The following is a 56,885-nucleotide window of genomic DNA, read 5'->3' on the forward strand; positions in this document are numbered from 1 at the left end:
TCAAGCGCCTCTGCCACTGCCTGGCCCGGCCTGAGCGGAACCCGGCCACACGCCCTCCTCCTGCGCCACCTGTCTTAGCAGCGACGGTCGGTCGGTGACGATGCCGTTGACGCCCATGCGGATCAGCCTGCGCATCTCCGCCTCCTCGTCGATGGTCCACACATGCACGGCGATCCCGCTGGCATTGCAGTGGCGCACGAAGCCGGGCGTTGCGAGAGGGACACCGTATTGCGTCAGCGGGATCTGCGCGCAGGCAACGTCAGGCGTCGGCAGCGGGACGCCCCAGGCGCCGAAGCGCAAGGCCGTCACCGCGCCCGGCCCGCTGCTGAGACAGACCCTGTCGCCGAAGCGGGTGCGGGCCGCCCGCAACCGTGCATCGGAGAAGGAGGCGACGCAGACGCGGTCGAGACACGCCATCCGCTCCAGCAGGTCGAGCGTCGGCTGCAAGGCCTGGTCGGTCTTGATGTCGATGTTGAAGCGCAGGTCCGGATAGCTCTCCAGCGCTTCGGCAAGGGTCAGCAGCGGCTCGCCGCCCTGCATGCGCACACCGGCAAGATCCGACATGACCAGCGAGGAAACGACGCCCTGCCCGTCCGTCGTCCGTTCCAGCGTGTCGTCGTGGAAGACGACCACCCGCTCATCGCGCGAGGCCTGCACATCGATCTCGATATAGCGGTAGCCGAGGTCTGCCGCGGCGGAGAAGGCCTGGCGGCTGTTTTCCGGGTTCTCCAGCCCGCCGCCGCGATGGGCAAGCGCATGAAAGCCCGGCTCCGCCAGATAGGGATGCGCGAAGCCGCCGCGCCGCACCGCGCTCATGCCCAGCGCCCGTCCGGATCGAGCGCCATCCTGCGCCCCAGCCGGGCGGAGGCGTGCGCTGCCTCGATGAGGCCGATCACCCGTGCCGCCGATGTCATGGTCACCGGCACTTCGGCCCCGGTCTCAATGGCCTGCCGCATCCCTTCGTAGAAGGTCAGCCAGCGCCCGCGCTCGCAAGGCACCGGGCGGCGGCTTCCATCCGGGTCGACGATCTCGCCCCACTGCGTCTGCGGCTCGAGCCCGAACCGCGGATCGAGCGGTGCCATGCCCCCCTTGAGCTGGTCCTCCTGCACGTCGAGACCCTGCTTGCGGAACGTGCCGAGCGTCCCCTCGATGCGGAAGCGATCGCGCGGCGCGGCGGCGATCAGCGACACGCCGAGCGACAGGCGCATGCGTCCGAGCCCCATCAGGAGTTCGAACCCGTCATCCGTCACACCGCCCTGCCGCTGGGTGAAGACATCCGCCTGCAGCCAGTCCGGCATGCCGACGAGTTGCAGCGCCTGGTCGATGAGGTGGGAGCCGAGGTCGTAGAGATTGCCGGAAGCCGGTGCCTGCCGATCGCGCCAGCGTTCCAGAACCTGCGGCCGGAACCGGTCCCATACGAGCCGCAGCGCGGCAATCTCGCCGAGTTCGCCGCTTTCCAGCAGGTGCTTCGCGGTCAGGAAATCGCTGTCCCAACGGCGGTTGTGATAGACTGCGAGCTTCAAGCCCCGCTCCTGGGCCATCGCCGCCAGTTGCTCCGCCTCGCTGCGGGTCGGCGTCGCCGGCTTGTCGACGACTACATGGCGCCCGGCTTCAAGCGCGGCGCGCACCTGCTCGACATGCAGCACGTTCGGCGTGACGATCACCAGGAGGTCGATATCGGGCCGCGCCAGCAGCGCCCCGAAGTCGGGCAGCACCGCCGCGCCTGGAAAATCGGCAGCAACCTCTTCGCCCCGCGAGGTGACCACCGCCGCGACCTCCATCCCGGCGGCCGCGACCAGCGGCGCGTGCAGATAGCGTCCCGCCGCTCCATACCCGGAAAATCCGACCCGCAGCCCCATCACATTCCGCTCCTGCCTCACCTTGGCCGGGATCTTGGGAAAAACCGGCGCAAGGAGCAAGCCGTTCACCGGGTTTTACCGTGCCGATTGACGGTGATAGAGGATTGGGCTGCAATCACGGTCCTGTGAGGGGCGAAAGCGAGCGGCTGCACCGGCAGTCCAGCAGGCAGTGCTTGTCCCCATTCGGCCGCGGAAGGAACCTGTTCATGCGCCTCCTGCAGAGCATCGCCCTCATCGCCTGCATCGGTGTTTCGCAAATCCTCGGCACCGCTTCCAGCCTTGCCGCCGAGCGGCTGGCGCTGGTCATCGGCAATGCAGACTATGCCGGCGGTGCGATGACACCGCTCAAGAACCCGGTCAACGATGCCGCGCTCATCGCCGACGCATTGCGCCAATCGGGCTTTTCCGTCGAGACGGTTCTGGACGCGGACCTGCGCACCATGAAGCAGGCCTTGCGCGAGTTCACCACGCGCCTTTCGGCGGCGGGCGAGGGCTCCATCGCCGCCGTCTACTATTCCGGCCACGGCTTTCAGGCAGGCGGGCGCAACTATCTTGCTCCCATCGGCGCCGACCTGAAGGACGAGGTCGATGCGGAGTTCGAGGCCCTCGCCGTCGACTGGGTCCTTTCCACCGTCGAGGCGGCGCACAAGGGTGCCAACATCGTCATTCTCGATGCCTGCCGCAACACCGCGCTCAGCCGGTCCATCGGCACCGGCGGGCTGGCGCTGCTGAGCAGCACGCCGCGCGGCAGCTTCATCTCCTTCGCCACCGCTCCCGGCAGCACCGCCGCCGACGGCAGCGGGCTCAACAGCCCCTATACGGCCGCCATCGCCGCCGAGATGCTCGTTCCCGGCCGCAGCGTCGAGGCGGTGTTCAAGGCGGTCCGCCTGCGCGTTGTCGAGGCGACCGGTGGCGACCAGGTACCGTGGGACCACTCCTCGCTGACCTCGGAAATCGTCTTCGTGCCGGATGGCGCAGCGGCTGGCGGCAATACCCTCGCCGCGGCAGCGCCGGGTTCTGCGGTTCAGCTCGAACTGCAACTGTGGAACGACGTCAAGGACAGCGGCTCGGTCGAGCAGATCCGCGCCTATCTCGACCGCTTCCCGGACGGCGCCTTCGCCGCCCTTGCGAAAACCCGACTGGAGGACGCCGAGGCAGGCAGCGGCAGGGTCGAGCAGCTCTTCGCCCAGCTTGCCAGCCGCTCGCTGATCGTCGACACCCCGACCCAGCCGCACGAGTTCTACTCCAACGCCCGTCTCAAGGAGATCCGCGGCGACTATCCGGGCGCCCGGCAGGACTATCTCAAATATTTCGCCTTCGGCCTGCCGCAGGTCGACCCGCATCTGCGCTTCCAGTCGGTGCTGCGGGTGCAGGAAGGACGGGCCGGCGCGCTGGAGATCTACCGCTCCCTGTCGCAGGGGCGAAACGATCCAACGACCCTGTTCGCCGAGATCCTGCTGGAGGAGCGCGAGGAGCGCCTCCGCCGCCTCGGCGCGTTCCTGGACGCCTATCCCGACTTCTCGCCGGCGCTCTACGCCCTGTCGCAGGACTACAGCCAGACGCGGCTCGGCCAGCAGTCGGCCACCGACAAGGCCCGCGAGCGCGATCTCCTCGGCCGTTTCATGGCCGCAGTCGAGGATGGCCGGTTCCTGCGCTACTATCTCGACCAGCAGATGGCGGCCGAGCAGGTCGAGGACGCCAAGACCCGCCTCGCCGCCCTCTCCTTCATCAATCCGGCGGCGCTCGCAAATCCGGTGCGCCTCAACGCCATGCGCTCCAACCAGGGCTGGATGCTGACGCTCGCCATTGCCGACAGGGCCCAGGAGATCTTCGTGAAGCTGCCGGGCAGCGAACCGCGCTCCACCGGCTTTGTCAGCGGCGCGGTCGATCCCTCGACCGGCGCGCCGATCCCCTATCCAGCCTTCGAGCTTCCCGGCAATGCCGGCGATACGGCCATCGAGGTCAGCTACCGCAATATCCATGGCGAGATGCAGGGGCCCTTCTCCGTCAGCTTCACGCCCGGCGACGCCCTCGTCTCCGGCCAGAAGGACATTCTCGAGCGCTTGACCACCGGCTGGCTCGCCTTCCGCGACTGGGACGGGCGCAAGCTGCTCTATTTCACCCATCTGATCAGCTATCGCTGCGCGATCCAGGAAGTCCGCTACGCCCTCGACAGCGACACTCCCGACCAGGTGTTCGACACCGGTCCCTGCGATCCGGACAACCCGCACGCGATCCCGAGTTCGGGGCCGGGCTCCACTGTCCATATCGACATTCCGGCAAGGACCGCCTTCGTCTCCGTGGAGCTCTTCTATCGGGACGGCACGCGATCCGGCGTGAAGCGTTTCGACGCCGCCCAATGACCCTCTTGCGGCACATCATGACAGCCGCACGGCCAGGTGAGAGGTCGCCGTGACCTCACCACCGGTCGTGCAACAAGGCCGACGTCGGGGATGGCGCTTTGAAGCTGTCGCGATTGTGCTTGCCACCTTGCTGTCCCTGCTGGCCGCTGCCCGGCTCGAACCGCTGGCGGGCGACGTGGCCCTGCCGTTCGCCCCGTCTCCCTCGCCGCAGATCCTGTCGCGGATCGTCGTGGTGATGGTGACGGAGGACACGCTCGCCACCTTCCCCTATCGCTCCCCCATCGACCGGGAGTTCCTCGCCGGTCTGATCGAGCGCCTCGACCGGGCCGGGGCGAGCGCGGTCGGCATCGACATCCTGCTGGACCAGCCGAGCCTGCTGCAAAAGGACCGGGCGCTGTTTTCGGCGATCGATAAGGCCTCGCTTCCAGTCGTCCTCGCCTATGCAACCTCCTCTGACGGTCTCACGGAACGACAGACCGCCTTTTCGGCAAGGCATGTCGCCACGCGCCGCCATGGCCTGATCGCCCTGCCGCGGGATGAGATCGACGGCGTCGTCCGCCACGTGCCGCAAGCTCGAACCGAGAGGGGCGAGAGACTGGACACCTTCCCCGGAATTCTGGCCCGGGAGGCGGCCCCCGGCGCCGGGGCGGCTGCAAGGTCCAGATCCCGCATCCTGTATGGCAACGCCGCCTCCGCGCCCTTCACGCTCTATCCCGCGCATCTCGTGCGCCTGCTCCCCGACGACTGGTTCGCCGGTAAGATCGTCCTCATAGGCACGGACCTGCCGACCATCGACCGGCATCCGACGCCGATGGTCGTGGGCCAGGGCAGCGAGGCCGGGACGATCCCCGGCGTGCTGATCCATGCCCATATCCTCGCCCAACATCTCGCCGGATTGTCCCTGCCCGCCTTCCCTCCCTCAGCGAGAATCGCGGCGACCCTGACGCTGGCCGTGCTCGCGGCCCTGGCGATGGCCCTGCCGCTGCCTCCCCGCCGCCTGGTCCTGCTGCTGTTTGCCGGCCTTCTTGCCTATGGGATCGCCGCCGGCTGGCTGGTGGCGAGCGGAACGGGGCTGCCCCCGCTGGTCTCACCGCCCCTTGCGGCTCTTGCGACAGCGGGCCTGCTCGCCTGGCGAAAATGGCAGATCGAACGCTCCGAGCGGGCCTTCCTGCGCCTTGCCTTCTCCCGCTATGTCAGCCCGGCCGTAGTCGAGCGCATCGCCACGGGCCGCCTGCCGCTGGAGCTTGGCGGCGAGAAGCGGCGGGTTACCTACCTCTTCACCGATCTTGAGGGGTTCACAACCCTGTCCGAGCAGCTTGAACCTGCCGCCCTCGCGGACATCCTCAATCCCTATCTGGACGAGATGTGCCGCTTGATGACCGAGCACGGCGCAACCATCGACAAGATCATCGGCGACGCCGTGGTCGGTTTCTTCGGGGCACCCGACGAGGACCCCGACCAGGAGAGCCATGCCGTTGCGCTCGCACATGCCCTCGACGATTTTGCACAAGCCTATCGGCTGAAGGTTGCCGGCCGCGGCATCCATCTCGGCGCGACGCGGATCGGCCTGCATGCCGGCGACGCGGTGATCGGCAATTTCGGTGGCAGCCGGTTCTTCGACTACACGGGCATCGGCGACACGGTGAACACCGCCGCGCGGCTGGAGGGCGCCAACCGATTTCTCGGCACCCGCATCCTGATGAGCGACAGCGTCGCCGGCCGCTGCCCTGGCGACGCCTGTCGGCCGGCCGCCGACCTCGTGCTCAAGGGACGCAGCAGCCCGCTTCGCTGTTTCGAGCCTCTTGCAGAGGGACGGCGGGATCCGGCATGGCTTGCCGCCTATCGGACCGCGTTTGCCGCGATGCGCGCGGGCGATGGAAGCGCCGCCGCTCTGTTCGAGACCGCGCTGCGCCTGAAGCCCGACGATCCGCTGGCGCTGCTGCATCTCCGGCGCTTGCAGGCCGGCGAAAGCGGGGCCACATTGGTGCTCGAGGGCAAATGAGGCAGGTGAGACGCGCTTCGCGTGCGCAGGACGACCGCAAGCGCGAAGGCTGGATGAACACAAGACCCGGAACCGCCATGCGCCAGATTGCTCTTTGCCTCGGACTTGGCCTGCTTGCCATCCTTACCCTCGCCCCGGCACATGCCGACTATGTCGTCATCGCCGCCAGCGATGCGCCGGACGCCTATGCTGCCGGCACCGAGATAGCCGACGACCAGCAGATCGACCTTCCCCAGGGTGCCCGCCTGACCCTGATCGAGCGCAGCGGCCGCATCGTGACGATCGACGGCGCCTTTTCCGGTTCGGTTCCAGGATCGGCGCAAGTGGGCCCGTCCGAAACATCCTCCACGAACTGGGACATCCTGAAGCGACTTGTCGGCTCGGCGGAAGCGAGCTCGACGGTGCTTGGAGCCGCACGCGCCGGCGCTGGCGACATCCCGCCGCCCCCTGACGTCTGGGATCTCGGTGCCGACAGTTCCGGTCCCCGATGCGTCCGCAAGGGCGAACTCACGCTGTGGCGGAAACAGGCGGACGAAACCCTGCAGGTTTCCGCAAGAAGCGCGGCCGGCCGCCATGAGGGCCTTGCCTGGACGGCAGGGGACCATCGGCTTGCCCTGCCCGCAGACATGGCAGTGGAGGACGGCCGGATGGTCGTGTCGGTCGGCGGCGAGCTTCGGGATTTCGAGCTGTCGGTCATGCCGGACACGCTTGCCGGTGCCCCTGCCGGCCAGCTCCTGTCATGGCTGTCCGAACGGGACTGCCGCCGGCAGGCACTCGCTTTGATCGCGCGCCTGCACGGGGGCGGTACGGCCGACTGAGCCGCGACAGTGCGTCAGGCAGCAGTGCCTCAGGCCGCGGCCGGCAACCGGCGCGGCCGACCGCTTTTCAACAGGATCAGCACGATCACCGCGATGTTGAGCATGTTCCAGGCAATGCCGTTGAGGAACGCCGCCTGATAGGACGCCGTCAGGTCGTAGATCCATCCCGACATCCAGCCGCCCAGCGCCATGCCGACGATGGTCGCAGTGATGACCGCGCCGACGCGGCGCCCGGCCTCGCGGGCGGGCAGGTACTCGCGCACGACGATGGCATAGCTGGAGACGATGCCGCCCTGCGACAGGCCGAAGATCAGCGACACCATATAGAGCGAGGCCAGCCCGTCATAGGGGATGTAGAGGAACAGCGCCAGGCATTGCAGCACCGCGCCGATCAGCAATGTCCGCAGGCCGCCGATCTTGTCGGCAAGCACGCCGGAGATCAGCCGGCTGGCAATGCCGCCGGCCAGCATCAGGGACAGCATCTCCGCCCCGCGCGCGACGCCATAGCCAAGATCGACGCAATAGGCGACGATATGCACCTGCGGCATCGACATGGCGACGCAGCAGCCGAGCCCCGCAATGATCAGCAGGAACTGCAGGGCACCCGGCGACAGCGGCGTCGTGCGCACCGGCGGCGGCGGTTCGACATGCCTGCCCCCGGTGGCCATATGCGGCGCCGGGCGTCGCAACAGGAAGGCCATCGGCACCAGCACGGCCAGACAGACGCACCCTGCAAGAATATAGGCGCCGCGCCAGCCGTATTCGGACATCGCCGCCTGCAGCACCAGCGGCCAGATCGCCCCGGCGAAGTAGTTGCCCGAAGCGGTCGCCGAGACGGCAAGCCCCCGGCGCTTGGCGAACCAGTGGGAAACGTCGGCGAGCAGCGGGCCGAAGGTCGCGGCCGATCCGAAGCCGATCATCGCCCCCTGCAGGAGCGCGAAGATCCAGATCGAGCTGGCTTGCGAGGCCAGCAGGAAACCCGAGCCGAGTAGAACGGAGGCGAGCGCCAGCGGCACCATGACGCCGAAGCGGTCGACGAAGCGGCCGATGAAGAGATTGCCAAGCGCGAAGCCGATCATGGTCGCGGTGTAGGGCAGCGAGGCGTCCGCCCGATCGACGCCGAACTCGCGCTCGACCGCCGGCAGCACCACCACCACCGACCACATGCCGGCCCCGCCGATGGTGGCGAGGAACATGGAAAGCCCGAGCCGCGCCCAGGCATAGCCACTGTCGACACCGCCCGTGTCGCGCGTCGCGGTTCCCTGCATGGCGTGCATGTCCTCCCGGCTGCCGGCATGTCTCCCGCATGCAGGCTTTTTCAACCGGTTACTCCCCCGCGCCGGCCGTTTCAACGGCAATCGGCACCGCCCGGCACCTGACGTAGCGGCGCGCAGCCGTTAGCAGGACGGAGCCTGACCCGATGTTGCAGCCGTGTCCGCCGAAAGCGCCGCCTCCGCGGCCTGCGCCTCCGCCGGGCGCAGGACCGGCCGGCCCCACAGCCGCGCCAGCAGCCAGTCGCCGTCGCCCTCGCTGGACCGCCGGTGCGCCATGTCCCGCTCTGGCGGGATCGGCGCAAAGCCGTCCCCGTTCCGCTCGGCAATCGCGAAACGGAACACATAGGCCGGGGTCAGGCCCATTCGCAGGTCCGAGACGACCAGCCGCTCCTCCTGCTCCTCGATCCGCAGATAGCCGCGGCTGAACCAGTCAAGCTTGGCATAGGCGGGATTGTCCGCAAGGCAGTTCGCCAGGGCGCCGCCCCGGTCATGCGAGTAGATCGTCGGCGGGCCGTCGGCATCGAACAGCGACAGATAGAGGTTGTGATAGCGCGCCTCCTCCATGCCGATCACCTTCCACACCACCGTGTTGAAGGGAGCGGCGATGGCAAAGACCCGATCCGGCATGAGGCCCGCTTCGGCGAAAAGGCGGCTCGCACGCGCCTCCATTTGCGCCTGCAGGCCGACCGTCAGCGCCAGGTAGCCCGTACTGACGGCAAGGGCCACTGTATTCGCCCGCGCCAGACCGGCGGACCATTCGCGTCGGGCCAGTGCCCAGATCACGACGGCAAGCAGCGGCAGCGTGTAGAGCGGATCGATGATGAAAACCGAGCCGACGCCGACGGGATCGGGAAAGATCGGCCAGAACAGCCGCGTCCCGTAGACCGTCATCGCGTCAATCAACGCATGCGTGGAAAAACAAAGGTAAACCGTCAGCCAGACGAGCAGCCGCCGCTCGCGCAAGGAGCGGAACAGCCGGATCAGAACCTCGCCGAAAACCGGCGCGGCCAGCGCCTGGATGAACAGCGAATGCGTCGCCCCGCGATGCAGCACGAAGCTGTCGACGGGATCGGCGAAGGGCAGCAGGACATCGAGATCCGGCAGCGTGCCGAGCACTCCGCCGACCAGTGCCGCCCGGCGCGGGCCGAGGGTCTTGCCGAGGCAGGCGGTCGAGACGGCGGCACCGAGCACGAACTGGGTCAGAGAATCCATGGGCGGGTCTTGTCCAAGGCAGCCACGACACGGGCGCGGCGGAGCAAGTTCCACCGCGCCCGTGTCGTGGCATCGGGGCAGAGTTGCGTTGCGCCCTCACATAGGGCCCGCGTGCGCCGCCCGTCAGTGCGAGGGAGCGCCTTGTGCGAGCCGCCTCTCCCTACAGCGACATCCACCGGCCGTTGGCGCGCGAGGAGCGCACGCAGGCATCGATGAAGGCCATGCCGGCAAGCCCGTCCGAAATGCCAGGATAGAGCACCTCCGGCCCCGCCGGCTTGCCGGCCCGTGCCGCGCGGATCGCATGCGCAGCCTCCTGGTAGATCGTCGCGAACCCTTCCAGATAGCCTTCCGGATGGCCGGCCGGCACGCGGGTGACGCGCCCGGCTGCCGCCCCGGCGCCGGCGCCGCCTCGGGTGATCAGCCGCTTGGGCTCACCGAACGGCGTGAACCACAGGTGGTTGGGCTGCTCCTGCTCCCATTCCAGCCCGCCCTTCTCGCCATAGACGCGCAGGCGCAGGCCGTTCTCGTTGCCCGGCGCCACCTGGCTGGCCCACAACATGCCGCGTGCGCCGCCGCGGAAGCGCAGCATCACCTGGACATTGTCGTCGAGGCGCCGCCCCTCCACGAAGGTGGTGAGTTCGGCAGAGAGTTCCGCAAGCTCGAGACCGGAAACGAAGCAGGCGAGATTGTAGGCATGAGTGCCGATGTCGCCGACGCAGCCGCCGGGCCCCGAGCGATGCGGATCGGTGCGCCAGTCCGCCTGCTTCTGGCCGCTGGCCTCCAGCCGCTCCGTCAGCCAGTCCTGCGGATATTCCGCCTGCACCAACCGGATCGTGCCGAGGTCCCCGGCCGCGATCATCTCGCGCGCCTGCCGGATCATCGGATAGCCGGTATAGTTGTGGGTGAGCACGAAGAGCGCGCCGGACGTTTCCGCGAGTGCGGCGAGCTTCTTCGCATCGGCCATCGTCGAGGTCAGCGGCTTGTCGCAGATCACGTGGATGCCGCGCTTCAGGAACTCGCGCGCTGCCGGGTAGTGCATGTGGTTCGGCGTGACGATGGCGACCGCCTCGATGCCGTCCTTCAGCCGCGCCTCGCGCTTGGCCATCTCGGCGAACGAGCCATAGCTGCGGTCGGGTGCCAAGCCGAGCGCGGCAGCCGACGCTTTCGCCCGTTCCGGGTCGGACGACAAGGCACCCGCCAGCAGTTCGAACTGTCCGTCGAGCCGCGCCGCCATGCGGTGAACGCCGCCGATGAAGGCGCCCTCGCCGCCGCCCACCATGCCGAGGCGGATCCGTCCTCCGCCCCGTGTTTCCTGTCCTGCCTCGATCGCCATCGCTGCCTTCCTCCCGTTGCTGGCGCTCTTGCGGCGCCGGTCAGTCGATCCCCAGCATGCGCCGGTTCGCCGCCTCGTCCGCTCCGCCGGCCGCGAAGTCGTCGAACGCCTTTTCCGTCACCCGGATGATGTGGCCGGCGATGAAGGGCGCGCCTTCCGCCGCACCGTCCTCCGGATGCTTGAGGCAGCATTCCCATTCCAGAACGGCCCAGGAATCGTAGTCATAGGCTGCGAGCTTGGAGAAGATCCCGGCGAAATCGACCTGCCCGTCGCCGAGCGAGCGGAACCGCGCGGCCCGGTTCACCCAGGACTGGTAGCCGGAATAGACGCCCTGCCGGCCGTCTGGATTGAACTCGGCGTCCTTGACGTGGAACGCCTTGATCCGCTCGTGATAGATATCGATGAAGGCGAGATAGTCGAGCTGCTGCAGCACGAAATGCGAGGGGTCGTAGTTGATGCAGCAGCGCGGATGGTTGCCGACCGCCTCCAGGAACATCTCGAAAGTCGCCCCGTCGAAAATGTCCTCACCCGGATGGATCTCGTAGCACAGATCGACGCCGGCCTCGTCATAGGCATCCAGGATCGGGCGCCAGCGGCGGGCCAGTTCGGCGAAGGCGGTCTCGACCAGCCCCGCCGGGCGCTGCGGCCAGGGATAGACATACGGCCAGGCGAGAGCACCGGGGAAGGACACGCTGGCCGTCAGCCCGAGCCGGCGCGAGGCCTTCGCCGCCTTGCGCATCTGGTCGGTCGCCCATTCCTGCCGCGCCTTCGGATTGCCGCGTACATGCGGCGCGGCGAAGCCGTCGAAGGCCGCGTCATAGGCGGGGTTGACCGCAACGAGCTGACCTTGCAGATGGGTGGAAAGCTCGGTGATTTCGACGCCGGCCTCCCGGCAGATGCCGGCGACCTCGTCGCAATAGTCCTGACTGTCGGCCGCCTTATCGAGATCGAACAGCCTCTCGTCCCAGGTGGGGATCTGCACCCCCCTGTAGCCGAGCGAGGCGGCCCAGCCAGCGATCTCGCTCAAGGAGTTGAACGGTGCCGTGTCACCGGCGAACTGCGCCAGGAAAATCCCCGGACCTTTCATCGTCTTCATTGCCTGTCTCCTCCCGTTTGGCAGCTTCTATCCGTTACCCGATCCTCATGATGCCCGCCCCTCGCCAGGCCCGCCAGCCTACATGCTCCAGCTTACATGCCCCAGCGCAGGGCGGCGGTGTGCACGGGCGCGTCCCATAGCGCCTTGATCTCGTCGTCCAGTACGGTGACCGTCAGCGAGCAGCCGGCCATGTCCAGCGAGGTCACATAGTTGCCGACCAGCGCACGGGAGATGGAGAGCCCGGCCGCCTCCACCTGGCGCGCCGCCGCCTCGTACATAACATAGAGCTCCATCGCAGGTGTCGCGCCGAAACCGTTGACGAAGAGCAGCACCTCGCCGCTGGCCGCCTCGCCGAGATCCTTGAGAATCGCCCCGATCATCTCGGCGGCAATGTCCTCCGCGCTGGCCAGCTTGACGCGGCGGCGGCCCGGCTCGCCATGGATGCCGACGCCCATCTCCATCTCGTCGTCGCCGATCTCGAACATCGGCTTGCCGGCCGCCGGCACCGTGCAGCTCGTCAAGGCCACGCCCATCGAGCGGGTGCGGGCGTTGACCTTGTCGCCCAGCGCTTTCAGGGCTGAGAGATCACGCCCCTCTTCGGCTGCCGCGCCGACGATCTTCTCCACCACCAGCGTGCCGGCGACGCCGCGCCGCCCCGTGGTGTAGAGCGAGTCCTCGACGGCGACGTCGTCGTTGGTCAGAACGGTGGCGACCTCGCCGGAGGCCATCTCGGCCGCCATCTCGAAGTTCATCACATCGCCTTCATAGTTCTTGACGATGAAGAGCGTGCCCGCGCCGGTATCGACCGCCTCGACCGCCGCCAGCATCTGGTCCGGCGTCGGCGAGGTGAACACCTGCCCCGGGCAGGCGGCATCGAGCATGCCGTGGCCGACCAGCCCGCCATGCAGCGGCTCGTGACCGGACCCGCCGCCGGAGACCAGCGCCACCTTGCCGGGCTTCAGCTCCTTGCGGCGGACGAATTTCAGGTCCTCGCCGGCAACGAGAATGTCGCCATGCGCCCGGCAGAACCCGTTGAGGCTGTCGGCGAGCACGGTGTCGACGGAATTGATCAGCTTCTTCATTGCTTCCTCCCGAAAGGACTATGGGGCCGCGGTCTCGTCACCGTCCTCCTCCAGGAGGGCGGCGAGGTCACGGATGACGTTGTCGAGCAGGACATCGAGCCGCCGGTTGCGTTCCGGGTCGCCGAGATCCGGCAGAAGCAGCGTGCGCGCCCGCAGCTTCGGGCCTCGGTCGACCAGCGACTGGCGCCGGGGATGCGCGGCCGCATAAGCCTCCAGGAAAGCCTCGCGTTCCCGCGGCGAGAAATGGCAGATCTCCAGGATCGGCTCGATATGAGCCGCCGGGATCGGCGTCGAATAGGCGGGGTTGGTGATCTGCGAGACGAAGCTCCGGTTCTTGCCCAGCGCCGCGGCGATCCGCTGGCGGGTGCCCGACGGGCGCTTGTCCAGCACCTTCTGCAGCACCGCCTTGTAGACGGCGACGAGCGGTGCGCTGTCGGGCGCCGATGTCTCGGGCGGTCTAGCCATCGTCACCCAGCCGCATCCCGGCGATCGCCGCCTTCACCCTGGCAAGCGCGGCCGGCGCGACGGACACCCGCCGCAGCCCACAAGCAAGCAGCTTCGGCAGAACGGCAAGGTCGCTGCCGGCATCGCCGCACAGGCTGACCGGCAGGCGGGCTGCCACTCCCCCGCGCAAGGTGGAGGCGACGAGCGCCAGCACTGCCGGATCGTCGGCCCGCCCGAGTTCGGCAACGTCCGGCGAATCCCTGCCGGCCGCCAGCACGTATTGCGTCAGGTCGTTGGAGCCGATGGAAAAGAACGCCGCCTCGCCGAACCGCTCGGGCGTCACGGCAACCGCCGGCACCTCGACCATGATGCCGAGCGGCGGGCGCACGGCCTCCCGTCCCTCGGCGCGAAGCTCGGCGATGCAGTCGTCCAGCAGCCGCGCCGCCTCCGTGATCTCTCCCGGCACGCTGACCATCGGCAGCATCACCTGGAGATTGCCGTGGCAGCCGGCGCGCGCCAATGCCCGCAACTGGACGCGGAACACATCCGGCCGGCGCAGCGACAGGCGGATCCCCCGGCAGCCGAGAAAGGGGTTGCTCTCCTCGACGGTGAGGCCCGGAACCGGCTTGTCGCCGCCCGCATCCAGCGTGCGGATCGTCACGCTGCGCCCATCCGCCCACGCCAGCACCTTGCGATAGGCGCGATACTGGCTTTCCTCGTCCGGCAGGCCGCCGGGACCATGGAAGAGGAACTCCGTGCGCATCAGGCCGATGCCGTCGCAATGGGAGGGATCGAGCGCGTCGACCTCCTCCGGGGCGGCGACATTGATCATCACCGAGATCGACACGCCGCAGGCCGTCGCCGCCGGACGGCCGAGATAGGTTTTCGCCGCCTCCGCCTCGCGGGCAAGGACCTCCGCCCGTTCGTTGTGCTGCCGCCGCGCTGCCTCGTCCGGATTGAAGCGGACACGGCCGCTGTCCCCGTCGACCAGCGCCTCGGTGAGGCCGCTCATGTCGAAAGCCCCAAGCCCGGTCACCATCGGCACGCCGCGCGCGCGCGCCAGCATCGCCACATGACTGGAGGGGCTGCCTTCCGCCAGGACGATGCCGCCACCGGCGGACCAGTCCGTCTCCAGGAACCGCGTCGGCGTCAGGTCGGTACCCACAAGAACCGCGCCCGCCATAGAACCGGCCGCGCCCTCTTCGCCCGACAGTGCCCTGAGCAGCCGCTCCCGGATATCGGCGAGGTCAGCGGAGCGAGCGCGGAAATACTCGTCCTGCGAGGCGCGATACTCAGCGATAGCGGCATCGAGCGCGGCCGCGACGGCGGCATCGGCCGAGCTCCCGCCGGCAATCGCTTCGCGGGCGGGCGCGGTCAGTTCCTCGTCCTCCAGCATCGCCAGTTGGAACTCGAGCATCTCGGCCGCTTCCGCGTCGACCGTCTCCATCAGGCCGGCAATCTGCGCCGAGGCCGTTTCCAGCGCCTGTGACAGGCGCGCGGCTTCCGCGTCCGGATCGCCTGCGGGACGCGTCCCCGCCACGACCCTGTCGACCACCACGACCGGGCCCGCCGCAAGGCCGGGAGAGGCCGCCCTGCCGGCAAGCTCCTGTCCTGTTGCTGGCGTCCCTGTCATCTCCCTCACTCCGCCTCGCCCGCGGCTCCGGTCTCGAAGTCGTTGCGCACCAGCGCCACCAGCGCGTCGAGCGCGGCGCGGGCGTCGTCGCCGGCCGCCCGGAACTGCAGGACCGTGCCCTTGGGGGCCCGTGCGGCCATCACCTTGACGATGCTCTTGGCATCGATCCAGGGGCCGTCCGGGCCGGGGCTCAGTTCGATGCGCGACTGGAAGGTCTTGGCGAGCTTGGTCAGCTTCACCGACGGCCGGGCATGCAGCCCGACTTCATGTTCCAGCAGGACCTCGGCGGTCAGCGCCACGTCACTCATGTCATCGTCCTCAAAGCGCCGACAGCTCTTCCGCGGTCCGGCGAACATCCTGCAGCGACGCGCCACCCGAGGCCTCGGTCGCGGCGATCACCGCGCCCTCGACGATCGGCGCGTTGCACACCACCACCTTGCCGCCGCGCTCTTCGGGGAGCATCTCGACAGCCATTTCCGAATTCGTCTCGGCCCCGCCGAGATCGACCAGAAGCGCGACACCGGCTTCCGACCAGGCCTTGTCGATGGCAGCAAGGATCGCCTCGACGCTGGTCCCCAGGCCCCCGTCGGGATCGCCGCCGCACCAGGCGAGCGGCACCTCGTCGCCGACCATCTGGCGCACCATGTCGGCGGTCCCTTCCGCCACAAGCGGCGAATGCGACACGATGACGATGCCGACATTGCTCATTTCACGTCTCCAAACTTCCCGGCGATTGTCTCGATGAGGATCTGGCTCGACCGCGCGCCCGGGTCGATGTGACCGATCGACCGCTCCCCCAGGAACGACGCACGCCCCTTGGTGGCCAGCATGTCCTTGGTCGCCGCGCAGGCCTCCCGCGCCACTTCGGCGACCTCGGCCGGCGAACGGCCCGCAGCAAGGGCTTCCGATGCCGGCACCAGCACGTCGAGCATGGTCTTCTGTCCGGGGGTCGCCTTGCCGCGCGCCATCACCGCCTCGATGGCGGCTTTCAGCGCGGCCGCAACGCCCTCGCGTGTCGGCGGCGTGTCCAGCGACTTGCCGAGCGTCATGAACAGCGTCCCGTAGAGCGGACCGGAAGCCCCGCCGACCTTCATAACAAGCTGCATGCCCGCCGCCTTCAGCGCCTCGTCCCAGGGCTTTGCGGCAAGCGTGTCGAGCTCGTCGAGCACGGCCTGCATCCCGCGCTTCATGTTGTGGCCGTGGTCGCCGTCACCGATGGCGGCATCCAGCTCGGTCAGCTCGTCGGCATGGGCAATGACGGCCTGCGCCGTCGTCTCGAAGATGTCCCTCAGGCGGGGATCGGTATCGCTCATCTATCTGATCCGGTTTCCGTCTTCATCGAAGTAGAGCGGCGAGACCGCCTCGACGCGGATCGCCTCCTCGCCGGCAAGCCGGCTTGCGGGATCCGCCAGTGTGGTCAGCCGGAAGTCGCCGATCCTGATGTGGAGATGGTTCTGGTCGCCCAGATGCTCGACCCAGTCGAGCCGTGCGTTGGCGCTTGTCGCATCTGCGGCCGCGATCCGCAAATGCTCCGTGCGCGCGCCGAGGGAGAAGGCGGCATCCGGCGCATTCTCCGCCGGGATCACGCCGACAGGCAGCACGTTGATCGCCGGTTGGCCCAGGCGGGCCGCGACATAGACATTGTCCGGATCCTCGTAGATCTGGCGCGGCGTGCCGATCTGCACCAGCCGCCCTTCCGACAGGATGCCGATCCGGTCGGCCATGGTCATCGCCTCGATCTGGTCATGGGTGACGTAGAGGATCGTTGCGGCAAGCTCGCGCTGGATGCGCTTCAGTTCCAGCCGCAGGTCCGCCCGCAGCTTGGCGTCGAGCGAGGACAGCGGCTCGTCCATCAGGAAGATCGACGGCTGGCGCACCAAGGCCCGGCCGATGGCGACGCGCTGCATCTCGCCGCCCGAAAGCTGCGTCGAGCGGTTGCCGAGCTTGTGGCCGATCCGCAGCATGTTCGCCACCGCCTCCACCGTGCGGCGGATCTCGTCCTCCGGCACGCGCCGGGCCGGCGAGCGCAGCGGGAAGGCGAGATTGTCGAAGACGCTGAGATGCGGATAGAGCGAATATTGCTGGAAGACGAAGGCAACATCCCGCCCGGCCGGCGGCATGCGGGTCATGTCTTGCCCGTCGATATGGAGAGAGCCGCCGTCCGGCGTCTCCAGCCCGGCGATCAGCCGCAGCGTCGTCGTCTTGCCGGCGCCCGTCGGGCCGAGCAGCACGACGAATTCGCCGGAGGCGATGGTGAGCGAGAGATCATCGACGGCCAGCGTCCGGCCGAACTGCTTGGAGATCCCCGAAAGAGCAACGGTCGCCATGTCAGCCTCCCGTTCCGGTGCGGCGGGCGGGACCCGCATCGTCGCGCGCGCTCGCCAGAGCCCGTCCGCTCGCCCGGTCGAACAGCGACAGCCGCGCGGTGTCGAAAGTCAGCCCCACCGTTTCCCCGTCACGAACGACAAGGTCGGCGGCGATCCGCGCCTTCAGTTGCGCGGCGCCCAGCATCACCGTGACGATCTGCGTCGTGCCGAGATACTCGCTGCCGACCACCTCGCCCCTCAGCCGCGAACCGTCGTCGAAGCGGATGTGTTCCGGCCGCATGCCGAGGACGAGCGCCCCGTCGGCCACCTGTTCCCTCAGCTCCGGGATCGCCACCTCCGTCCCGCACAGCCGAACCTTGGCAGCGCCTGCATCCTGTCCGCCTTCAACGTCCAGGAAATTCATCGGCGGCGAGCCGATGAAATCGGCGACGAACATCGTGGCCGGGCGATCGTAGATCTCCTGGGGGTGACCGAACTGCTCGATGACGCCGTGGTTCATCACCGCGATCTTGTCGGCCATCGCCATCGCCTCCACCTGGTCGTGGGTGACATAGACCGTGGTGGCCCTGATCGAGTTGTGAAGCTCGCGCAGCTCCCGCACCATCAGGTCGCGGAACTCGCTGTCCAGCGTGCCGAGCGGCTCGTCCATCATGAAGGCCTTGGGCCGGCGCACGATGGCACGCCCGAGCGCCACCCGCTGGCGGTCGCCGCCGGCGAGCCCCGAGACCGGCCGGTCGAGAATATGGTCGATGCGCAGCAGCCGCGCCGTCTCCTCCACCCGCGTCCGGATCTCCTGTCTTGGCATGCCCTGGCAGACCAGCGGAAACGCCATGTTCCGGCGCACGTTCATATGCGGATAGAGCGCGAAGAGCTGGAACACGAAGGCGATGTCGCGATGGGAGGCGCGGTTGAAGGTGACGTCCTCGCCGCCGAGAAAGATGCGCCCCGAGGTGGGCAGTTCCAGCCCGGCGATCATCCGCAGCGTCGTCGTCTTGCCGCAGCCCGACGGGCCGAGCATGACGAAGAACTCCCCGTCTTCCACGGTAAAGTCGGAGTTCTTCACCGCGGTGAAGGCGCCGAAGTTTTTCCTGAGGGCCTCGACCCTGATCTCCGCCATGGCTGACTATTCCGGAAAGTGGCTGACGATGATGAACATCACGGTGCCGGTCAGGATCGTGATGAAGGAATAGGTGAAGAGCGCCAGCGCGAAAGGCTGCATCAGCATCACCACCCCGAGGCCGATCAGCACCGTCGCAAACAGCTCCCACGGCCCGCGGCGAAAGATCCGCGGCCCCGCCGAACCAGGCGTCTCGGCCCCCGCCCCTTCTCGTCCGGGCGGGTGGGCGCGCTGGTAAGCGATGCGCGCGCGTGCCGCCTCCAGGCCGTTTCCGGCCGCCGTCTTCGTTGGCTGAGATCCGGTCATTTGCGCACCGCTCCGAAGGTGATGCCCCTGAGCAGATGCTTGCGCAGGAGGATGGTGAAGACGAGCACCGGCAGCAGGAACAGGGTGACGCCCGCGCCGATGGCCGGCCAGTCGAGCCCGCCCTCGCCGATGATCGTCGGGATGAAGGGCGGTGCCGTCTGCGCCGTGCCGGAGGTCAGCAGCAGCGCGAAGGCATATTCGTTCCAGGCGAAGATCAGGCAGAAGATCGCCGTCGCGGCGATGCCGGTCGCCATCTGCGGCAGCACCACCTTCACGAAGGCCTGCAGCCGCGTATAGCCGTCGATCAGCGCCGCCTCCTCGTATTCGCGCGGGATCTCGTCGACGAAGCCTTTCAGCAGCCAGACGGAGAGCGACACGTTGACGGCGGTGTAGAGGATGATCATGCCGAGATGGGTGTCGGACAGGCCCAGAGTCCGGTACATCAGGAAGATCGGGATCGCGACCGCGATCGGCGGCATCATGCGCGTCGACAGGATGAAGAAAAGCAGATCATCGGCCAGCGGCACGCGGAACCGCGAGAAGGCATAGGCGGCAAGCGTCCCGAGGAAGACCGACAGGAAGGTCGAGCCGAAGCCGATGATCACCGAGTTGAGGAACCGTTCGCCGAACTTGGAGGGGCCGGCGATCACCATCTGCCGCGAGCGTACCAGTTCCTCGTACCAGGTCTGCGGCGGCGGCAGGCTCGCCATATAGTCCGGCGTCTGGCGGGTCCGCGTCGTGAACAGGTTCACATAACCCTCCAGCGAGGGCTCGAAGACGACCTTCGGCGGATAGGAGATCGAATCCGGCGGCGTCTTGAAGCCGGTCAGGAAGATCCAGGCCAGCGGCACCATCGTCACCAGCGCATAGACGATCACCAGCGTTCCGGCGATGGTCCGCGTCAGGCGGCTCGGCTCGACCACGGAATGGGCGGTTGACGTGCTCATCTGCTCTTCACCGTGTTGAGAGCCTTGACGTAGATGTTGGCCGCGCCGAACACCGTGACGAAGAGAATGATCGCGAAGGCCGAGGACAGCCCCGTCCGCCACTTCTCGAAGGCCTCGCGCTTGAGATTGATCGAGGCAAGTTCCGTGACCGAGCCGGGACCGCCCGAGGTCAGTTCGACGACAAGGTCGAACATCTTGAAGTTCTCGATCGACCGGAACAGCACCGCGAGCATCAGGAACGGCATCACCATCGGCAGGGTGATCGACCAGAAGGTCCGGAACGGCCCGGCCCGGTCCACCTCGGCCGCCTCGTAGATGTAGTCGGGGATCGAGCGCAGGCCGGCGAGGCAGATCAGCATCGTGTAGGGCGTCCACATCCAGGTATCGACGATGACGATGGCCCAGGGCGCCAGGTTGACGCTGCCGATCATCTGGAAGGACGAGGGATCGGCCCCGGTGAAGAAGCTGATCACGTAGTTGAACAGGCCGATCTGCGGCTGATACAGGAACGTCCAGAAATTGCCGACGACCGCCGGCGACAGCATCATCGGCAGCAGGATGATCGTCGTCCACACGCCATGGCCGCGGAAGTTCTTGTTGATCAGCCAGGCCAGCGCGAAGCCGATCAGCACCTGGAAGAACATCGTCCAGAACAGGAAATGCGCGGTCACCAGCATGTTGTGCCAGATGTCCGGATCGGTCAGCACCCGCTCGTAGTTGCGCAGACCCACCCACTCCACAGCGCGATTGATGCGGTTGGCGCGGAAGTCGGTGAAGGACAGGTAGACCGTCCAGATCAGCGGAAAGACGTTGATCGCCAGCAGCAGCACGATGGTTGGTGCGATGAAGAGCCAGGCGATCGCCTTGTCCGACAGGCCGCGCACCCTGCGGGCGATGCCGTGCGGCGTGCTGCGGGCGAGCCGGTCGGCGGCACGCTGACTGATCTGCATTTGAGACATGATCGGATTCCGCATGGTCGGCGCAGAGCGCCTGGGCTTGCAGGGGCGTTCCGGCATGGGGACGTGAACGGCGCGAGCGCCGGGCCAGGAGCCGGGGCCGGCCGCCGTCGGGCGGGGCCGTTCATCTGCCGGCCTTGCCGCCGCCAGGGCGGCGGCAAGGGGATGGGCAGGCCTAGAGCTTGCCTTCGTCCTCGAAGGTCTCGGTCCAGTCGGCGATCAGCTTGTCGAGCGCCTCCTGGGCCGTTCCCTGGTCGGCGACGATGTAGTCATGCAGGCGCTTCTGCATGGCCAGCAGCAGTTCGGCATAGGCCGGCTCCTGCCAGAAATCCTGCACGGCGCCCATCGCCTTCAGGAAGTCGGCCGCGAAGGGCTGGCTGTCCTTGAAGCCGGGATCGTTGAGCACCGAGTTGTGGGCCGAGTAGCCGCCGAGCGACCACCACTTGGCCTGCACCGCAGGCTGGGCGAACCACTTGATGTACTTGAGCGCCTCGTCCTTCTTCTCCGAATAGGAGATCACCGAGATGCCCTGGCCGCCCAGCGTCGAGGCCTCGACATTCTGCTTCGGATTGACGAAGAAGCCGATCTTGTCGCCGCCGACCTGCTCGTCCTTGTAGAGGCCCGGGAAGAAGGCGAACCAGTTCATCGCCATCGCCACCTGGCCGGACTTGAAGCTGTCGAGGCTCTCCTGCATGTAGCTGTCGGTGTAGCCGGGCGCCGTGCAGCACTTGTAGAGTTCCTTGTAGAACTCCAGCGCCTCAACCGCTTCGGGCGAATTCACCGCGCCTTCCATGTCATACTTGCCGGGGGTGTTCTCATACTTGAACCCCCAGGCATAGAGCGCTCCGGTGGCTCCCATGGTGATGCCTTCGGAGCCACGCTCGGTGAAGATGTTGACGCCGTAGCGCGTCTTGCCGTCGATCTCGCGACCCTGGAAGAACCTGGCGATCTCCATCAGTTCGCGCTGCGTCTCCGGCGGAGCAAGATCCCGCCCGTACTCCGCCTTGAACGCCTCCTGGATCTCCGGCTTGGAGAACCAGTCCTTGCGGTAGAACCACGCATTGGCATCGCCCATCGCCGGCAGCGCCCAGTAGTTCGGTGTGCCCTTCGGCCAGGTCGAATAGGCATAGACAGTCGCCGGGGCGAAATCGTCCATGCTGATGCCTTCGGCGTCGAAGAAGTCGTTCAGCTTGACGTAGTGGCCGTTTTCCGCGCCACCGCCGATCCACTGGCTGTCGCCGATCAGAAGATCGCACAGCTTGCCGCCCGAGTTCAGCTCGTTGAGCATCCGGTCGGCGAAGTTCGGCCAGGGCACGAATTCGAACTTCATGCCGATGCCGGTCTCGGCCGTGAAGTCCTTCGACAACTCGACCAGCGCATTGGCCGGGTCCCAGGCGGCCCAGCACAGGGTGATGTCTTGCGCCTGTGCCGATGTCGTGGCGAACCCGCCAAGCATCGTCCCGCACAGGACGGCAGCCCATGTCTTCCGATATCCGTTCACGTGATCCTCCCAAACTTCGCGCGGCGTTCTTGTCGGAACCGCCCCTCCAGACGGCCGCCGGCCGCGCCCCGCCTTGCGCGAGGACGCCATCCGTTGCCCGGATGTTTACCGCGATGTTTAGTAAGATCATCATAGCTAAACAAATCAAGCGATTTCGTTGCTGCGAAGCCGCATCTCAACCTTGCAATGCAGCATGCTTCACCCGTCAAAAGGGCGTCAAAGATCCCTTTGTTTCGCAAGGATCGAACTCATCGAAACGATCTGTCTTCGTTTCGCGAAATAATGAGAGCTATGACAATAAACATTTTAATCGCATCCGGGGCCGCAGCCCGAAAAAAAGCCGGGCCTTTCCAGGGCCCGGCTTCGGCGATCTCGCGAGATTTCTGGCGGTGCAGCAAACCAGCCGCGATCAGTCCCGTCCGTTCAGGGAGGCAAGGGTCTTTCCGTCTTCCGCAAGGCGAACCAGCAGCGGCGCCGGCTCCCAGAAGAACGCGTCTTCCTCGCTGAGGCGACGCAACTCGGCGAGCACGGGGGCGAGGCCCAGCCTGTCGGCATAGTGCATCGGCCCGCCGCGCCAGCGCGGGAAGCCGTAGCCGGCCAGCATCGTCACGTCGACATCGAGCGGACGCAGCGCGATACCCTCGTCGACGATCTTCGCCGCCTCGTTGATCATCGCCGCCATGTAGCGCGAGACGATCTCCGCGTCGCTGAAGCTGCGCGGCACGAGGCCCTTGGCCTCGCGCTCGGCCGCGATGATCGCCTCGACCTCCGGGTCGGGACTGCCGCGCCGGGCCCCCGGTTCATACAGATAGTATCCCCGGCCGCTCTTCTGGCCGAACCAGCCGCGTTCGCAGATACGGTCGGCGATCTCCACCGTCCGCTCGCGCGGATCGCGCGTCGCCGCCCGCCGCTTGCGCCCGGCCCAGGCGATGTCGAGGCCGGCAAGATCGCTGACGGCGAAGGGCCCCATCGGGAAGCCGAAGGCGACCAGCGCCGCGTCGATCTGGTAGGGGCTCGCCCCGTCCTCGACCATGTAGTCGGCGGCCTTGCGATAGGTGTTGAGCAACCGGTTGCCGATGAAGCCGTCGCAGACGCCGGCGCGCACCGCCACCTTACGCAGCGTCTTGGCCAGCGCGAAGCCGGTGGCGACCACATCCGCCGCCGTCTTGTCCGCCACCACCACCTCGAGCAGGCGCATGACATGGGCGGGCGAGAAGAAGTGGAAGCCGATCACGTCCTGCGGCCGCGCGGTCGCCGCCGCGATCTCGTTGACATCGAGATAGGAGGTGTTGGTGGCGAGGATCGCGCCCGCCTTGGCGATCCCGTCGAGCCGCGCGAACACGTCCTTCTTGACGTCCATGTCCTCGAACACCGCCTCGATCACCAGATCGGTCTCGGCGAGCGCGGCATAATCCGTCGCGGTGGAGAAGTCGCGCGACAGGATCTGGTCGCGCCGCGCCTCGCTCAGCTTGCCGCGCCGCACGCCGTCGTCGAGGAGCTTTGCGACGATGCCGCGGGCGCGCTCCGCGCTCGCCTCGTCGCGCTCCACCAGCGTCACCGGCAGGCCGGCATTCAGCGCCGCGACCGCAATGCCGGAGCCCATCGTGCCGCCGCCGATGACACCGATCGAGGCGACCTCGCGCGGACTTGCCGCCTCCGCTTCCGGGATCTTGGCGACCGCCCGTTCGGCGAAGAAGGCATGGATCAGGCCGGCCCGCTGATCGGAGGCCATCAGCTCCTTGAAGAGCGCGCGCTCGCGCGCCATTCCCTCAGTGAACGGCAGGTCGTAGGCCGCCTCGATGGCGTCGATCGCCACCATCGGCGAGATCTGCCCGCGCGCCGACGTCTTCGTCTTCGCGCGCCAGTCGGCGAACAGCGCCTCGTCCTTCGCGCCCGGATCGACCTCGCCCGAGCGCCGGCCGGTGACCGCGCCTTCGACAAGGCGGCGGGCAAAGGCAAGGCCGGCCGCCAACGGGTCGTCGCCGTCGACGACGGCATCGATGATGCCGAGCTTTACCGCCTCGACCGCTGCCACATGGCGACCGCTGGTAATCAGGTCGAGTGCGGCGGCCGCGCCCGCAAGGCGCGGCAGGCGCTGCGTCCCGCCCGCGCCGGGCAGGATGCCGAGCGTGACTTCCGGCAGGCCGACCTTGGCCGAGGAAACCGCCACACGGGCATGGCAACCGAGCGCGACTTCGAGCCCGCCGCCGAGCGCGGTGCCGTGCAGCGCCGCCACCACCGGCTTGTCGCAGGCCTCGATGGCCGCGATCACGTCCGGCAGGAACGGCTCGGCCATCGGCTTGCCGAACTCGCGGATGTCCGCGCCGGCGATGAAGGTGCGACCAGTGCCGTAGATCACGCCCGCGCGCGCCTGATCGTCACCCGCCAGCCGCGCGACGGCCGCCGCAAGGCCCGCGCGCACTGCCTGCGACAGGGCATTGACCGGCGGATTGTCGACCGCGATCACGGCAATGCCGTCCTGAACGGAATAGCGTACGGGATCGGTCACGGGGCAACTCCTTGGCATGTGGCGAGGGTCCAGAGCCCCTTCCCGAGGCCGGATTTGGGCCGCAGTTTAGGGAGCGGCCCAACTGTTTCAATCCTAAAATATCTCCGCGCGGATGGATCGATGCGCGCCTTACCGGGTGAACGAGATCGCCATGTCGGCGAGCGGCAGTCCGGCGACACGCGTCTCCCAGCTCTCGCCGGGCGCGACCGGAAAGGCGCGCGTCAGCGTCCCCGTCGTTACCACGTCGCCGGGCGAGACCGTACTCGCCAGCGCCGTATCGGGCAGCCCGTCGGCCATGGCCTTCAGCGCGCTCAGGGGTCCGCCGAGCACGTTTTCCGCGTGTCCGCTGTCGATGCACTCGCCGTCGCGGTAGAGATCCAGCGTGAACGAGGAGAGCCGGTCCAGCCACTTGGCGCGGTTCGCCGCCGTGACGACCGCGAAGGGGCGGTGGCGCAGCAGCCCGTGCAGGGCGAAGGCGGCGACCGTATCCGCCGCCTGGAACCGCCAGTCCGGATAGACCGACTGGACGATCTCGAAGCCGAGCGCCACCCCGTCGATCCGCTCCAGCAACTGCGCTTCCGACAGCCCGGCCTCGAGCGGCGCGGCGATGCGGAAGACGATTTCCGGCTCGATCCTCGGTTCCACCAGATGCCCGATGGATGTCTCGGCCGCCCCTTGCGCCGGCGCCTCGGCCAGCGTCGTGTCGTAGACCGGGCCCCAGATCGGCGCGTGGACGTCGTATTCGTCCCAGATCGTCCGGTTGGTGAAGCCGATCTTCCAGCCGCGCGGGATCTCCCCGCGGGCGATGCGGGCGGCGCGGATCTCGGCCGAAACCCGATAGGCGCGCGCAAGGCCGAAGCTCTTGTCCCCGTCGGTGATCGGCGCGCAGGAGCCCGCTTCAGCGGCGATCCTCAAAAGCGCTTGCGCATGGGTCCTGTCGCCATCCGAAATCTGCAAGGTCGCTCCTCCCGGTTATCCTCGTTTGTCGGGCGACACGATGGCGTCAGGCAGCTCCCGTGGCAAGTGGGCGCAGGGCGCAGGTCCCCGCCTTCCCCCGGACGGCACCGCGCGCTATTTTCCGGCCTGATCCCGCTTCACGCTTTACCCCCACGGAAAGGTTTCCTCATGTTGCGACTGCTTCGGGCATTTCTCATGCTGCTGCCGCTGACCGTCACGGCCCAGGCCGCCGATCTCGAGATCCGCGATATCGTGGTGGGAACCGGCGAGGAGGCCGTGCCCGGCGCCACGGTGACCGTGCACTATACCGGCTGGCTGATGGACGGCACCAAGTTCGATTCCAGCCTCGACCGGGGAGAGCCCTTCTCCTTCCCGCTCGGGGCGAGCCGCGTTATCCGCGGCTGGGACCAGGGCGTCGAAGGCATGCGCGTCGGCGGCAAGCGCGAGCTCGTCATCCCGCCGGAGCTCGGCTATGGCGCCCGCGGCGCCGGCGGCGTCATCCCGCCCAATGCGACCCTGCGCTTCGAGGTCGAACTGCTCGGCGTCGCCAAGCCCAATTTCGGCACGCTGGACAATTCCGAGCTCAAGGACAGGCTGGCGGCCGGCGCCGTGCTGGTCGATATCCGCCGCCCCGAAGAGTGGAAGGAGACCGGCGTCATCGACGGCGCCCACCTGATCACCTTCTTCGACGACAAGGGCAACGTGAACCCCGGCTTCATGGATGAACTGGCCGCCATCGCCGGCAAGGACGACCGCATTGTCCTCGTCTGCCGGACCGGCAACAGGACGGAGGTCCTTGCCCGCTTTCTGACCGAGCGGGCCGGCTATTCCAAGGTCGACAGCGTCGGCCAGGGCATCGTTGGCTGGATCGGCGACAGCAACATCGTCACCGCGGCCAAGATGCCGGAAAAATGCTGGCTCTGCTGAGCTGATACCGGGTCGCCGTCAGAGTTGCCCCCGTCGGACGGCCTCCTCAGACGGGTCCGGACCGATCCGCCGCCCGCAGCAGGGCGACGGCCCGCCGCATCCGCTGGATTGACGTCAGGTGCGCCAGCAGCGCGTAGATCGCAAGGCCGACGGCGATCGTCGAGGCCGGCGCAATCCCTGCCAGCGACAGGCCGCCGGCGGCCAGCAGCATCGCGCAGAGGAAGATGATCCGCTCCAGCCGCTCGAACAGATCCGGCCAGGCCTCGTTGCGGATCGGGATTTCGATGGCCGTGCGCGCCTTGGCATAGCTGGTCAGAACCCCGCCGGAAAAGGCCAGCAACGCCAGCGCCCAGAGGTCGTTGACCGCGGCAAGCGCCGCGAGAACAGCGAGTTCCTGGTAGCGGTCGACCATCGCATCGAAATAGCCGCCGGACTTGGTGCACATCGACCGGCGCCGCGCCACCGCCCCGTCCAGCGCATCGAAGGCGAAGGCAAAGGCCAGCGTCAGGCCGAAGAGCGCCGGATTGCCGTGCCACAGGTAGAGCGCGGAGGTCGCGCAGACCAGCACCAGCCCCGTCGCCGTGACCTGGTTGGGGGTCAGCCCCATGCGCACCAGCGGGGTCGCCATGCTCTCCCAGAGCGGGTCGATATGGCGCTTGAACAAGCCGTCGATCATTGGCGCGGTTCCGTTTTTATCAGGATAATCAGCGATATAGGGAAATCAGCTTCGGCCGGTGCCGGTCGAGCAGCGCGGCCCGCCGGTCGGCCCGCGCCACACCCTCGCCCTCAGGGTCATAGGTCAGCGCCTCGCCCTGGGTCAGGCTTGCCGCCGCCGCCTCGACGGACGGATACCAGCCGAGACCGGCCGCGGCGATGGCCCCTGCCCCGCGCACGCCGGCAAGCCGCGGCTGGCGGACCACGACCTGCAGCTTCAGGGCATCGGCCAGCATCTGCGCGAAATGCGGATTGACCGCCCCGCCGCCGACCAGCGGCAGCGGCAGGCCGGTTCGCACACCCTTCTGCCGCGCCACCTTGCTGAGCGCCCAGCGCATGTTGAGGGCGACGCCTTCCAGCACCGAGCGCAGCAGCGCGTTGCGGTCGTGACCGACAGAAAGTCCTGTAAAAACACCGCGTAAGCGGTCGTCGTCGACCGGGACCCGCTCGCCGACAAGCCAGGGCACGAAGAGCGGATCGCTGTCGCGCAACGAGCCGATGCCGGAATAGAGCGCCGCCAGCGAGGCGTCGTCGTCGCGCGCCTCCCCGCTCTCCCCGCAACCGAACAGCCGCGCGGCCCAGGCGAAGGCGGCGCCGGCGCTTTCCTGCGTCGCGATCAGCAGCGGCCGATAGCCGACGCTGGAGGATATCGTGGCGTAAGAGTGGAAAATATCGATCCTTCGGGAGGGGAAAAACCCGCTCAGCCAGGCGCTGGTGCCGGCATAGGCGTGCAATTCGCCGTCGCTGGTGGCGCCCGAGCCGATGGCGGTCGCCACCACGTCGCCGGCCCCGGCGATCACCGGCAGGCCGGCGGCAAGGCCGAGCTCTGTCCCCGCCTGCGGCAGCAGGCCGCCGACGGTACAAGTGCCGTCGACGATCTCCGGCAGCCGGTCGAGCGGAATGCCGAGCCGTCCGGCGAGATCGGGCGACCAGCCCTCGCGGCCGGGCCGCGTATCCATCATCCAGGTCAGGTTGGCGCTGTCGGCGGTGGTGACGAAATGTCCCGTCGCCCGGTGCAGAAGCCAGTCCTTGACGTCGAGAAACCGCGCCGTCGCATCCCACACGTCCGGCTCGTTCCGCTTCAGCCACAGCATCTTGGCCGGCGGGTCCATGCCGTTATGCGAGGGCGCGCCATTGGCGATGCGCGTCCAGGCGTACAACTTGTCGAGCCGGTAGCCGGCGAGCGAGGGAAATCCCCCGTTCATCGCCCGCGACAGGGAGCCGGCCCGCTTGTCCAGCCAGACGATGGCGGGGCGCAAGGGGCGCCCGGACTGCTCGACCGGGATGACGCCGCACATCTGCGCGCAGAACACGAGGGCCGAGGCGCGCGCGGCAAGATCCGGGATCTCCGCCGCAAGGTCGCCAATGCCGGCGGCGAGCGCCGACCACCAGTCCTCGGGCTGCTGCTCGGCCTGGTCGGGCGCGGGAAGGCTCAAGGGATAGGGCCGGGTCGCCGTCGCCAGCGGGGACAGGCGGCGGTCGAGGGCGGCGATCTTCACGCCCGACGTGCCGAAATCGGCGGCAATGATCAGCCCGCGCCCGTCCGCCCCCGGGTGCCCCACATCTGTTGCGCTATCGCCGATCACCTGACTGCCTCGAACCTCGCGCGCAGGAATTGCTCCTTCGCCGGCAACGGGTTTATAGAGTTCGCAAGCAAATGAGAACCGGGAAACGTGTCGCTCCTCCGCCAGCCGGCGGGGCAGCGGCACGGCACCGGGGACCGCCTGTCTCGAGGGCCGGATGATCGCAGAAATGCCCGCAAGGGAGACGGGGACAGGCTCGCAAGCCGGCGAGGCCGGAACGGTGGATATCGTCTACACTTGGGTGGACGATACGTTCCCCGGCTACCGGGATCTCCTCGCCCGGCATGCCGGGACGTCGCATGACACCAACCCCAACCGCACCCGCGACAATCTCGACCTGCTGCGCTACTCGCTGCGCTCGCTCGACGCGCATGTGCCGTTCGCCCGCAAGGTCTACCTGCTGAGCTGCCGGCCGCAGGTGCCGGCCTGGCTCGACGCCGGCCATCCGGACCTCGTCGTCGTCCACCACGACGAGATCATGGCGCCGGATATCCTCCCCACCTTCAACTCCTTCGCCATCGTCAGCCACCTTGCGAAACTGCCCGGCCTGTCGTCCCGTTTCCTCTATTTCGAGGACGACATGCTGGCCTTCTCCCCGCTCGGCCTCGACCATTTCCTCAACGGGGGAGGCAGGATGAAGGCGTTCCTGACCCGCAAACCCTCGCCCGTCCTCTCCGAGCTCGACCCGGCACGCGCCAGCCCCTGGAACCTTGCAATGGCAACCGCCAACGACCTGCTTGTCCACCGGTTCGGCGGCGGCCGGCGCAACTATCTGGCGCATGGGCCGCAACTGATCGACAAGGCGCTGTTCGAGGAGATGTGCGAGGTTTTCGCCGGGGCGATCGACACGACCCGCCGCAGCCGCTTCCGCGCCGGCTCCAACGTGCCGCCGGAATATCTCTATCCCCATTTCGCCGCCGCCACCGGCCATGCCGTCACCGCGGAACCGGCCGACATCCGCCGGACGATGGGCTATGCCTCGCTGGAGAACTGGTTCGTCTGGACCTGGGCACAACTGCGCCGCCTGGAATGGGAAAAACCGCTGGCGGTGACGCTAAACGACAGTTTCGGCAGCACCCCGAACCCGCGCGTCGTCGCCCATATGCGCGCCGTGCTGGAGCGCTGGTTCCCCGTCCCCTCGCGCTTCGAGAAGCCGCGCGGCTGACGTCAGGAGCCGCGCAACGCCTCGGCGTAAAGCCTTGCAAAGACGGGACCCGTGCCGCGGATGTCGGCATATTGCGCGCGGGCATCGGCCCAGGCGGCCAGGCGCTCGCGGGCCGGCCTGTCCCCGGCAAGGGAGACGATGCGCCGCGCCAGCGCGCCAGCGTCCCCCGGCGGCACCAGCAGCTCCGCCCCCTCGCCGCTCAGCACCCCGGCATAACCGGGATTGGCGGCCGCCACCGGCAGCGCGCCGGCGGCCATCGCCTCGACCAGGACGAGGCCGAAGCTCTCGCCATAGGGGGCGGGCGCGGCGAAGATATCCGCCCCGGCGACAAGCGCGCGGGCCGTGGCATCGTCGGGCCGCTCGACCAGACGGATACGCCCGCCATGGGGAGCGGCGAGCGCCGCCTCGACCAGCGGCTTCAAGTCGCCGCCCCCCGCCACCGTCAGCCGCGCGTCCGGCAGCGCCGAGGCGATGTCGGGCCAGGCGGCAAGCAGCACGTCGAGCCCCTTGCGGGCCTCGAAGCGCCCGAGAAACACGATCTCAAGGTTTTGATTCTGCTCGCTCTTTCGCGCGTTCCGCCAGGGCCCCAGATCGATGCAGGGCGGCACCACCTCGACCCGCACGTCGCGCGCGGCCGCGCCCAGATGCGCCAGCGGCGTCGGCGAGGGCACGACGACGATCCGCGAGTGCGACAGGAAATGGCCGGCGGCCGCCCGCAGCAGCCGCGCCGTCACCCCGCCGGCCTCTGTCCCTGGCAGCGTCGCGTGGAAGGTGGTCACCGTCGGCAGCCGCAATCCCCGCCAAACCTGCCAGGCGACGAAGGGCGTCCAGGGCGTGTGCAGATGGACGAGATCGGCGCCCCAATCGCGCAGATCCTCCACCAGCCGGCGCCGCTCCGGCCCGAAGGCATAGCTCACCTCGAAGCGCGTGCCGAACATCGTGACCAGCCGGGACCGGCCGCAACACTCTGTTCCCGAAGCGCAAATTCCATCCGGCGTCGGCGGCGCGACGATGCGCACCTCATGCCCCTCGCCGCGCAGCCAGCGGGACAGGTCGCGCACATGCGCCTGTACCCCGCCGGGGCGGGCCATCGCGTAGGGGAGGATCTGGACGATCCTCATGCGCCGCTGCTCTCCTCGCCCGTATCCCCGCTGTCGCGCGGCCAACCGCGGAAGGTCGCCAGCGCCGCATCCCCGACATCGAGCAGCGAATAGGCCAGCAGGAAGACCACCAGCGCCGGCAGGGTGCCGGTGAAAAAGGCCAGTATCAGAAGAACCGGCAGGGCGCCGCTCAGCCCGGATATCCCCCGCTCGACAATGTCGAACAGACCGAGCCACGCCGGGCCCGGCGCCGCCGGCCCGGTGGGCGCGGCGGGCCTTGCGTCGCGAATTACCCTCGCATAGAGGCGCAGCCAGGCCGCGACCGCCGCGAGCGCGGTCCAGAAGAAGCCGGCGACCGTGTCCCCGGCCGCAACCCGGTCGGCGAGCAGGCCTATGCTCGTATAGAAGAAGCCCCACTGGCCCATGTCGATGACGAAGTCGAGCGCCCCGCCCCTGGCCGAACTGCGCCCCGTCGCCCGCGCCAGGGCGCCGTCCGTGCAGTCGAGGGTCTGGAACAGCGCCGCCAGCAGCGCGACCGCGACGGCGGCCGCCGCAAGGGGGAGTGTCAGCGCCGCCAGCGGCATGGCCAGCACCACCGGCACGGCCGCCAGCGTCACCGCCGTCGGAGAAATGCCCGTCGGCGCAAGCAGGGCGACCAGCCAGAAGCCCGGCGCCCGGTACAGCAGCGCGGCCGCCCAGTCGGTCGCCAGCTCCTTCGCGAACTTGTCCTGGCGGTACTGGCGCCAGAGAGAACGAAACGTCAGGTCCGGGCGCATGTCACTCCGTGGTTCCTGCTGTCTGCGGCGCCGACCCTGCCGCCATCCGGCACTTGCCGATGGCCCGGCGCTCCCCTAATAGTGGACCGCCTTACCACATTCCGGTCGATCCATGCTCAACATCAAAGCTGTTTTCCTTGCCGCCGGTCGCGGTGTGCGCATGGGCGAGCGTGGCCGCCTGACGCCCAAGGGCCTGATCTCGCTTGGAGAGCAGAGTTTCCTTGAAGACGCCGTCGACACATTGGCATTGCACGGGATTTCCGACGTGCGCGTGGTGACCGGCCATCTCGCCGACCACTACCGGACGCTGGCCGCCGAGCGCCGCCCGTCGCTCGACCTGCGCCACAACGACACCTTTTCCAGCAAGGGCTCGCTGCAGAGCCTGATGGTCGGCCTGGAGGGGCTGGACGGCCCCTGCCTGGTGCTGGAATCCGACCTGGTGTTCGAGCCGCGCGCCATTGAGGCCGCCATCGGCCGGCCGCAGACCTCCGCCCTGCTGGTGTCGGGAAAGACCGGCGCCGGCGACGAGGTGCATGTGTGGACCGACGAGCGGGACGGCCTGCGCTGCCTGCGCGACATGTCGAAGCTGATCGACCGCTGGCACGATACCCCCTATGGCGAGTTGGTCGGCATCACCTACCTGACCGCCGACGCGGTCGGGGAATTGCGGGAGCTCGGCCCGCATCTGATCGCCAGTGATCCGATGGCCGACTACGAGAGCGGCGTCGTCGCGCTGGCGCGGCGCCAGCAGGTCGCCGTTCCCAAGGTGGCGGACCTTGCCTGGGCCGAGGTCGACAACGAGGCGATGCTCGCCCGCGCCGCCGAACTGGTCTATCCCCGCATCGCGGCAGCCCGCCGGAGCGGCTGATCCCCGCGAGAATTTTTGCGACGAATTTTGCAAAATTCCGTCTCAAAATCGCGAAATTTTGAGACGGGGCGCGCAACCCCGCTCAATGCGGACGCGACAGCATCCGCTGCGCGACGACCACCCCGGCAAGCGCCAGGGCGATCGACAGCCAACTGCTGACAAAGCCCGAGAGCACGCCGATTTCCCCCATCGCCCAGGACACCTTGGTCGCGACCAGCGCGAGATATCCCGCAAGCGCCAGGATGAGGATGCGCAGCGGCGCGACGACCCGCCCGGCCCCGGCGATCGGGGCAAGGCTGGCGCCGAGCAGCGCATAGGCGCCGGGAAGGAAGAACGCCGCCCAGCGCCGCCACAGGGCGGCGTCGACATCCGGCCCCTTCAACGGATTGCCGTCGCGCGCCAGCACCTCGAGCGGGGCCTGCGGCAGGTAGAAGGCGGCGATGTCGTAATAGGTCAGCGCCTCGGGCACTATATCGAGCCGCAGCTCCAGGCTCGGATACTGGCTGATCAGATAGAGCGAGGTCTGGGCAAAGGCCGGCGGCGTGCCGTCGCTGCGCGGGACCTCCTCCGCCGGCAGCCGCGCCCACAGGTCGACATCGGTGAAGCGCCAGAAGCCCGGCCGCTCGCCCGGCTCGCCGTGGCGCGCGACGATCACGTCGCGCAGGTCGCCGGCGACCACGCCGCGATAGAGCTCGATATCGGCGAGCGCCGGCGTCGCGCTGCGGATCACCCGGGCCTTCAGCGCCGCGCCGTTGACGACGAACCAGCTCGGCTCGCCAAGCTCGCCATCGGCGAAGCGCCGGCCGTAGCCGCCGAGCTGCAGCCCGGCCTGGGCGAAGACCGCCTCCGGCCGCCACCAGCGCTCCAGCGAGACTTGCAGCGCGCCGGTCAGAGCCGCGAACAGGCAGACCACCACCAGCGTCTGGCGCGGCGACCAGCCGGCCGCGGCGATCACCGTGGTCTCGCGGTTGAACAGGCGCATCAGCTCGGCCGCGAAGACGCCGATGAAGCAGGCGACGGGAAAGAGGCGCGTGGCGATGTCGACCGCGCGGAAGCCGAGATAGGTCGCGACCAGCACCGCGCGCGAGCGCCCGAGCTCATCGGCCCGCGCCAGCACGCCGTCGAGCGTCTGCGCCAGGTCGATGGCGAAGGCGACGATCAGGAACATCGTCATCACCAGCGCCGCCGCCTTCAGATGGGTGAAGAGGATGCGCCGGCCGATCAGGCCGAGCACCGGCGTGCGCCGCCGCGGCACGCGCGGGCCACCGGCAAGGAACGCAAGAGCGGTTCCGGGCGCGCGCATCATCGCTCAGGCCCGCGAGCTGACGGGGCGCAGCAGCGCCGCCGCGCGGGTGCGGATGCCGGCGAGCGCCAGCAGCAGCACCGCCGCCGCCGCAAGGGCGCCGACCGAGGCGAGCGCCAGCGGCGCCTCCGCCGCCAGCCGGCCGAGCACGCCGCGCAGGACGATGTCGAAGGCGAGCAGCGCGCCGCAGGCCAGCGGCAGCGACAGATAGCCGAAGACGCCGCGCCCGGCGAAGACGCAGGCGAGCAGCGCCAGCAGCGGCGCGACGAAGACGGCGATGGCGCGCGACAGCCGTTCGCCGGCGATCTTCAGCGCCTCACGCCCGGTCTCGCCCATGGCGCGGCCGGCCTGCAGCGCCTCGAACACCGTCCATTCGCCCGCCACGTCGCCGCGCAGGGCGTGGTTGAGGATGTTGTCGAGACGGACCGGCAGCGACACGTTCTCGACCTTGACCTGCGGCAGCGCCGGGATGTTGGCGACGTCCGGCCGGCCGACGGCAAAAAGGTTCGGCCCGCGCCCCTGGCGCAGCATGCCGGCCCCCTCGCGCGCTTCCACCCGCACGAAGTCATAGGCGATCACCCGGCCGAGCCCGAGACTGTAATTTCCCTCAGCGTCCGGCCCGTCGAGGTTCCAGTCGGCCGCCTGGGTCACCCGCCAGCGCCCCTCCTCGCCCGGCTGATGCACGAAGAGGCTCTCATGCGGCGGGCTGACCGAGCTGTCGGAGAGGGCGGCGAAGGTCTTGCCGCGGATGGTCTCGATCAAGGTGCCCTCGCTCGGCCCGGTGATGCGGGCGAACAGCAGATCGCTCTTGAGATGAAAGATCACCGTGCGGGTGGCATGGCGGGCCAGCGGATCGATGACGCCGGAGACGACAAGGCTCGCCGCGAAGGCCAGCGCGCCCAAGGCGAGCGCGACGCGCACCGGCAGGACCCAGGAGACGCCGGCCGCCGACAGGGCGACCAGCTCGCGCTCCTCGCGCGCCGCGACGAAGGCGAAATAGCCGCCGATGACGCAGGCCAGCGCCAGCGCGAAGTCGAAGATCTCCGGCGCGGTCAGGATGAGGACGGCGAGCGCGGAGAGCAGGTCGCCGCCATTGCCGAGCACCTCTTCCAGGATGCCGGTCAGCTTCTCGGCGAGGAACACCACCTCGATGATGGCGACGACGAGCAGCACCCGGCCGAGCACGCGCAGGAACAGCGACCGCGCGGCAATGGAGGCAAGCGGTCTCACCTTGACCCGCACCCCGTCCGGCATGTCGCCCCGTTCCACATGTCGCCCTGCATCGCTCTCCGTCGTGTTTCATGCTAGTCACCCGAATCTGAAGTTCGTCACATTTGGCAGCAAGCTCTGTACGAACTTCAGATTCAAAAGGGTGACTAGTAAGTTTATGTTTCTAGTGTGGTTTTCGAATTTGAAATACGCTCCGACGGTTGCCGCAAAACGAGGCGTATTTCAAATTCACCACACTATAGCCCGGCCTGCCGCGCGGCATCCCGCCCGGTGGTTCCGATTCCGATCCTCATCATAGGCCGGCCGCAATGTCCCGTCTTGTCCATAAGCCGAGCCAGCGGCTCGGTTATGTCCTGGCCCTGTCCTTCGGCGCCGGCCTGTCGCCGGTCTGGCCGGGCACGGTGGGCGCCGCCGTCGGTCTCGTCCTGGCCGCCGGCCTTGCGGTCCTCTCCGTGCCGCTGCAGCTTGCCGGCCTTGCCCTGCTGCTCGTTGTCGGCATCTGGGCCTCGGGCGTCGTCGCCGAAGCGACCGGCACCGACGATCCGCAGATCGTGGTGATCGACGAGAGCTTCGGCGCCGCCGCCGTGGTGCTGGCGCTGCCGGCCGAGCCGCTGTGGTGGATCGCCGGCTTCATCGCCTTCCGCGCCTTCGACATTCTCAAGCCTTTCCCGGTCAACTGGGTCCAGGACCATGTCAAGGGCGGCGCCGGGATCATGCTCGACGATGCCGCCGCCGCGCTCTACGCGATCCTCGTCCTTGCGCCCATCGCCTGGGTCCTCGCCGGCTGAAGCCGCGTTACGGCGCAAGCCGCAGCAGCAGAACCAGCGCGGGACCGGCGATCAGCCAGGCATCGACGATGTCGAGCAGCCCGCCCTGGCGCGGCAGCACCTGCGGATAGTCCTTGACGCCCGAAGCGCGCTTCAGCCGCGAGCCGGCAAGATCGCCGACCACCGCCGCAACCGCGATGACGGCGGCCGCCGCCAGCGACAGGGCAAGCGACCAGCCGAGCAGCAAGGGCCCGGCGAGCGCCGCCGTCAGCGCCAGCATCGCCGCGCCGACGGCAAGCCCCTCCACCGTCTTGCGCGGGCTGAGCCGCGGGAAGGCCGGGCGGCGGCCGAACAGCTTGCCGCCGAACAGGGCGTAGCTGTCATAGGTCTCGACCAGCAGGAAGGCGAGCACCAGCACGCCGGCATTGGCCGGCTCGACGCCGACGGCAACGAACAGCGCCAGCGGCAGGCCGGGAAACAGCAGAACCTCGGCGGCAAGGCGCAGCGAACCGGCATCGCCGCCGGCGCGAAGATGCCGCCGCCAGGCAACGCTCACCGCCTCATAGGCAACGCGCGTCGCCAGCGCGGCCAGCGCCAGGGAGAGAACGAGGCCGCCGGCGACGAAGGGGCCGAGCCCGCCGCCGACGATCACCAGCTCCGTGCCATAGACCGGCCAGAGCGGGCGCGCCTGCGGTGCCGTCGCCGGTACCAGGCTGCCGAGCGCGAGCAGCACGCCGCCGACCGCAAGGCAGGCGAGAACGGCGAGCGCGGCAATGTCGAGCGGAACGAGGGCCGGCATCATGGACGAGGGCATCATCGCGCCGCGCTCAGTCCCGGTGCGAGCGGGCAAGGCGCGCCTGCCAGAGCCGCAAGGCCGGCGACAGCAGGCTGTGGCCATGGGCGAGAAGGCGCATCTGCAAGCCCGGGGCGACGGTGAAACGGCCCTTCTCGGCGGCGAGGATGATCTTTTCCGCCACCCGCTCGGCCGGCCAGAGGCCGCCGCCAGCGGTGATCGCCCGAGTCGCCGCCGGCTTGGTCTCGTTCTCCATGGCTAACTGCGGCGTGTCGGTGTCGGGCGGATAGGCGAGCGTTACCGAAATACCGTCGCCGGCGAGTTCCACCCGCAGCACCTCGGCAAGGCCGCGCATGGCGAATTTCGACGGCGCATAGGCACCATAGCCGTAGATGCCGAAGAAGGCGGCTCCGGAAGAGACGAAGACCATGCGCCCGCCGCCGGCATCGGCCATGGCCGGCGCAAGCGCATGGGCGACATGCAGCGCGCCGAGATAGTTGGTGCGCATCTGCATCAGGTGGTCGTCGAGCGGCTGCTGCAGGAAACGGCCGGGCCGGGCGACGCCGGCATTCATCACCGCCCAGCGCGGCACGCCGAGTTCGGCAGTGATGCCGGCAATGGCCTCGCGCGCCTGATCGGCCTCGCCGACATCCGCAGCGCGCAGGGCGATGCGCGCCCGCGGCACCGCGGCGGCAATCTCCTGGCGCACGGCCTCCAGCCGCTCGGCCCCGCGCGAGACCAGGCCGAGATCGAAGCCCTTGCGCGCCAGCGACAGGGCCATGGCGCGGCCGATGCCGCTGCTGCCGCCGGTGATCAGGGCGACGGGACGCCCGGCGGCGCCGAGCAGCCCTGCGCCCGTCGCCGCGCCGGTCATGGTCAGGCCGCCTCGCCGTTGGCGAAGGCGAGCAGACGGTCGTAGCCTTCCGCGTCCTCGATCTGCAGCGGCGGATGCTTGAACAGGAAGGCGCTCGCCTCCTCGATCGGGCCGGCAAGGCCGCGGTCGCGGGCGATCCTGGCGCAGCGGATGGCGATCAGCGCCATCGCCGCGGCATTGGGGGAATCCTCCACCTCCAGCCGCATCTCGACATGGGTGCGCACGCCGCCGAACAGCCGGCCCTCGAGCCGCACATAGGCGACCTTGCGGTCGTTGAGCCAGGGCACATAGTCCGAGGGGCCGATGCGGATCTCGCTGTCGGAGAGCCGCGCGTTCATCGCCGTCTGCACCGCCTCGGTCTTGGACTCCCGCTTCATCGCCAGGCGGTCCATGTCCATCATGTTGAGGAAGTCGGTGTTGCCGCCGACATTGAGCTGATAGGTGCGGTCGACCTTGACGCCGCGCATGTCGGCGAGCCGCGCCAGCGCCCGGTGGGTGATCGTCGCGCCGAACTGCGCCTTGAAGTCGTCGCCGACGATCGGCACGCCGGCCTCGCGGAAGCGCGCCGCCCAGACCGGGTCGGAGGCGATGAAGACCGGGATGCCGTTGACGAAGGCGCAGCCGGCTTCCAGCGCGCATTCGGCATAGAACTGCGTCGCCTCGATCGAGCCGACGGGCAGGAAGTTGATGATCACCTCGGCCTTCGCCTCGCGCAGGGCCGCGACGATGCCGGCCTTGTCGAGCGCCGGCGCGCTGGAGACGACGAAGCTGCGGTCGGGCGCCTGGTTGCGCATGAAGGCGGAGACGCCGTCGAGATCCGGGCCGCGCAGCACCGGCGCGGTCATGCCGTCAAGGTCCTTGTGGAAGATCTCGGTGCAGTTCGGCAGGGCAACGGCCGCCTCACCGACGGTGCGCCCGACCTTGCGGGCGTCGACCTCGAAGGCGAGGACGATCTCGACATCCTCCGGCCGGTAGCCGCCGAGCACGGGGAAGGCGACGCCCACGGCCTCCTCGCCGAGCGCCCGGCAATAGGCCACGCCCTGGATCAGCGAGCTTGCGCAATTGCCGGCACCGACAATGGCGGTGCGAATCGATCTGGCGGAAGAAGCGCTCATACTGTCTGGTTACCCCCGAACCCTGCCCGTCCGGCCTTGCCGCCGGCTCGATGGCTGTCGCGCGCCATGGCGCAATCCCTGCCTACCGGGTGTCCCGGCGCGGCAAGCGTTACTCTATCTCGATGCGTTCCACCAGCGGCTTGCCGGTCTCCGCGTCATGCCCCATCACCAGCACCTCGCGCACGCTCGGCACCAGCCCGCTCTCGTCGACATCGACATAGGCATAGGCCATGCGCATGGTCCGTCCGCCCGCCGGCAGCAGCAGCTCCGCCCGCCCCGGCTCGACCAGGCGCAAGGTCGCCGGCCGCTCCGGATAGGACACGACATAGACCTGGAAGACGTCGGGATCGCCGGTCGCGCGGGTCCGCACGCCGAAGGCGAAACTGTCCTCGATCATCTTCAGCGGCAATTGCTCGCCGGTGGTGTTGAAGCGGCGCCAATAGGCCTGAACGGGCCTGCGCGGATCGAGCCGGCCGTCCTGGGTGAAGCGGGCGGCATAGACCACCGTGTTGGCGTTGCTCGACCGCTGCAGGTAGAAGACCTGCCCCGGATCGCCCGGCACCGGAAATTCCGGGCGGACCACCGGGAGGCTCGCCACCTCGGTGACCACGGAGCCGCGCGGCTTCTGGCCGGTACCCGGCGTGATGCGGGTTCCCTCCATGGCCGCGGCGGGGGGCGGTACGACAAGGGTTGCCAAAAGGAGGGTTGCCAGAAGGAGGGCTGCCAGAAGGAGGACCGGCAGGCGCGGCAGGCGCCCCGCCAGGACCGCCCGCGGTCGGCCGGGCTGGATGCCGGCCCTGTCATCCGCTGTCATGGTGATGCCAACTCCGTTCGGTGCGCGCCCCGTGCCCCGAATGCCCCGGCTGCCCCCGCCTGACGAAACGTCAGGCCGAAGCCTCGGGCTGAACCCTCAGGTCGACCTTCAGGCTCCGACGACCGCCTGCTGCTGCGCCAACAGACCGGCCCCCGCAGATCCGGTCCCGTGGGCCACTTCCGCCGCAATGCCGATGGCCTTGTCCATCTGCTCGCGCGTGTGCTCGGCCGACAGGAAGAAGCGGATGCGCGGCTGGTCCTTCGGCACGCCGATCTGGACGATCGGCGGCGCGTAGATGCCATGCTCCAGCAGCGTCTGCGAGGCGATCATCGTCTGCATCGGGCTGGAGAACAGGATCGGCACGACGCCGCGGCCGATGGCCGGCCCGGTGTTCAGCCCCATCGAGCGGGCGTGGTCGCGGAAATACTCCGAGTTGTCGTGCAGCCGGGCAACGCGCTGCGGCTCGGCCTTGAGCTGGTTGAGCGCACCATGGGCGCTGCCCAGCGTCGCCGGCGACAGGCCGACGCTGTAGACGAAGCCCGGCAGGGTGAAGCGCAGCCAGTCGATCACCCCCTGCTCGGCGCAGATGAAACCGCCGGAGGAGACGAAGGACTTCGACAGCGTGCCGACCGTCAGCTCGATACGGCGCGGGTCGATGTCGAAATGCTCGCACAAGCCGCGCCCGGTCGCCCCGAGAACGCCGTAGGAATGGGCCTCGTCGACCATCAGCCAGGCATCGTGCGCTTCCTTCAGCGCCACCAGCCGCGGCAGGTCGGGAATGTCGCCATCCATCGAGTAGAGGCCTTCGACGACGATGAGCACGTTGCGATACTGGCCGCGCAGCTCTTCCAACTGCCGCTCCAGATCGTCGAGATCATTGTGGTTGAAGACCCGGTGATCGTAGCGCCCGTTCTTGGCGCCGACGAAGATCGAGTTGTGGGCCAGCTCGTCGATCAGCACCAGATCGCGCGGCCCCATCAGGAAGTTGATCAGGGAGACGTTGACCAGATAGCCGCTGACCAGCGACATCACGTCGCCGACGCCGAGGAAATCCGCCAGCTCGCGCTCGAACACCCGGTGGCCGACCCGTTCGCCGCCGACAAGCCGCGAGGCGCCGACGCCGGTGCCGAGCCGATGCAGCTCGGTGCTCGCCGCCCCGATCACGTCCGGATGGGTGCTGAGGCCGAGATAATCGTAATGGGCGAAGCTGACGAAGGGAATGCCGTTGCGCTCGCAGATCTCGCGCTGCTGGTCGACGGGAAGAAAGTACGGATTGTGCTGCTCGATGATCGCCTTGCCAGCCAAACGGAAACGGCGTTCAGCGACGACGGAAAAGCTCGGCCGGTCAGGCTTCATTCTTGTTTACCCCCAAGCCCGAAACGGGTCACCGACCGTTCGGGTTGAAAAATTCATCAACGAGCCACCGCCCGCAACGCAGCGACGCACCCGCAAGAACGACAGGCAGGCAGTGGCAGGCCGGGCGTCCACATCTCCGGTCTGTCACATCGTCATCGGCTTTCCGACACTGGCGGTTCACAGGTGGGACCTGCCCGCTTTCGTCCCGCAAGCCCCTTGCAGGGAACGGCCCACCGCCAAAGCCCCCCGCTTGGACGGTTTTCGCTAAATAGCCGAAAGGTGGGAAACTGTCGAGTAAGCCGACAAAGTGACACACCCGGCCGGACCCCGTCCCGCCACCCGCCGTGATGCCGTCCCGCGCCGTCGGCGACAGGGTGCCGGCCGCGGGCCGCGCCGCGGCGGCGCCGGGCGCCTTGGCCGCGCCTGCCTCGGCGATCGACCCGCGCTCCGCTGCGCAAACCGTCCAATTCGCGGAAATTCGCAAGAAACGCGGCGTCGTTCGCGCGCACCGGGCCGGGCAAGGCCGGTGGCCGGGACCAAGACTCAGGCCCCGCCGAGGGGCGCCGGCCCCCGTCCCGGCCCGCAAGACGCGCCGTCCCGAAGCCGGTTCGGCAGCGGTCCGGCCAGCCCGGATCAGCGGATCAATTTCTGTTTCAAATCTGTCACAACCCCTTCGACGGCCGCGAGGAAGCGCTCGATGAGGGAAGAATCGATGGCGCCGATGGTGCCGACCCGGAAGGTTCCGAGCGCCTTCATCTTGCCCGCGTAGATGGCAAAGCCGCGCGCTTCCAACGCATCGTAGAAGGTGGAAAAGTCGTACCAAGCCTCGCGCGGCTCCAGGAAGGAGACGATCACCGGCGCCTGCAGGGCCGGATCGAGCGCCGGGACAAAGCCGAGCCGGGCCATGCCGGCGATCAGCGTGTCGCGGTTCGCCGTGTAGCGGGCAAGCCGGGCGGCCGGGCCGCCCTCCTCGGCGAGCTCCTGCAAGGCCTCGTGGAGGGCCGCGACCACATGGGTCGGCGGGGTGAAGCGCCACTGGCCGTCGCCGGCCAGCGCCCGCGCCTGGTCCTCAAGGTCGAGCGCCAGCGAGGTCGAGACGCCGGCCCGGGCGGCAAGCTCGTCCGGCCGGCAGACCACGAAGGCAAGGCCGGGAACGCCCTGCAGGCACTTGTTGGAACTGGCCGCCAGCGCCGAAATGCCCCAGGCCTGCATGTCGACGGCGAGCGCGCCGAAGCTGCTCATCGCATCGACCAGCAGCCGCCGGCCGGCGGCCCTCGCCACGGCGGCGATCTCCTCAAGCGGATTGAGGAGGCCCGACGTCGTCTCGCAATGGACGATGGCGACGGCGGCAATGCCGGGGTCCGCGGCGAGCCTTTCGGCAAGCGCGGCGGGGTCATGCGCCTGCGTCTCCGCGACCTCCACGACGTCGCAGGGGCGGCCGAGCCGGCGGCAGATCTCCGCCATGCGCCGGCCATAGGCGCCGTTGACCAGCAGCAGCAGCCGCTCGTCCGGCCTCAGCAGGCTGCCGAGCATCGCCTCGACCGCGAAAGTGCCGCTGCCCTGCACGGGCACGCAGACATGATCGCCCGGCCTGCCGCCGGCAAGATCGCGGATCTGTGCCAGGACCTCGCCGGCAAGCCGGGTGAAGGCGGGATCGCGCGAGCCCCAGTCGCGCAGCATCGCCGCCTTGACCCTCTCGCTGGTGGTCAGCGGGCCGGGGGTGAGCAGGACGGGGCCGGCAGACGCGCTCATGCGGCACCGGTGAGATGGGCGCGGAAGCGGCGGGCGACCTCGCGCGGGGCGATTGTCGGGCGGCCGAGCCCCGAAACCTCTTCGGCCGCGACCCTGACATGCAGGAAGCGCGGCCCCGGCACGGCGAGCGCCGCATCGAGCGCCGCTCCCGCCTCGCCAAGGCCGCTGGCGCGGGCGGCGAAGCGATAGCCGCAGGCGGCGGCGATGGCGGCGAAGTCGACATGGGCGGAGACGGTCGCCTGGCCGCCGGTCGACAGGTGCCGGCCGTTGTCGAGCAGCACATGGGTGAGGCGCACTGGGGCCTCAGCCCCGATGGTCGCCATGTTGCCGAGCTTCATCAAGGCCGCGCCGTCGCCGTCGAGCACCGCGATCTCGCGCTCGCTGTTGAGCGCCGCGCCAAGGCCGATGGCGCTGGCCCCGCCCATCGAGCCGACGCAGTAAAGATGCCCGGCATGGTCCTGCAGGGTGAAGAGCTCGCGCCCCGTATGGCCGGTGGTGGCGATGAGACCGGCGCTTTCGGGAAGCTTCTCCCGCAACAGCGCCAGCACATCCATGCGCCGCGGCAGGCTCGCGCCGCCGAACTCGACCGGAGCAACGCGAGGCGCCGGCTCGGCCCGGACCTCGTCGAGCGGGCGCGGCGCGATCGCGCCCTTGGGCTGTACCAAGCCGACCGGCTGGCCGGTCGAACGCATATGGGCGAGCGCGCGCGCCAGCACCGGCTCGATATCGGCGACCTCAAGCGGGAACGGCTCGCCATGGACGCCGGCCAGCGCCAGCAGGCGCGGCGTGATCTGCCCCATCAGCTCGTGCTGCGGCTCGTCCTTCACCCCCGGCTCGCCGCGCCAGGTGGCGATCACCAGCGTCGGAATGGCGAAGGGGTGGTTGAGCGAGGTCAGCGGGTTGACCGCGTTGCCGAGCCCGGAATTCTGGAACATCACCGCCGTCTCGCGGCCCGCGCACCAGGCGCCGGCGGCGATCGCCACCGCCTCGCCCTCGCTGGTCGCCCCGACATAGCGCGCCGTCCGGTCGGAGATCACCGCATTCATCAAGGGCGTCAGGAAGCTGCAGGGCACGCCGGTGAAAAAGTCGATGCCCTGGCGCTTGGCCGCCTCGAGAAAGTCTCCCGCCTCGATCATCGCCCGGCCCTCCGCGCGCGCCGGTCACACCGCATCGCGGGCCTGCGCCAGATCGAGGAGATCGTTGACGTTGCGCCAGAAGCCGCTGACATAGACGACGCCGATGCGCTCGCCGGCCGCCGCCATGCGCGTCAGCACCGCGCCGAGATCGGCGCTGTCGAGGCTCCCCTCGCCCGCCATCTCGTCAAGCGTGCGGCGCAGGCGTGCAGCGCCCGCGGCACTCGCCCGCATGAGGCCGACCCATTCGCCGTCGCCGCCCTCGGCCACGAAGCCGGTGAGCAGCGGCGCCTCGGCCTCCGGGTCGAGATCGTCGGAGAAGGGCAGGCTGCAGGCGACCGCGTCGCGGCCCGAGCGTCCGCCATTGCGCGGGTCGACCGCCAGAACGATGTCCTCCTCCCGGTCCTCCAGCATCGCCAGGAAGAACGGCCGGTAGAGAATATCGCCATAGGAGACGATGGTGTCGCCCTCGCCGAGCGCCAGCGACAGCGACCACGCCTCGCCGCTGGTCTCGAAATCGGCATTGACCACCGGCACGATGCCCGGCGCCTCCACCGCCTCGGCCTTGTAGCCGACGACGACGCGGATATCGGCAACGCCGTGGCGCGTCAGCGCCGCCACCTGGCGGCCGAGCAGCGAGGTGCCGCGCACCGGCAGCATGCATTTCGGCCGCTCCAGCGTCAGGTCGCCGAGCTCCTCGCCGCGCGTTGCGGCGAGCACGATGGCGCGCTTCGGCGCGGAGGCGGAAAGATAGCGCTTTTCCGCCGCCTCCAGCTCGCTGGCGCCGGCGAGCGAAAACACGTCGCCGAGCGGCGCCACGTCGCTTTCCACCTCCAAGAGGGTCTGCTGGGCGCGCAGGGTCGCGCAGGTCTCGCGCATGGCGCGGATCGAGGCGCGCAGGTTGTGGTTGGCCCAGATGATCATCGAGGCGCCGGCCTCGCGCAGCTTCTCGGTCGGCGTGCGGTAATATTTGGTCGGGATCAGGATCACCGGCGCCCGGTCGCCAAACTCGCGGCAGAAGGCGAGGATCTCGTCGGCGGTGCTCTTCTTGGAATGGATGACGATGGCGTCCGCCCCCGCATCCGCATAGGCATGGGCGCGCTTCAAGGCCTCGTCGAGGCCGCGTCCGGCGATCAAGGCCTCGACCCGAGCGACGATCTGGAAATCCGGATGGCTCTGGGTGTCCTTGCCGGCCTTGATCTTGCCGCAGAACTCGTCGATGTCGGCGAGCGGCTGGTTCTCGCCCAGGAACGAGTTGGTCTTGGGGAAGATCTTGTCCTCGATGCACACGCCGGCGATGCCGCGATCGCACAGCTTGGCGACGAAGCGGCGGAAATTGTTGAAGTTTCCGTAGCCGGTGTCGCCGTCGACGAGGATCGGCAGGCTGGAGGCATCGGCCATGTATTCCAGCATGTCGAGCACCTGGGTCCAGGACAGCTCGTTGTTGTCGCGCACGCCGAGCGCCGCCGACATGGACAGGCCCGAGGCCCAGATGCCCTCAAAGCCCGCTTCCTCGACGATCTTGGCGGACAGGCCGCTATGCGCCTCCATCAGGAAGGCAAGATCCGGACGCTGCAGCAGCTCGCGCAGCCGGGTGAACCGTGAGATCGGCGCCGATGCGCGCTCGAGTGCGACGTGCTTTTGCAAAACAACTCCTTTCGGCCGGCCTGCCGGCGCCCGTTCGTAAGGCGGCTCATTGGTAGCGAAGCGCCGTGCGAAAGGGAAGACGGCGCCGCAGCGCCGCGCCGGTTTGTTCACTTGCGCGAAGGAGGGAACAGACCCGGCGGCGGCGGCGCCGGCCGCGCCTGCCGGCTTGCGCGACGGGGCGGGGCGGGTAAAACGGTAGGGACAGGGAGGGCGAAGCACGCATGCAATCCACGGTCGAGGCGTTCATCGCGAAATGGCAAGGCGTCGAAGGCGGCCAGGAGCGGGCCAACTACGCCCTGTTCCTGACCGAACTGTGCGACGTGCTGGGCGAACCGCACCCGGACGGCGCCAGCGCGACCCACTCGGGCAACGACTACGTGTTCGAGCGCGTGGTGCGCGAGACGTCCCGCGACGGCCGTGCCTCGGACAAGCGCATCGACCTGTACAAGCGCGACTGCTTCGTGCTGGAGGCCAAGCAAAGCCGCCAGGTGGGCGACAAGAAGCTCAGCGACGCACCGCCGCTTCCCGGCATCGACGGAGCCGCGAACGAGCCGCTGCGCGGTCGCCGGGTCAGCGCCAACCGCGCCTGGGACGTGCTTATGATGAACGCCCGCGCCCAGGCCGAGAACTATGTGCGCCTGCTGCCGGCCGCGCACGAGCCGCCGCCCTTCGTCATGGTCTGCGACGTCGGCCACTGCATCGAGATCTATGCCAATTTCCGCCGCGACGGAAAGGCCTACGACCAGTTCCCCGACCGCCGCTCCTTCCGCATCTACCTGGAGGACCTGCGCGAGGAGAGCGTGCGCGCCCGGCTGAAGGCGATCTGGTCGGACCCGATGGCGCTCGACCCCTCGCGCCACGCCGCCCGCGTCACCCGCGAGATCGCCGAGCGCATCGCCAAGGTCAGCCAGGCGCTGGAAAAGGCCGGCCACCCGCCGGAAGACGTCGCCATGTTCCTCATGCGCATGCTCTTCACCATGTTCGCCGAGGATGTCGGCCTGCTGCCGCCCGAGAGCTTCCGCGCCCTGCTGAACGAATGCCGGGAAAAGCCCGAGATCTTCCCCGGCATGATGGAGGACCTGTGGCAGGCGATGGACAAGGGGACCTTCGCCGCCGCGATCAGGACCAAGGTCAAGCAGTTCAACGGCGCCTTCTTCAAGGACCGCCGCGCGCTGAAGCTCGCCCGCGAGGAGATCGGCGAGCTGGCGGCGGCCGCAGCCTATGACTGGAAGGACGTGGAGCCGGCGATCTTCGGCACCTTCCTGGAACAGGCGCTCGATCCGCGCGAACGGCGCAAGCTCGGCGCCCATTACACCCCGCGCGCCTATGTCGAGCGCCTCGTGGTGGCGACAGTGATCGATCCGCTGCAGGCCGACTGGGACAATGCGCTCGCCACCATCGAGCGGCAGAAGGCGGAAGGGCGCAACGACGCTGCGGTGGCGACGGCGCAGGCCTTTCACGACAGGCTGTGCGAGACGCTGGTGCTCGACCCGGCCTGCGGCACCGGCAACTTCCTCTATGTCTCGCTGGAGCTGATGAAGAAGCTGGAAGGCAAGGTGCTGGAAGTGATCGCCGATCTCGGCGGCCAGGTGTCGCTGGCGCTCGACCGGCACACGGTCGACCCGCACCAGTTCCTGGGGCTGGAGATCAACCCGCGCGCGGCGGCGATCGCCGAACTGGTGCTGTGGATCGGCCATCTGCAATGGCACTTCAAGAACCAGGGCGTGGCGCCGACCGAACCGATCCTCAAGGAGTTCCGCAACATCCGCCAGATGGATGCGGTGCTGACCTGGGACGGCTATCCGCTGCCGCAGGTCAGGGACGGCAAGGAGACCTATCCCAACCCGCGCCGGCCGGACTGGCCGAAAGCCGACTATATCGTCGGCAACCCGCCCTTCGTCGGCGGCAAGGACATCCGCGCGCGCATGGGCTCGCCTTACGCCGAAGCGCTGTGGAAGGCGCATGGCCACATGAACGAAAGCGCCGATTTCGTCATGTATTGGTGGGACCGGGCGGCGGAGATCCTGCTGCGGCCGAAAAGCGCGCTCAAGCGCTTCGGCCTCGTCACCACCAACTCGATCAGCCAGGTGTTCCAGCGCCGGGTGATGGAGCGCCACCTGGGCGCCAAGAAGCCGCTGTCGCTGGTGATGGCGATCCCCGACCATCCCTGGACGAAGGTGACGCGCGACAGCGCCGCCGTGCGCATCGCCATGACGGTGGCGGAAGCCGGCACGCGGGACGGGCTGCTGCTGGAAACGCTCAGCGAGCGCGCTATCGACACAGACAGCCCGGTGATCCTGTTCGAGGCGAAAAGCGGCAAGATCCATTCGGATCTGACCGTCGGCGTGGATGTGACGGGAGCGCTTAAGCTTCGGGCAAACGAAGGAGTTTGCTCGCCGGGCGTGAAATTGCATGGTTCGGGATTTATCGTAACGCCGAACGAAGCAAAACACCTCGGCCTAGGCACCCGCGTGGGCCTTGAGAAACACATCCGCAAATACCGTAATGGAAAGGATATGACCGCACGCGCTCGAGGAGTAATGGTTATCGATAACTATCCCTTGAGCCAAGAAGAGCTTCGCGCGAGGTACCCAGAAGTCTATCAGCATGTCGCAGAGAAGGTTAAGCCGGAGCGTGAGCATAACAACATGGAATTTCGCCGCGTAAATTGGCACTGGTTTGGGGCGACACATGAAATGTATCGCTCGTTTTCGGCCAAAATTCCGCATGTTATAGTAACTCCTGAAACCGCCAAACACCGAGTATTCCAGTTTCTCGATGCCGAAATCCTGCCGGACAACATGCTTGTCGCCATCGGCCTGAGCGACGGATATCCGCTCGGTGTCCTGTCTTCCCGCTTTCACGGATGTTGGGCACTGCGGGCAGGCGGCTGGCTGGGGATCGGCAACGATCCGCGCTACTCCAAATCGCGGTGCTTCGACCCGTTCCCCTTCCCGGACGCGTCCGAGGCGCAGAAGGATGCGATCGGCGCAATCGCCGAGGAGCTGGACGCCCATCGCAAGCGGGTGCTGGCCGAGCATCCGCATCTGACCCTGACCGGCCTTTACAACGTGCTGGAGCGGCTGAAGGCCGGGGCGCGGCCGGACGAACTGACCGACAAGGAGCGCGTGACTTACGACGACGGGCTGGTGCTGATCCTGAAGGAACTGCACGAGCGGCTCGATGTCGCCGTCGCAGCAGCTTATGGCTGGCCGGCGGACCTGGCTGAAGACGACGTGCTGGAACGCCTCGTCGCGCTCAACAAGGAGCGCGCCCGCGAGGAAGCGCGCGGCCATGTGCGCTGGCTGCGGCCCGACTACCAGATCCCGCGCTTCGGCACCGAGGCGGAAAAGGCCGAGCTGGAACTGGAGCTGGATCTGGGGCAGGTGCCGGCGGCAGCGTCGGCCGGCGGGGCGAAACCCGCCTTCCCCAAGTCGGATGCCGACCAGACGCTGGCGGTGGTCTGGGCGCTGATGGATGCCGACGGCCCGCTCAGCGCCGACGACATCGCCGCCCGCTTCCGCAAGAGCAAGACCCTGCGCCCCTCCATCGCCGCGGTGCTGGCCTCGCTCCACCGCATGGGCCGCGTCTCGTGGCAGGACGGGCGCTACGCCCTGCGCCTTGCCGCCTGAGCGGTCCTGCCGCTCCGGAATGATGTTCCAACCCCAAGTCGTTGGACTGAGGGCGATGCCGGGGCTATGACCGGGGGCCTGCTGCGCCTCACGTTGAGGACGGCAGGACAGACGTTCCGGAAAGAAGGCGTTTCCCGATCATGACCGCCCCGCTGTCGCATCTGCGCGTGCTCGATCTCTCCCGCGTCCTCGCCGGCCCCTGGTCGACGCAGGCGCTGGCCGACATGGGCGCCGACGTCATCAAGATCGAGCGGCCCGGCAGCGGCGACGACACCCGCGGCTGGGGCCCGCCCTTCGTCGCGGACGGGCCGGCGGCCGGCGAGAGCGCCTATTTCATGGCCGCCAACCGGGGCAAGAAGTCGGTCGCCGTCGACATCGCCAGCGAGAGGGGGCGCGCGCTCATCGTCGAACTGGCGAAGAGCTGCGACATTCTGGTGGAGAATTACAAGGTCGGCGGCCTGAAGAAATACGGCCTCGACTACGACAGCCTGTCGAAGGTCAATCCCGGCCTGATCTATTGCTCGATCACCGGCTTCGGCCAGACCGGGCCGTATGCCCAGCGCGCCGGCTACGACTTCATGATCCAGGGCATGGGCGGGCTGATGTCGGTGACCGGCGAGCGCGACGCGCTGCCGGGCGGCGGGCCGCAGAAGGCGGGCGTCGCGCTCGCCGACATCCTGACCGGGCTCAACGCCACCATCGCCATTCTCGGCGCCCTCGCCCACCGGGAGCGCAGCGGCGAGGGCCAGCATCTCGACATCGCCCTGTTCGACGTGCAGGTCGCCTCGCTCGCCAATCAGGCGCTGAGCTATCTCGTCTCCGGCACCTCGCCGGTGCGCATGGGCAATGCCCACACCGCCATCGTGCCTTACGAGGTCTTCGCCAGCTCCGACGGCCACCTGATCCTCGCCGTCGGCAATGACGGCCAGTTCGTCCGCTTCTGCGAGGTCGCCGGCCGGCCGGAGCTCGCCGCCGACCCGCGCTTTGCCGTCAACCGCGACCGGGTGCTCAACCGCGAGATCCTGGCGCCGATGGTCGCGGAGATCATCGCGGCGCGCACCACCCGCGAGTGGATCGCCGACCTGGAGGCCGCCGCCGTGCCCTGCGGCCCGATCAACACCATCGCCGAAGTGTTCGAGGAACCGCAGGCCAAGGCGCGCGGGCTGATGAACCCGGCCCTGCCGCATGGCAGCGGCGGCACCGTGCCGGGCGTCGCCAGCCCCTTGCGCTTCTCCAAGACGCCGGTCAACGACAGGATCGCGCCGCCGATGCTCGGCGAGCACACCCGCGAGGTGCTGGCCCGCGTTCTCGGCCTCGATGACGCCGAGCTCGACGCGCTGGAGGCGGCCGGCGCCATCGCCTCGCGCAAGGGCTGACGCGCCCTCACATTTTGAGCAAATTTTAGGCACATTCTCGCCGCGATGCAGATTTGTGCAAGTTCATTGTGCGATGCGGCATGCACCGCCCCCTGCCAGCTTGACGCTACGTCTCCCGCAAGCCGAGGCGTTTCCGGCACTTTCGCGCCGGGAACGGCCGCCGCGCGCAACTGGCACGCATCTTGATCTTCCCTGTCGTGGCTCTCCTCCGGGGGAGAGGCGACAGAGGGGAAACAGATGACACGTTTCAGCAGGAATTTCTTCGCCGGCATGGCGCTCTCGGGCCTGATGGCCTCCACCGCCGTCACCGGCGCCTTCGCCCAGGAGGAGACCATCAAGGTCGGCATCCTCCACTCGCTCTCCGGCACCATGGCGATCTCCGAGACGACCCTCAAGGACGTCATGCTGATGCTCATCGAGGAGCAGAACAAGAAGGGCGGCCTGCTCGGCAAGAAGCTCGAGGCGGTGGTGGTCGACCCGGCCTCCGACTGGCCGCTGTTCGCCGAAAAGGCGCGCGAGCTGATCGAGGTGAACAAGGTCTCGGCGGTGTTCGGCTGCTGGACCTCGGTGTCGCGCAAGTCCGTGCTGCCGGTCTTCGAGGAGTTGAACTCGCTGCTGTTCTACCCCGTCCAGTATGAGGGCGAGGAAAGCCAGCGCAACGTCTTCTACACGGGCGCGGCCCCCAACCAGCAGGCGATTCCCGCCGTCGACTACCTGATGAACGAGGAAGGCGTCGAGCGCTGGGTGCTGGCCGGCACCGACTATGTCTACCCGCGCACCACCAACAAGATCCTCGAGGCCTATCTCAAGGCCAAGGGCGTCGCCGAGGAAGACATCCTGATCAACTACACGCCGTTCGGCCATTCCGACTGGCAGACGATCGTCTCCGACATCAAGGCCTTCGGCTCGGCCGGCAAGAAGACCGCCGTCGTCTCCACCATCAACGGCGACGCCAACGTGCCCTTCTACAAGGAACTGGGCAATGCCGGCATCAAGGCCGAGGACATCCCGGTCGTCGCCTTCTCGGTCGGCGAGGAGGAACTGGCCGGCCTCGACACCGGCCCGCTGGTCGGGCACCTGGCCGCCTGGAACTATTTCCAGTCCGTCGACACGCCGATCAACGCCGAGTTCATCGAGACCTGGAAGGCCTATATCGGTGACGACAAGCGCGTCACCAACGATCCGATGGAGGCGCATTTCATCGGCTTCAACATGTGGGTGAAGGCGGTCGAGAAGGCCGGCACCACCGAGGCCGACGCGGTGATCGACGCGATCATCGGCGTTGCCGTGCCGAACCTGACCGGCGGCTATTCGGCGATGATGCCGAACCACCACATCACCAAGCCGGTGCTGATCGGCGAGATCCAGGAAGACGGCCAGTTCGAGACCGTGTGGGAGACCTCCGGCCTCGTCGTCGGCGACGCCTGGTCCGACTATCTCGACGGCTCCAAGGACCTGATCGCCGACTGGCGCAAGCCGATGAGCTGCGGAAACTTCAACACCGTCACGGGCAAGTGCGGCGGGTCGGGCAGCTAACACCCACCTTCCGCATCCAGAGGGGGAGGGAGGCGGGCGCAGATCCGCCTCCTCCTTACCCTCCGCCGCCGCCTATTCCCGAACAGTCCGGACGGTCCCCCGTGAAGCCACCCGTGAACGCATCCGTCAACGCACACGCCCAGCGCTCCCTCCCGGCCCTGCTGCTCGCCCTGCTGCTGGCGCTCCTGCCCCTGGCGCTGCTGTCCTCGGCCGCGAGCGCACAGGACGCCCCCGCTCTGGAGAGCCTGCGCCCGCTCGTCGATGCGCTCGGCAAAGGCTCGTTCACCGACACGGAAAAGCAGGTCACGGCGCTGGCCGCCACCGGCGATCCGGCCGTGGTGCCGGCGCTGGAAGCGCTCGGCAACGGCGACCTCTATCTGCGCAAGGCCGACGGCGCCGTGGTGATCGGCAAGCGCGCCGGCTCCGGCCTTGCCCTCACCGATCCGCTGACCGGCGAAGCGCTGGAGCCCGTCGCCGCCAGCGGCCTCGACAAGATCCGCGTCAACAACCGGCTGCGCCGCACCATCCGCAACGCGGTCGGCGGGCTGACCCTGCGCGCCGCCGATACCCGCGTGCGCCGGCAGGCCGCCGAGGCGATCTTCAAGGCGCAGGATGCCGAGGCCATCGAGGCGCTGGACGATGCCATCGCCGCCGAGACGGACGCGGGCGTCGCCAAGCTGATGCGCGAGGCGCGCGCCGCCGCCGTGCTCGCCTCCGACCTGCCGACGGACGAGAAGATCGCCGCCATCGACACGCTGGCCGAACGCGGCGACCGCGACGCCCTGTCGATGATCACCGCCGTGCAGAACAGCGGGGCCACTGAACTGCAGGAGGCGGCGGGTGCCGCCCTTGCCCGGATCCAGAAGCTGCAGGCGGTCTGGGACATGGCCCGCAACGTCTGGTTCGGCCTGTCGCTCGGCTCGGTGCTGCTGCTTGCCGCCATCGGCCTTGCCATCACCTTCGGCGTGATGGGCGTCATCAACATGGCGCATGGCGAGATGGTGATGCTGGGCGCCTACACCACCTTCATGGTGCAGAACCTGTTCCGCCTGCACGCGCCGCACCTCTTCGACTATTCGCTGCTGGTGGCGCTGCCGGCCGCCTTCCTCGTCGCCGGCCTCGTCGGCGTCGCCATCGAGCGCGGCGTCATCCGCTTCCTGCACAACCGGCCGCTGGAAACGCTGCTCGCCACCTGGGGCGTCTCGCTGATCCTGCAGCAGACGGTGCGCTCGATCTTCGGCCCGACCAACCAGGAGGTCGGCAACCCGGCCTTCATGTCGGGGGCCTTCGAGATCGGCCAGTTGACGATCACCTACAACCGGCTGTGGATCCTGGTCTTCGCGCTGACGGTCTTCGCCGCGCTGCTGATCGCGATGAAATTCACCCGCTTCGGGCTGAACGTGCGCGCCGTCACCCAGAACCGGCGCATGGCCGCCTCCATGGGCATCCGCACGCCGCTGGTCGACGCGCTGACCTTCGGCCTCGGCTCGGGGATCGCCGGCATCGCCGGGGTGGCGCTGTCGCAGATCGACAATGTCTCGCCCAATCTCGGCCAGTCCTACATCATCGACAGTTTCATGGTCGTGGTGTTCGGCGGCGTCGGCAACCTGTGGGGCACGCTGGTCGCGGCGATGAGCCTCGGCGTTGCCAACAAGTTCCTGGAACCCGTCGCCGGCGCCGTGCTGGCCAAGATCCTGGTGCTGGTCTTCATCATCCTGTTCATCCAGAAGCGCCCGCGCGGCCTGTTCGCGCTGAAGGGCCGGGCGGTGGAGGCATGAGCCCCCGTCCCGCCCACCTCTCGCGGAGCCGCCCGTCATGATCGTCCGTTTCCTCGCCGGCGGCCTGACCGGCGGCCGCCTCGCCATGCTGGCGCTGCTCGTCGGTGCCGCCGTGCTGGTGCCGGTGCTCAACCTCGCCCTGCCGCCGAGCCACCCGCTGCACGTGCCGACCTACGCCGTGACGCTGATGGGCAAGTACCTGACCTATGCGCTGCTGGCCTTGGCGCTCGATCTGGTCTGGGGCTATTGCGGCATCCTCTCGCTCGGCCATGCCGCCTTCTTCGCCCTCGGCGGCTATGCCATGGGCATGTACCTGATGCGGCAGATCGGCACGCGCGGCGTCTATGGCGACCCGCTGCTGCCCGACTTCATGGTGTTCCTCAACTGGAAGGAGCTGCCCTGGTACTGGAGCGGCTTCGACGCCTTCCCCTTTGCGATTGGAATGGCGCTGGCGGTGCCGGGGCTGCTTGCCTTCGTCTTCGGCTGGTTCGCCTTCCGCTCGCGGGTCACCGGCGTTTATCTGTCGATCATCACCCAGGCGATGACCTATGCGCTGCTGCTCGCCTTCTTCCGCAACGACATGGGTTTCGGCGGCAACAACGGCCTGACCGATTTCAAGGACATCCTCGGCTATCCGGTGCAGGCCGCCACCACCCGCGCAGGGCTGTTCGCCGCCTCGGCGCTGGCGCTCGCCGCCGGCCTCGTCCTTGCCATCGCCATCACCGGCTCCAAGCTCGGCAAGGTGCTGATCGCGGTGCGCGACGCGGAAAGCCGCACCCGCTTCCTCGGCTACCGAGTGGAGCACTACAAGCTGTTCGTGTGGACCGTCTCGGCGATGATGGCCGGGCTTGCCGGCGCGCTCTACGTGCCGCAGGTCGGCATCATCAATCCGGGCGAATTCGCCCCGGCCAACTCCATCGAGGCGGTGATCTGGGTGGCGGTCGGCGGCCGCGGCACGCTCATCGGCCCGATCATCGGCGCGGTGCTCGTCAACTTCGCCAAGAGCTGGTTCACCGCCGCCCTGCCGGAGATCTGGCTGTTCGCCCTCGGCGCGCTGTTCGTCGCGGTGACGCTGTTCCTGCCCAAGGGCATTCTCGGCCTCGCCGCAACGCTGCGCACCCGCCTGCCCAAGCGCAAGGAGGCTGCCCCTGTCGACCGCACGCCGGCGGCGGCGGCGGCGCCCACCCCGGCCCTTGCCAGCAACCAGGCCGCGGAGTGAGACGATGACCGCGACCGGCTCCCTGCTCTATCTCGACGGCGTCAGCGTCTCCTTCGACGGCTTCAAGGCGCTGAACAACCTGTCCTTCCTCATCGCCCCCAACGAGATGCGGGCGATCATCGGCCCGAACGGCGCCGGCAAGACGACGATGATGGACGTGATCACCGGCAAGACCCGCCCGGACAGCGGCACGCTGCTGTTCGGCGAGAAGCTGGACCTCACCCGCCACGACGAGGCAGAGATCGCCGGCCTTGGCATCGGCCGCAAGTTCCAGAAGCCGACCGTCTTCGAAAGCCATACGGTGGAGGACAATATCGCGCTGGCGCTGAAGGCGCCGCGCGGCCCCTTCGCCACCCTGTTCCACCGGCGCGAGCCCGAAGAGACGGCGCGCATCGACGCGCTGCTGGAACTGGTGCGGCTCGACAGCCGGCGCGAGGATCTTGCCGGCGATCTCAGCCACGGCCAGAAGCAGTGGCTGGAGATCGGCATGCTGCTGGCACAGGACCCGCAACTGCTGCTGATCGACGAGCCCGCCGCCGGCATGACCGACGCGGAGACGGCGGCGACCGCCGACCTCCTGCGCGACATCGCCAAGAGCCATTCGGTCGTCGTCGTCGAGCACGACATGACCTTCGTGCGGGCGCTCGGGGTCAAGGTCACCGTGCTGCACGAGGGCTCGGTGCTGGCGGAAGGCTCGCTCGACCACGTCTCCTCCGACCAGAAGGTGATCGATGTCTATCTGGGAAGATAACTAGTCATCCTTGATTGCAATGCAACTAATCACAAAAATTATAAAAACCGAAAATAGGTAAGATAGCCCAACAGTCGAAAAATCTCCCTTTCCAGAACTAAGCAGGTAACCAAGTATAAATCCAGGAAAAATGGCAAGGACGAAGCTAATTATTAAAATGGGCCCATAAATAGTTGCTCGCCACAGCACCCCAAAAAATATCGCAATAACAATAATAGCTACCAGAGCCATATGAAATGCCCTCCAAATAAACATGGTGATTCTATCGGAAAAAAAGAAAGGAGCAACATGCTGAGCGTCGAGCACATCGACCTGCATTACGGCGCCGCGCAGGCGCTGAAGGATGTCAGCCTGAGCGCGGAGGTCGGCAAGGTCACCTGCGTGATGGGCCGCAACGGTGTCGGCAAGACCTCGACCCTGCGGGCGATCGCCGGCCAGCAGCCGATCTCGGCCGGCAGCGTGCGCTGGGAGGGCGAGGACATCTCGCGCCTGACGCCCTATCAGCGGGCGCGCCGGGGCATCGCCCTGGTGCCGCAGGGGCGTGACATCTTTCCGCTGCTCAGCGTGCGCGAGAACCTGGAGACCGGCTTTGCCGTGCTGCCGCGAAAGGACCGCCGGGTGCCCGACACGGTGTTCGAGCTGTTCCCGGTATTGAAGTCGATGCTGTCGCGGCGCGGCGGCGACCTGTCCGGCGGCCAGCAGCAGCAGCTCGCCATCGGCCGCGCCATCGTCATGCGGCCGCGCCTCCTGATCCTCGACGAGCCGACCGAGGGCATCCAGCCCTCGATCATCAAGGATATCGGCCGGGCGATCTCGTTCCTGCGCGACACCGGCGAAATGGCCATCGTGCTGGTGGAACAGTATTTCGAATTCGCCCGCGATCTGGCCGACCGCTTCGCGGTGATGGACCGCGGCGAAGTGGTGCTCGCCGGCACGCGGG

Annotated in this window: 47 protein-coding genes and 2 pseudogenes (1 of these 49 cut by a window edge); 15 read left to right on the forward strand and 34 right to left on the reverse strand. The window is 68.2% G+C overall.

The annotated features are described in order from the left end of the window. Entirely contained in the window at positions 1–816 is an 816-nt protein-coding gene (locus TSB10P1A_RS12975; RefSeq protein WP_186388338.1) for a glycerophosphodiester phosphodiesterase, read from the reverse strand. Continuing rightward, complete coding sequence (locus TSB10P1A_RS12980; RefSeq protein ID WP_186388339.1) at positions 813–1,859, reverse strand: Gfo/Idh/MocA family oxidoreductase; 1,047 nt, start codon at positions 1,857–1,859, stop codon at positions 813–815. Before TSB10P1A_RS12980 ends, TSB10P1A_RS12975 begins: the two co-directional genes overlap by 4 nt. A gap of 206 nt (positions 1,860–2,065) precedes the next feature. On the opposite strand from TSB10P1A_RS12980, the gene TSB10P1A_RS12985 reads away from it, so the two are divergent. The 3 genes from TSB10P1A_RS12985 to TSB10P1A_RS12995 all read left to right on the forward strand — a co-directional run bounded on the left by TSB10P1A_RS12985 (position 2,066) and on the right by TSB10P1A_RS12995 (position 7,042). After that, positions 2,066–4,222 carry a caspase family protein gene (locus tag TSB10P1A_RS12985; RefSeq protein ID WP_186388340.1) on the forward strand — a complete coding sequence of 719 codons (2,157 nt, stop codon included), beginning with the start codon at positions 2,066–2,068 and terminating at the stop codon, positions 4,220–4,222. Positions 4,223–4,337: 115 nt separating this feature from the next. Further along, positions 4,338–6,224 carry an adenylate/guanylate cyclase domain-containing protein gene (locus TSB10P1A_RS12990; protein WP_186388341.1) on the forward strand — a complete coding sequence of 629 codons (1,887 nt, stop codon included), beginning with the start codon at positions 4,338–4,340 and terminating at the stop codon, positions 6,222–6,224. Between the two features lie 77 nt (positions 6,225–6,301). Further along, a complete protein-coding gene (locus tag TSB10P1A_RS12995) occupies positions 6,302–7,042 on the forward strand; it encodes a hypothetical protein (RefSeq protein ID WP_186388342.1) in 741 nt (246 codons plus the stop codon). Positions 7,043–7,071: 29 nt separating this feature from the next. On the opposite strand, the gene TSB10P1A_RS13000 is transcribed toward TSB10P1A_RS12995, so the two are convergent. The 18 genes from TSB10P1A_RS13000 to TSB10P1A_RS13085 form a co-directional block, all read right to left on the reverse strand. Next, positions 7,072–8,310, reverse strand: coding sequence for an MFS transporter (locus TSB10P1A_RS13000; protein ID WP_186388343.1), 1,239 nt, complete (start codon positions 8,308–8,310; stop codon positions 7,072–7,074). A 129-nt stretch (positions 8,311–8,439) separates the two neighbouring features. Continuing rightward, the gene (locus TSB10P1A_RS13005) at positions 8,440–9,528 is read right to left on the reverse strand and encodes a metal-dependent hydrolase (RefSeq protein ID WP_186388344.1); all 1,089 of its coding nucleotides are present in this window, start codon (positions 9,526–9,528) and stop codon (positions 8,440–8,442) included. Between the two features lie 160 nt (positions 9,529–9,688). Then, entirely contained in the window at positions 9,689–10,861 is a 1,173-nt protein-coding gene (locus TSB10P1A_RS13010) for a Gfo/Idh/MocA family protein (RefSeq protein ID WP_186388345.1), read from the reverse strand. A gap of 40 nt (positions 10,862–10,901) precedes the next feature. Then, entirely contained in the window at positions 10,902–11,957 is a 1,056-nt protein-coding gene (locus TSB10P1A_RS13015; RefSeq protein WP_186388346.1) for a sugar phosphate isomerase/epimerase, read from the reverse strand. 92 nt (positions 11,958–12,049) lie between these two features. Continuing rightward, on the reverse strand, positions 12,050–13,039 hold the full coding sequence (gene dhaK / locus TSB10P1A_RS13020) for a dihydroxyacetone kinase subunit DhaK (protein WP_186388347.1): 990 nt from the start codon (positions 13,037–13,039) through the stop codon (positions 12,050–12,052). A gap of 18 nt (positions 13,040–13,057) precedes the next feature. Then, entirely contained in the window at positions 13,058–13,504 is a 447-nt protein-coding gene (locus TSB10P1A_RS13025) for a hypothetical protein (protein ID WP_186388348.1), read from the reverse strand. After that, a complete protein-coding gene (locus tag TSB10P1A_RS13030; RefSeq protein ID WP_186388349.1) occupies positions 13,497–15,116 on the reverse strand; it encodes a phosphoenolpyruvate--protein phosphotransferase in 1,620 nt (539 codons plus the stop codon). The genes TSB10P1A_RS13025 and TSB10P1A_RS13030 overlap by 8 nt, the downstream gene beginning before the upstream one ends. A gap of 5 nt (positions 15,117–15,121) precedes the next feature. Beyond that, positions 15,122–15,424 carry an HPr family phosphocarrier protein gene (locus TSB10P1A_RS13035; RefSeq protein ID WP_186388350.1) on the reverse strand — a complete coding sequence of 101 codons (303 nt, stop codon included), beginning with the start codon at positions 15,422–15,424 and terminating at the stop codon, positions 15,122–15,124. Between the two features lie 10 nt (positions 15,425–15,434). After that, complete coding sequence (dhaM, locus tag TSB10P1A_RS13040) at positions 15,435–15,824, reverse strand: dihydroxyacetone kinase phosphoryl donor subunit DhaM (RefSeq protein WP_186388351.1); 390 nt, start codon at positions 15,822–15,824, stop codon at positions 15,435–15,437. Then, positions 15,821–16,429, reverse strand: a complete 609-nt coding sequence (gene dhaL, locus TSB10P1A_RS13045; RefSeq protein WP_186388352.1) for a dihydroxyacetone kinase subunit DhaL — start codon at positions 16,427–16,429, stop codon at positions 15,821–15,823. Before dhaL ends, dhaM begins: the two co-directional genes overlap by 4 nt. After that, entirely contained in the window at positions 16,430–17,443 is a 1,014-nt protein-coding gene (locus TSB10P1A_RS13050; protein WP_186388353.1) for an ABC transporter ATP-binding protein, read from the reverse strand. A gap of 1 nt (position 17,444) precedes the next feature. Further along, positions 17,445–18,560 carry an ABC transporter ATP-binding protein gene (locus TSB10P1A_RS13055; RefSeq protein WP_186388354.1) on the reverse strand — a complete coding sequence of 372 codons (1,116 nt, stop codon included), beginning with the start codon at positions 18,558–18,560 and terminating at the stop codon, positions 17,445–17,447. A gap of 6 nt (positions 18,561–18,566) precedes the next feature. Then, positions 18,567–18,866 (reverse strand): hypothetical protein, encoded by a 300-nt coding sequence (locus TSB10P1A_RS13060; protein WP_186388507.1) that lies wholly within the window; start codon positions 18,864–18,866, stop codon positions 18,567–18,569. Further along, positions 18,863–19,813 (reverse strand): carbohydrate ABC transporter permease, encoded by a 951-nt coding sequence (locus TSB10P1A_RS13065; protein ID WP_186388355.1) that lies wholly within the window; start codon positions 19,811–19,813, stop codon positions 18,863–18,865. Before TSB10P1A_RS13065 ends, TSB10P1A_RS13060 begins: the two co-directional genes overlap by 4 nt. Further along, positions 19,810–20,772, reverse strand: a complete 963-nt coding sequence (locus TSB10P1A_RS13070) for a carbohydrate ABC transporter permease (protein ID WP_186388356.1) — start codon at positions 20,770–20,772, stop codon at positions 19,810–19,812. Before TSB10P1A_RS13070 ends, TSB10P1A_RS13065 begins: the two co-directional genes overlap by 4 nt. 172 nt (positions 20,773–20,944) lie before the next feature. Further along, positions 20,945–22,225, reverse strand: coding sequence for an extracellular solute-binding protein (locus tag TSB10P1A_RS13075; protein ID WP_186388494.1), 1,281 nt, complete (start codon positions 22,223–22,225; stop codon positions 20,945–20,947). A 454-nt stretch (positions 22,226–22,679) separates the two neighbouring features. Continuing rightward, entirely contained in the window at positions 22,680–24,797 is a 2,118-nt protein-coding gene (locus tag TSB10P1A_RS13080) for a 3-hydroxyacyl-CoA dehydrogenase NAD-binding domain-containing protein (RefSeq protein ID WP_186388357.1), read from the reverse strand. Positions 24,798–24,908: 111 nt separating this feature from the next. Next, the gene (locus TSB10P1A_RS13085; protein WP_186388358.1) at positions 24,909–25,736 is read right to left on the reverse strand and encodes a 2-keto-4-pentenoate hydratase; all 828 of its coding nucleotides are present in this window, start codon (positions 25,734–25,736) and stop codon (positions 24,909–24,911) included. Positions 25,737–25,931: 195 nt separating this feature from the next. Here TSB10P1A_RS13085 and TSB10P1A_RS23760 point away from each other — a divergent pair. Beyond that, positions 25,932–26,279, forward strand: a pseudogene (locus TSB10P1A_RS23760) (FKBP-type peptidyl-prolyl cis-trans isomerase); the annotation flags it as partial. 45 nt (positions 26,280–26,324) lie between these two features. Next, positions 26,325–26,663 (forward strand): annotated as a pseudogene (locus TSB10P1A_RS23765) (rhodanese-like domain-containing protein); the annotation flags it as partial. Between the two features lie 46 nt (positions 26,664–26,709). Here TSB10P1A_RS23765 and TSB10P1A_RS13095 read toward each other — a convergent pair. Together TSB10P1A_RS13095 and TSB10P1A_RS13100 are read right to left on the reverse strand one after the other, a co-directional pair. After that, positions 26,710–27,339, reverse strand: coding sequence for a CDP-alcohol phosphatidyltransferase family protein (locus TSB10P1A_RS13095; protein WP_186388360.1), 630 nt, complete (start codon positions 27,337–27,339; stop codon positions 26,710–26,712). Positions 27,340–27,367: 28 nt separating this feature from the next. Then, positions 27,368–28,963: an FGGY-family carbohydrate kinase gene (locus TSB10P1A_RS13100; RefSeq protein WP_186388361.1), complete on the reverse strand. Its 1,596-nt coding sequence runs from the start codon at positions 28,961–28,963 to the stop codon at positions 27,368–27,370. Between the two features lie 154 nt (positions 28,964–29,117). On the opposite strand from TSB10P1A_RS13100, the gene TSB10P1A_RS13105 reads away from it, so the two are divergent. Then, a complete protein-coding gene (locus tag TSB10P1A_RS13105) occupies positions 29,118–30,125 on the forward strand; it encodes a stealth conserved region 3 domain-containing protein (RefSeq protein WP_186388362.1) in 1,008 nt (335 codons plus the stop codon). A gap of 2 nt (positions 30,126–30,127) precedes the next feature. On the opposite strand, the gene TSB10P1A_RS13110 is transcribed toward TSB10P1A_RS13105, so the two are convergent. Together TSB10P1A_RS13110 and TSB10P1A_RS13115 are read right to left on the reverse strand one after the other, a co-directional pair. Then, positions 30,128–31,246, reverse strand: a complete 1,119-nt coding sequence (locus TSB10P1A_RS13110) for a glycosyltransferase family 4 protein (RefSeq protein ID WP_186388363.1) — start codon at positions 31,244–31,246, stop codon at positions 30,128–30,130. Further along, positions 31,243–32,001 carry a CDP-alcohol phosphatidyltransferase family protein gene (locus TSB10P1A_RS13115; protein ID WP_186388364.1) on the reverse strand — a complete coding sequence of 253 codons (759 nt, stop codon included), beginning with the start codon at positions 31,999–32,001 and terminating at the stop codon, positions 31,243–31,245. The genes TSB10P1A_RS13110 and TSB10P1A_RS13115 overlap by 4 nt, the downstream gene beginning before the upstream one ends. Positions 32,002–32,113: 112 nt before the next feature. On the opposite strand from TSB10P1A_RS13115, the gene TSB10P1A_RS13120 reads away from it, so the two are divergent. Further along, positions 32,114–32,869, forward strand: a complete 756-nt coding sequence (locus tag TSB10P1A_RS13120) for an NTP transferase domain-containing protein (RefSeq protein ID WP_186388365.1) — start codon at positions 32,114–32,116, stop codon at positions 32,867–32,869. A gap of 82 nt (positions 32,870–32,951) precedes the next feature. Here TSB10P1A_RS13120 and TSB10P1A_RS13125 read toward each other — a convergent pair whose 3' ends face one another. Continuing rightward, a complete protein-coding gene (locus TSB10P1A_RS13125) occupies positions 32,952–34,175 on the reverse strand; it encodes an LptF/LptG family permease (RefSeq protein ID WP_208987090.1) in 1,224 nt (407 codons plus the stop codon). Between the two features lie 3 nt (positions 34,176–34,178). Then, positions 34,179–35,426 carry an LptF/LptG family permease gene (locus TSB10P1A_RS13130; protein WP_186388367.1) on the reverse strand — a complete coding sequence of 416 codons (1,248 nt, stop codon included), beginning with the start codon at positions 35,424–35,426 and terminating at the stop codon, positions 34,179–34,181. A gap of 284 nt (positions 35,427–35,710) precedes the next feature. Here TSB10P1A_RS13130 and TSB10P1A_RS13135 point away from each other — a divergent pair, with 284 nt between their 5' ends. Then, positions 35,711–36,190: a phosphatidylglycerophosphatase A gene (locus tag TSB10P1A_RS13135; RefSeq protein WP_186388368.1), complete on the forward strand. Its 480-nt coding sequence runs from the start codon at positions 35,711–35,713 to the stop codon at positions 36,188–36,190. Between the two features lie 7 nt (positions 36,191–36,197). Here TSB10P1A_RS13135 and TSB10P1A_RS13140 read toward each other — a convergent pair whose 3' ends face one another. The 8 genes from TSB10P1A_RS13140 to aepX form a co-directional block, all read right to left on the reverse strand. Continuing rightward, positions 36,198–36,971: a phosphatidate cytidylyltransferase gene (locus TSB10P1A_RS13140; protein ID WP_186388369.1), complete on the reverse strand. Its 774-nt coding sequence runs from the start codon at positions 36,969–36,971 to the stop codon at positions 36,198–36,200. A 25-nt stretch (positions 36,972–36,996) separates the two neighbouring features. Beyond that, positions 36,997–37,836 carry an SDR family oxidoreductase gene (locus TSB10P1A_RS13145; RefSeq protein WP_186388370.1) on the reverse strand — a complete coding sequence of 280 codons (840 nt, stop codon included), beginning with the start codon at positions 37,834–37,836 and terminating at the stop codon, positions 36,997–36,999. 2 nt (positions 37,837–37,838) lie between these two features. Then, positions 37,839–38,951, reverse strand: a complete 1,113-nt coding sequence (locus TSB10P1A_RS13150) for an inositol-3-phosphate synthase (RefSeq protein ID WP_186388371.1) — start codon at positions 38,949–38,951, stop codon at positions 37,839–37,841. Positions 38,952–39,060: 109 nt separating this feature from the next. Next, positions 39,061–39,765, reverse strand: a complete 705-nt coding sequence (locus TSB10P1A_RS13155) for a DUF4833 domain-containing protein (RefSeq protein ID WP_186388372.1) — start codon at positions 39,763–39,765, stop codon at positions 39,061–39,063. Positions 39,766–39,873: 108 nt separating this feature from the next. Continuing rightward, entirely contained in the window at positions 39,874–41,121 is a 1,248-nt protein-coding gene (locus TSB10P1A_RS13160; protein WP_186388373.1) for an aminotransferase class I/II-fold pyridoxal phosphate-dependent enzyme, read from the reverse strand. A 633-nt stretch (positions 41,122–41,754) separates the two neighbouring features. Then, the gene (locus TSB10P1A_RS13165) at positions 41,755–42,873 is read right to left on the reverse strand and encodes a 2-aminoethylphosphonate--pyruvate transaminase (RefSeq protein WP_186388374.1); all 1,119 of its coding nucleotides are present in this window, start codon (positions 42,871–42,873) and stop codon (positions 41,755–41,757) included. Beyond that, positions 42,870–44,009 carry a phosphonopyruvate decarboxylase gene (gene aepY, locus TSB10P1A_RS13170; protein WP_186388375.1) on the reverse strand — a complete coding sequence of 380 codons (1,140 nt, stop codon included), beginning with the start codon at positions 44,007–44,009 and terminating at the stop codon, positions 42,870–42,872. The genes TSB10P1A_RS13165 and aepY overlap by 4 nt, the downstream gene beginning before the upstream one ends. 24 nt (positions 44,010–44,033) lie before the next feature. Further along, a complete protein-coding gene (gene aepX / locus TSB10P1A_RS13175) occupies positions 44,034–45,653 on the reverse strand; it encodes a phosphoenolpyruvate mutase (RefSeq protein ID WP_208987091.1) in 1,620 nt (539 codons plus the stop codon). 221 nt (positions 45,654–45,874) lie between these two features. Between aepX and TSB10P1A_RS13180 the strand changes: the two genes are divergently transcribed. The 7 genes from TSB10P1A_RS13180 to urtE form a co-directional block, all read left to right on the forward strand. Beyond that, positions 45,875–49,285: a class I SAM-dependent DNA methyltransferase gene (locus tag TSB10P1A_RS13180; protein ID WP_186388376.1), complete on the forward strand. Its 3,411-nt coding sequence runs from the start codon at positions 45,875–45,877 to the stop codon at positions 49,283–49,285. Positions 49,286–49,425: 140 nt separating this feature from the next. Then, positions 49,426–50,661, forward strand: a complete 1,236-nt coding sequence (locus tag TSB10P1A_RS13185; protein ID WP_186388377.1) for a CaiB/BaiF CoA-transferase family protein — start codon at positions 49,426–49,428, stop codon at positions 50,659–50,661. A gap of 237 nt (positions 50,662–50,898) precedes the next feature. After that, positions 50,899–52,197 (forward strand): urea ABC transporter substrate-binding protein, encoded by a 1,299-nt coding sequence (gene urtA / locus TSB10P1A_RS13190; protein WP_186388378.1) that lies wholly within the window; start codon positions 50,899–50,901, stop codon positions 52,195–52,197. Positions 52,198–52,310: 113 nt separating this feature from the next. Then, positions 52,311–53,975, forward strand: coding sequence for an urea ABC transporter permease subunit UrtB (gene urtB / locus TSB10P1A_RS13195; RefSeq protein WP_244293102.1), 1,665 nt, complete (start codon positions 52,311–52,313; stop codon positions 53,973–53,975). A gap of 37 nt (positions 53,976–54,012) precedes the next feature. Further along, a complete protein-coding gene (gene urtC / locus TSB10P1A_RS13200) occupies positions 54,013–55,194 on the forward strand; it encodes an urea ABC transporter permease subunit UrtC (protein WP_186388379.1) in 1,182 nt (393 codons plus the stop codon). A gap of 4 nt (positions 55,195–55,198) precedes the next feature. Further along, positions 55,199–55,945, forward strand: coding sequence for an urea ABC transporter ATP-binding protein UrtD (gene urtD, locus TSB10P1A_RS13205; protein ID WP_186388380.1), 747 nt, complete (start codon positions 55,199–55,201; stop codon positions 55,943–55,945). Between the two features lie 288 nt (positions 55,946–56,233). Beyond that, a protein-coding gene (urtE, locus tag TSB10P1A_RS13210; protein ID WP_186388381.1) for an urea ABC transporter ATP-binding subunit UrtE crosses the window boundary here: on the forward strand, positions 56,234–56,885 show its 5' portion. It continues 44 nt past the right edge of the window; only the first 652 of its 696 coding nucleotides appear in the window; its start codon is at positions 56,234–56,236; its stop codon lies off the right edge, out of view.

It is taken from the genome of Stappia sp. TSB10P1A (assembly GCF_900185725.1).
Taxonomy (GTDB): domain Bacteria; phylum Pseudomonadota; class Alphaproteobacteria; order Rhizobiales; family Stappiaceae; genus Stappia.

What these genes read in the sequence shown, in the direction of transcription:
- TSB10P1A_RS12975 (WP_186388338.1), bottom strand. Translation starts at nt 816, where the DNA reads ATGAGCGCGGTGCGGCGCGGCGGCTTCGCGCATCCCTATCTGGCGGAG.
- TSB10P1A_RS12980 (WP_186388339.1), bottom strand. Translation starts at nt 1,859, where the DNA reads ATGGGGCTGCGGGTCGGATTTTCCGGGTATGGAGCGGCGGGACGCTAT.
- TSB10P1A_RS12985 (WP_186388340.1), top strand. Translation starts at nt 2,066, where the DNA reads ATGCGCCTCCTGCAGAGCATCGCCCTCATCGCCTGCATCGGTGTTTCG.
- TSB10P1A_RS12995 (WP_186388342.1), top strand. Translation starts at nt 6,302, where the DNA reads ATGCGCCAGATTGCTCTTTGCCTCGGACTTGGCCTGCTTGCCATCCTT.
- TSB10P1A_RS13000 (WP_186388343.1), bottom strand. Translation starts at nt 8,310, where the DNA reads ATGCAGGGAACCGCGACGCGCGACACGGGCGGTGTCGACAGTGGCTAT.
- TSB10P1A_RS13005 (WP_186388344.1), bottom strand. Translation starts at nt 9,528, where the DNA reads ATGGATTCTCTGACCCAGTTCGTGCTCGGTGCCGCCGTCTCGACCGCC.
- TSB10P1A_RS13010 (WP_186388345.1), bottom strand. Translation starts at nt 10,861, where the DNA reads ATGGCGATCGAGGCAGGACAGGAAACACGGGGCGGAGGACGGATCCGC.
- TSB10P1A_RS13015 (WP_186388346.1), bottom strand. Translation starts at nt 11,957, where the DNA reads ATGAAGACGATGAAAGGTCCGGGGATTTTCCTGGCGCAGTTCGCCGGT.
- dhaK (WP_186388347.1), bottom strand. Translation starts at nt 13,039, where the DNA reads ATGAAGAAGCTGATCAATTCCGTCGACACCGTGCTCGCCGACAGCCTC.
- TSB10P1A_RS13025 (WP_186388348.1), bottom strand. Translation starts at nt 13,504, where the DNA reads ATGGCTAGACCGCCCGAGACATCGGCGCCCGACAGCGCACCGCTCGTC.
- TSB10P1A_RS13030 (WP_186388349.1), bottom strand. Translation starts at nt 15,116, where the DNA reads ATGACAGGGACGCCAGCAACAGGACAGGAGCTTGCCGGCAGGGCGGCC.
- TSB10P1A_RS13035 (WP_186388350.1), bottom strand. Translation starts at nt 15,424, where the DNA reads ATGAGTGACGTGGCGCTGACCGCCGAGGTCCTGCTGGAACATGAAGTC.
- dhaM (WP_186388351.1), bottom strand. Translation starts at nt 15,824, where the DNA reads ATGAGCAATGTCGGCATCGTCATCGTGTCGCATTCGCCGCTTGTGGCG.
- dhaL (WP_186388352.1), bottom strand. Translation starts at nt 16,429, where the DNA reads ATGAGCGATACCGATCCCCGCCTGAGGGACATCTTCGAGACGACGGCG.
- TSB10P1A_RS13050 (WP_186388353.1), bottom strand. Translation starts at nt 17,443, where the DNA reads ATGGCGACCGTTGCTCTTTCGGGGATCTCCAAGCAGTTCGGCCGGACG.
- TSB10P1A_RS13055 (WP_186388354.1), bottom strand. Translation starts at nt 18,560, where the DNA reads ATGGCGGAGATCAGGGTCGAGGCCCTCAGGAAAAACTTCGGCGCCTTC.
- TSB10P1A_RS13060 (WP_186388507.1), bottom strand. Translation starts at nt 18,866, where the DNA reads ATGACCGGATCTCAGCCAACGAAGACGGCGGCCGGAAACGGCCTGGAG.
- TSB10P1A_RS13065 (WP_186388355.1), bottom strand. Translation starts at nt 19,813, where the DNA reads ATGAGCACGTCAACCGCCCATTCCGTGGTCGAGCCGAGCCGCCTGACG.
- TSB10P1A_RS13070 (WP_186388356.1), bottom strand. Translation starts at nt 20,772, where the DNA reads ATGTCTCAAATGCAGATCAGTCAGCGTGCCGCCGACCGGCTCGCCCGC.
- TSB10P1A_RS13075 (WP_186388494.1), bottom strand. Translation starts at nt 22,225, where the DNA reads ATGCTTGGCGGGTTCGCCACGACATCGGCACAGGCGCAAGACATCACC.
- TSB10P1A_RS13080 (WP_186388357.1), bottom strand. Translation starts at nt 24,797, where the DNA reads ATGCCAAGGAGTTGCCCCGTGACCGATCCCGTACGCTATTCCGTTCAG.
- TSB10P1A_RS13095 (WP_186388360.1), bottom strand. Translation starts at nt 27,339, where the DNA reads ATGATCGACGGCTTGTTCAAGCGCCATATCGACCCGCTCTGGGAGAGC.
- TSB10P1A_RS13105 (WP_186388362.1), top strand. Translation starts at nt 29,118, where the DNA reads ATGATCGCAGAAATGCCCGCAAGGGAGACGGGGACAGGCTCGCAAGCC.
- TSB10P1A_RS13110 (WP_186388363.1), bottom strand. Translation starts at nt 31,246, where the DNA reads ATGAGGATCGTCCAGATCCTCCCCTACGCGATGGCCCGCCCCGGCGGG.
- TSB10P1A_RS13115 (WP_186388364.1), bottom strand. Translation starts at nt 32,001, where the DNA reads ATGCGCCCGGACCTGACGTTTCGTTCTCTCTGGCGCCAGTACCGCCAG.
- TSB10P1A_RS13120 (WP_186388365.1), top strand. Translation starts at nt 32,114, where the DNA reads ATGCTCAACATCAAAGCTGTTTTCCTTGCCGCCGGTCGCGGTGTGCGC.
- TSB10P1A_RS13125 (WP_208987090.1), bottom strand. Translation starts at nt 34,175, where the DNA reads ATGATGCGCGCGCCCGGAACCGCTCTTGCGTTCCTTGCCGGTGGCCCG.
- TSB10P1A_RS13130 (WP_186388367.1), bottom strand. Translation starts at nt 35,426, where the DNA reads ATGCCGGACGGGGTGCGGGTCAAGGTGAGACCGCTTGCCTCCATTGCC.
- TSB10P1A_RS13135 (WP_186388368.1), top strand. Translation starts at nt 35,711, where the DNA reads ATGTCCCGTCTTGTCCATAAGCCGAGCCAGCGGCTCGGTTATGTCCTG.
- TSB10P1A_RS13140 (WP_186388369.1), bottom strand. Translation starts at nt 36,971, where the DNA reads ATGATGCCGGCCCTCGTTCCGCTCGACATTGCCGCGCTCGCCGTTCTC.
- TSB10P1A_RS13145 (WP_186388370.1), bottom strand. Translation starts at nt 37,836, where the DNA reads ATGACCGGCGCGGCGACGGGCGCAGGGCTGCTCGGCGCCGCCGGGCGT.
- TSB10P1A_RS13150 (WP_186388371.1), bottom strand. Translation starts at nt 38,951, where the DNA reads ATGAGCGCTTCTTCCGCCAGATCGATTCGCACCGCCATTGTCGGTGCC.
- TSB10P1A_RS13155 (WP_186388372.1), bottom strand. Translation starts at nt 39,765, where the DNA reads ATGACAGCGGATGACAGGGCCGGCATCCAGCCCGGCCGACCGCGGGCG.
- TSB10P1A_RS13160 (WP_186388373.1), bottom strand. Translation starts at nt 41,121, where the DNA reads ATGAAGCCTGACCGGCCGAGCTTTTCCGTCGTCGCTGAACGCCGTTTC.
- TSB10P1A_RS13165 (WP_186388374.1), bottom strand. Translation starts at nt 42,873, where the DNA reads ATGAGCGCGTCTGCCGGCCCCGTCCTGCTCACCCCCGGCCCGCTGACC.
- aepY (WP_186388375.1), bottom strand. Translation starts at nt 44,009, where the DNA reads ATGATCGAGGCGGGAGACTTTCTCGAGGCGGCCAAGCGCCAGGGCATC.
- TSB10P1A_RS13180 (WP_186388376.1), top strand. Translation starts at nt 45,875, where the DNA reads ATGCAATCCACGGTCGAGGCGTTCATCGCGAAATGGCAAGGCGTCGAA.
- TSB10P1A_RS13185 (WP_186388377.1), top strand. Translation starts at nt 49,426, where the DNA reads ATGACCGCCCCGCTGTCGCATCTGCGCGTGCTCGATCTCTCCCGCGTC.
- urtA (WP_186388378.1), top strand. Translation starts at nt 50,899, where the DNA reads ATGACACGTTTCAGCAGGAATTTCTTCGCCGGCATGGCGCTCTCGGGC.
- urtC (WP_186388379.1), top strand. Translation starts at nt 54,013, where the DNA reads ATGATCGTCCGTTTCCTCGCCGGCGGCCTGACCGGCGGCCGCCTCGCC.
- urtD (WP_186388380.1), top strand. Translation starts at nt 55,199, where the DNA reads ATGACCGCGACCGGCTCCCTGCTCTATCTCGACGGCGTCAGCGTCTCC.